Source organism: Magnetospirillum sp. (assembly GCA_027532905.1).
In the GTDB taxonomy this organism is placed as follows: domain Bacteria; phylum Pseudomonadota; class Alphaproteobacteria; order CACIAM-22H2; family CACIAM-22H2; genus Tagaea.
On sequence record JAPZUA010000002.1, the window covers coordinates 1,133,757 to 1,188,739 of the forward strand.

At 64.6% G+C, this 54,983-nt stretch carries 59 protein-coding genes (2 of these 59 cut by a window edge); 22 read left to right on the top strand and 37 right to left on the bottom strand.

Features of this window, described 5'->3' with window-relative positions; translation table 11 throughout:
* The 14 genes from O9320_13395 to O9320_13460 form a co-directional block, all read right to left on the bottom strand.
* Window positions 1-401, bottom strand: partial view of a protein phosphatase CheZ gene (locus tag O9320_13395; GenBank protein MCZ8311840.1) — the 5' portion only. Its footprint begins 241 nt before the window's first position; only the first 401 of its 642 coding nucleotides appear in the window; it begins with the start codon at window positions 399-401; the stop codon falls past the left edge of the window.
* A gap of 124 nt (window positions 402-525) precedes the next feature.
* Window positions 526-912, bottom strand: a complete 387-nt coding sequence (locus O9320_13400) for a response regulator (protein MCZ8311841.1) — start codon at window positions 910-912, stop codon at window positions 526-528.
* A gap of 192 nt (window positions 913-1,104) precedes the next feature.
* Window positions 1,105-1,830 (bottom strand): hypothetical protein, encoded by a 726-nt coding sequence (locus O9320_13405; GenBank protein MCZ8311842.1) that lies wholly within the window; start codon window positions 1,828-1,830, stop codon window positions 1,105-1,107.
* Entirely contained in the window at window positions 1,827-2,399 is a 573-nt protein-coding gene (locus O9320_13410; GenBank protein MCZ8311843.1) for a DUF6468 domain-containing protein, read from the bottom strand. The genes O9320_13405 and O9320_13410 overlap by 4 nt, the downstream gene beginning before the upstream one ends.
* A complete protein-coding gene (gene fliM / locus O9320_13415; GenBank protein MCZ8311844.1) occupies window positions 2,399-3,466 on the bottom strand; it encodes a flagellar motor switch protein FliM in 1,068 nt (355 codons plus the stop codon). The genes O9320_13410 and fliM overlap by 1 nt, the downstream gene beginning before the upstream one ends.
* Window positions 3,467-3,516: 50 nt before the next feature.
* On the bottom strand, window positions 3,517-4,056 hold the full coding sequence (locus O9320_13420; protein MCZ8311845.1) for a flagellar basal body-associated FliL family protein: 540 nt from the start codon (window positions 4,054-4,056) through the stop codon (window positions 3,517-3,519).
* Between the two features lie 178 nt (window positions 4,057-4,234).
* Complete coding sequence (locus tag O9320_13425) at window positions 4,235-4,729, bottom strand: flagellar basal body-associated FliL family protein (protein ID MCZ8311846.1); 495 nt, start codon at window positions 4,727-4,729, stop codon at window positions 4,235-4,237.
* Window positions 4,730-4,818: 89 nt separating this feature from the next.
* On the bottom strand, window positions 4,819-5,304 hold the full coding sequence (locus O9320_13430) for a MerR family transcriptional regulator (protein ID MCZ8311847.1): 486 nt from the start codon (window positions 5,302-5,304) through the stop codon (window positions 4,819-4,821).
* Window positions 5,305-5,340: 36 nt separating this feature from the next.
* Window positions 5,341-5,733 carry an integration host factor subunit alpha gene (locus O9320_13435; protein ID MCZ8311848.1) on the bottom strand — a complete coding sequence of 131 codons (393 nt, stop codon included), beginning with the start codon at window positions 5,731-5,733 and terminating at the stop codon, window positions 5,341-5,343.
* A 121-nt stretch (window positions 5,734-5,854) separates the two neighbouring features.
* Window positions 5,855-6,823 carry a ketoacyl-ACP synthase III gene (locus tag O9320_13440; protein MCZ8311849.1) on the bottom strand — a complete coding sequence of 323 codons (969 nt, stop codon included), beginning with the start codon at window positions 6,821-6,823 and terminating at the stop codon, window positions 5,855-5,857.
* Window positions 6,824-6,829: 6 nt separating this feature from the next.
* Window positions 6,830-7,870 carry a phosphate acyltransferase PlsX gene (gene plsX, locus O9320_13445; GenBank protein ID MCZ8311850.1) on the bottom strand — a complete coding sequence of 347 codons (1,041 nt, stop codon included), beginning with the start codon at window positions 7,868-7,870 and terminating at the stop codon, window positions 6,830-6,832.
* An 85-nt stretch (window positions 7,871-7,955) separates the two neighbouring features.
* The gene (gene rpmF, locus O9320_13450) at window positions 7,956-8,141 is read right to left on the bottom strand and encodes a 50S ribosomal protein L32 (GenBank protein MCZ8311851.1); all 186 of its coding nucleotides are present in this window, start codon (window positions 8,139-8,141) and stop codon (window positions 7,956-7,958) included.
* 139 nt (window positions 8,142-8,280) lie between these two features.
* Complete coding sequence (locus O9320_13455) at window positions 8,281-8,838, bottom strand: DUF177 domain-containing protein (GenBank protein MCZ8311852.1); 558 nt, start codon at window positions 8,836-8,838, stop codon at window positions 8,281-8,283.
* A complete protein-coding gene (locus tag O9320_13460; protein ID MCZ8311853.1) occupies window positions 8,835-9,389 on the bottom strand; it encodes a ubiquinol-cytochrome C chaperone in 555 nt (184 codons plus the stop codon). Before O9320_13460 ends, O9320_13455 begins: the two co-directional genes overlap by 4 nt.
* 138 nt (window positions 9,390-9,527) lie before the next feature.
* Here O9320_13460 and bamE point away from each other — a divergent pair, with 138 nt between their 5' ends.
* Window positions 9,528-10,001 (top strand): outer membrane protein assembly factor BamE, encoded by a 474-nt coding sequence (gene bamE, locus O9320_13465; GenBank protein MCZ8311854.1) that lies wholly within the window; start codon window positions 9,528-9,530, stop codon window positions 9,999-10,001.
* Window positions 10,002-10,082: 81 nt separating this feature from the next.
* Here bamE and O9320_13470 read toward each other — a convergent pair whose 3' ends face one another.
* Window positions 10,083-12,167 carry a sodium-translocating pyrophosphatase gene (locus tag O9320_13470; GenBank protein ID MCZ8311855.1) on the bottom strand — a complete coding sequence of 695 codons (2,085 nt, stop codon included), beginning with the start codon at window positions 12,165-12,167 and terminating at the stop codon, window positions 10,083-10,085.
* A 178-nt stretch (window positions 12,168-12,345) separates the two neighbouring features.
* Here O9320_13470 and O9320_13475 point away from each other — a divergent pair, with 178 nt between their 5' ends.
* Complete coding sequence (locus O9320_13475; protein ID MCZ8311856.1) at window positions 12,346-12,930, top strand: NnrU family protein; 585 nt, start codon at window positions 12,346-12,348, stop codon at window positions 12,928-12,930.
* Here O9320_13475 and O9320_13480 read toward each other — a convergent pair.
* The 12 genes from O9320_13480 to O9320_13535 all read right to left on the bottom strand — a co-directional run bounded on the left by O9320_13480 (window position 12,927) and on the right by O9320_13535 (window position 22,026).
* Complete coding sequence (locus tag O9320_13480) at window positions 12,927-14,129, bottom strand: MFS transporter (protein ID MCZ8311857.1); 1,203 nt, start codon at window positions 14,127-14,129, stop codon at window positions 12,927-12,929. The two genes, O9320_13475 and O9320_13480, sit on opposite strands and share 4 nt — an antisense overlap.
* Window positions 14,130-14,145: 16 nt before the next feature.
* A complete protein-coding gene (locus O9320_13485; protein ID MCZ8311858.1) occupies window positions 14,146-14,511 on the bottom strand; it encodes a hypothetical protein in 366 nt (121 codons plus the stop codon).
* Window positions 14,512-14,579: 68 nt separating this feature from the next.
* Window positions 14,580-15,560: a thiamine-phosphate kinase gene (gene thiL / locus O9320_13490; protein ID MCZ8311859.1), complete on the bottom strand. Its 981-nt coding sequence runs from the start codon at window positions 15,558-15,560 to the stop codon at window positions 14,580-14,582.
* Between the two features lie 2 nt (window positions 15,561-15,562).
* Window positions 15,563-16,051 carry a transcription antitermination factor NusB gene (nusB, locus tag O9320_13495; GenBank protein ID MCZ8311860.1) on the bottom strand — a complete coding sequence of 163 codons (489 nt, stop codon included), beginning with the start codon at window positions 16,049-16,051 and terminating at the stop codon, window positions 15,563-15,565.
* On the bottom strand, window positions 16,048-16,536 hold the full coding sequence (gene ribH / locus O9320_13500) for a 6,7-dimethyl-8-ribityllumazine synthase (GenBank protein MCZ8311861.1): 489 nt from the start codon (window positions 16,534-16,536) through the stop codon (window positions 16,048-16,050). The genes nusB and ribH overlap by 4 nt, the downstream gene beginning before the upstream one ends.
* Window positions 16,520-17,689, bottom strand: a complete 1,170-nt coding sequence (gene ribB / locus O9320_13505) for a 3,4-dihydroxy-2-butanone-4-phosphate synthase (protein ID MCZ8311862.1) — start codon at window positions 17,687-17,689, stop codon at window positions 16,520-16,522. The genes ribH and ribB overlap by 17 nt, the downstream gene beginning before the upstream one ends.
* Before the next feature lie 79 nt (window positions 17,690-17,768).
* Window positions 17,769-18,380 carry a riboflavin synthase gene (locus O9320_13510; GenBank protein MCZ8311863.1) on the bottom strand — a complete coding sequence of 204 codons (612 nt, stop codon included), beginning with the start codon at window positions 18,378-18,380 and terminating at the stop codon, window positions 17,769-17,771.
* 10 nt (window positions 18,381-18,390) lie between these two features.
* Window positions 18,391-19,470 carry a bifunctional diaminohydroxyphosphoribosylaminopyrimidine deaminase/5-amino-6-(5-phosphoribosylamino)uracil reductase RibD gene (ribD, locus tag O9320_13515; GenBank protein MCZ8311864.1) on the bottom strand — a complete coding sequence of 360 codons (1,080 nt, stop codon included), beginning with the start codon at window positions 19,468-19,470 and terminating at the stop codon, window positions 18,391-18,393.
* A 16-nt stretch (window positions 19,471-19,486) separates the two neighbouring features.
* Window positions 19,487-19,945, bottom strand: a complete 459-nt coding sequence (gene nrdR / locus O9320_13520; GenBank protein MCZ8311865.1) for a transcriptional regulator NrdR — start codon at window positions 19,943-19,945, stop codon at window positions 19,487-19,489.
* A gap of 30 nt (window positions 19,946-19,975) precedes the next feature.
* Window positions 19,976-21,295: a serine hydroxymethyltransferase gene (locus O9320_13525; GenBank protein MCZ8311866.1), complete on the bottom strand. Its 1,320-nt coding sequence runs from the start codon at window positions 21,293-21,295 to the stop codon at window positions 19,976-19,978.
* A gap of 29 nt (window positions 21,296-21,324) precedes the next feature.
* On the bottom strand, window positions 21,325-21,756 hold the full coding sequence (gene rpiB / locus O9320_13530; GenBank protein MCZ8311867.1) for a ribose 5-phosphate isomerase B: 432 nt from the start codon (window positions 21,754-21,756) through the stop codon (window positions 21,325-21,327).
* Between the two features lie 72 nt (window positions 21,757-21,828).
* On the bottom strand, window positions 21,829-22,026 hold the full coding sequence (locus O9320_13535) for a hypothetical protein (protein MCZ8311868.1): 198 nt from the start codon (window positions 22,024-22,026) through the stop codon (window positions 21,829-21,831).
* A gap of 71 nt (window positions 22,027-22,097) precedes the next feature.
* Between O9320_13535 and O9320_13540 the strand changes: the two genes are divergently transcribed.
* The 6 genes from O9320_13540 to O9320_13565 all read left to right on the top strand — a co-directional run bounded on the left by O9320_13540 (window position 22,098) and on the right by O9320_13565 (window position 26,608).
* Window positions 22,098-22,559 carry a thioesterase family protein gene (locus O9320_13540; protein ID MCZ8311869.1) on the top strand — a complete coding sequence of 154 codons (462 nt, stop codon included), beginning with the start codon at window positions 22,098-22,100 and terminating at the stop codon, window positions 22,557-22,559.
* Window positions 22,556-22,966, top strand: a complete 411-nt coding sequence (locus O9320_13545; GenBank protein MCZ8311870.1) for a RidA family protein — start codon at window positions 22,556-22,558, stop codon at window positions 22,964-22,966. Before O9320_13540 ends, O9320_13545 begins: the two co-directional genes overlap by 4 nt.
* 63 nt (window positions 22,967-23,029) lie before the next feature.
* Window positions 23,030-24,232, top strand: coding sequence for an acyl-CoA dehydrogenase (locus tag O9320_13550; GenBank protein MCZ8311871.1), 1,203 nt, complete (start codon window positions 23,030-23,032; stop codon window positions 24,230-24,232).
* Window positions 24,233-24,277: 45 nt separating this feature from the next.
* On the top strand, window positions 24,278-25,516 hold the full coding sequence (locus O9320_13555) for a HAMP domain-containing sensor histidine kinase (GenBank protein MCZ8311872.1): 1,239 nt from the start codon (window positions 24,278-24,280) through the stop codon (window positions 25,514-25,516).
* A gap of 22 nt (window positions 25,517-25,538) precedes the next feature.
* Window positions 25,539-25,892: a CidA/LrgA family protein gene (locus O9320_13560; protein MCZ8311873.1), complete on the top strand. Its 354-nt coding sequence runs from the start codon at window positions 25,539-25,541 to the stop codon at window positions 25,890-25,892.
* Entirely contained in the window at window positions 25,889-26,608 is a 720-nt protein-coding gene (locus tag O9320_13565) for an LrgB family protein (protein MCZ8311874.1), read from the top strand. Before O9320_13560 ends, O9320_13565 begins: the two co-directional genes overlap by 4 nt.
* A 5-nt stretch (window positions 26,609-26,613) precedes the next feature.
* Here O9320_13565 and O9320_13570 read toward each other — a convergent pair whose 3' ends face one another.
* The 5 genes from O9320_13570 to O9320_13590 form a co-directional block, all read right to left on the bottom strand.
* Window positions 26,614-27,096, bottom strand: a complete 483-nt coding sequence (locus tag O9320_13570) for a winged helix DNA-binding protein (GenBank protein MCZ8311875.1) — start codon at window positions 27,094-27,096, stop codon at window positions 26,614-26,616.
* A 66-nt stretch (window positions 27,097-27,162) separates the two neighbouring features.
* Window positions 27,163-28,035, bottom strand: coding sequence for a 3-hydroxyisobutyrate dehydrogenase (gene mmsB / locus O9320_13575; GenBank protein ID MCZ8311876.1), 873 nt, complete (start codon window positions 28,033-28,035; stop codon window positions 27,163-27,165).
* 19 nt (window positions 28,036-28,054) lie between these two features.
* The gene (locus O9320_13580) at window positions 28,055-29,113 is read right to left on the bottom strand and encodes an enoyl-CoA hydratase/isomerase family protein (GenBank protein MCZ8311877.1); all 1,059 of its coding nucleotides are present in this window, start codon (window positions 29,111-29,113) and stop codon (window positions 28,055-28,057) included.
* Window positions 29,114-29,129: 16 nt separating this feature from the next.
* Entirely contained in the window at window positions 29,130-30,776 is a 1,647-nt protein-coding gene (locus O9320_13585; GenBank protein MCZ8311878.1) for an ATP-binding protein, read from the bottom strand.
* A gap of 64 nt (window positions 30,777-30,840) precedes the next feature.
* A complete protein-coding gene (locus tag O9320_13590) occupies window positions 30,841-31,980 on the bottom strand; it encodes an acyl-CoA dehydrogenase family protein (protein ID MCZ8311879.1) in 1,140 nt (379 codons plus the stop codon).
* Window positions 31,981-32,092: 112 nt separating this feature from the next.
* Between O9320_13590 and hemB the strand changes: the two genes are divergently transcribed.
* Window positions 32,093-33,088, top strand: coding sequence for a porphobilinogen synthase (gene hemB / locus O9320_13595; GenBank protein MCZ8311880.1), 996 nt, complete (start codon window positions 32,093-32,095; stop codon window positions 33,086-33,088).
* A 9-nt stretch (window positions 33,089-33,097) separates the two neighbouring features.
* Window positions 33,098-33,700 (top strand): LysE family transporter, encoded by a 603-nt coding sequence (locus tag O9320_13600; GenBank protein ID MCZ8311881.1) that lies wholly within the window; start codon window positions 33,098-33,100, stop codon window positions 33,698-33,700.
* Between the two features lie 14 nt (window positions 33,701-33,714).
* Here the strand turns inward: O9320_13600 and O9320_13605 are convergent, their stop codons facing one another.
* Window positions 33,715-34,563 (bottom strand): alpha/beta hydrolase, encoded by an 849-nt coding sequence (locus tag O9320_13605; protein MCZ8311882.1) that lies wholly within the window; start codon window positions 34,561-34,563, stop codon window positions 33,715-33,717.
* A 99-nt stretch (window positions 34,564-34,662) separates the two neighbouring features.
* Here O9320_13605 and O9320_13610 point away from each other — a divergent pair, with 99 nt between their 5' ends.
* From O9320_13610 to O9320_13645, 8 genes are all read left to right on the top strand, one after another.
* Window positions 34,663-35,529, top strand: a complete 867-nt coding sequence (locus tag O9320_13610; GenBank protein MCZ8311883.1) for a DMT family transporter — start codon at window positions 34,663-34,665, stop codon at window positions 35,527-35,529.
* The gene (locus O9320_13615; protein MCZ8311884.1) at window positions 35,526-36,389 is read left to right on the top strand and encodes a DMT family transporter; all 864 of its coding nucleotides are present in this window, start codon (window positions 35,526-35,528) and stop codon (window positions 36,387-36,389) included. The genes O9320_13610 and O9320_13615 overlap by 4 nt, the downstream gene beginning before the upstream one ends.
* Before the next feature lie 75 nt (window positions 36,390-36,464).
* Entirely contained in the window at window positions 36,465-37,637 is a 1,173-nt protein-coding gene (locus O9320_13620; GenBank protein ID MCZ8311885.1) for a CaiB/BaiF CoA-transferase family protein, read from the top strand.
* Window positions 37,634-39,118, top strand: coding sequence for an aldehyde dehydrogenase family protein (locus tag O9320_13625; GenBank protein ID MCZ8311886.1), 1,485 nt, complete (start codon window positions 37,634-37,636; stop codon window positions 39,116-39,118). Before O9320_13620 ends, O9320_13625 begins: the two co-directional genes overlap by 4 nt.
* 5 nt (window positions 39,119-39,123) lie before the next feature.
* Window positions 39,124-41,475, top strand: coding sequence for a penicillin acylase family protein (locus tag O9320_13630; protein MCZ8311887.1), 2,352 nt, complete (start codon window positions 39,124-39,126; stop codon window positions 41,473-41,475).
* Between the two features lie 150 nt (window positions 41,476-41,625).
* Window positions 41,626-42,702, top strand: coding sequence for an OmpA family protein (locus O9320_13635; protein ID MCZ8311888.1), 1,077 nt, complete (start codon window positions 41,626-41,628; stop codon window positions 42,700-42,702).
* Window positions 42,703-42,798: 96 nt separating this feature from the next.
* The gene (locus O9320_13640) at window positions 42,799-43,293 is read left to right on the top strand and encodes an RDD family protein (protein ID MCZ8311889.1); all 495 of its coding nucleotides are present in this window, start codon (window positions 42,799-42,801) and stop codon (window positions 43,291-43,293) included.
* Window positions 43,290-44,024, top strand: coding sequence for an arginyltransferase (locus tag O9320_13645; protein ID MCZ8311890.1), 735 nt, complete (start codon window positions 43,290-43,292; stop codon window positions 44,022-44,024). Before O9320_13640 ends, O9320_13645 begins: the two co-directional genes overlap by 4 nt.
* A gap of 302 nt (window positions 44,025-44,326) precedes the next feature.
* On the opposite strand, the gene O9320_13650 is transcribed toward O9320_13645, so the two are convergent.
* Window positions 44,327-44,992 carry an aspartate/glutamate racemase family protein gene (locus tag O9320_13650; GenBank protein MCZ8311891.1) on the bottom strand — a complete coding sequence of 222 codons (666 nt, stop codon included), beginning with the start codon at window positions 44,990-44,992 and terminating at the stop codon, window positions 44,327-44,329.
* 142 nt (window positions 44,993-45,134) lie between these two features.
* Window positions 45,135-46,217, bottom strand: a complete 1,083-nt coding sequence (locus O9320_13655) for an ABC transporter substrate-binding protein (protein ID MCZ8311892.1) — start codon at window positions 46,215-46,217, stop codon at window positions 45,135-45,137.
* Between the two features lie 108 nt (window positions 46,218-46,325).
* Between O9320_13655 and O9320_13660 the strand changes: the two genes are divergently transcribed.
* Window positions 46,326-48,449, top strand: a complete 2,124-nt coding sequence (locus O9320_13660) for a tetratricopeptide repeat protein (GenBank protein MCZ8311893.1) — start codon at window positions 46,326-46,328, stop codon at window positions 48,447-48,449.
* Window positions 48,446-50,830, top strand: coding sequence for a tetratricopeptide repeat protein (locus O9320_13665; protein MCZ8311894.1), 2,385 nt, complete (start codon window positions 48,446-48,448; stop codon window positions 50,828-50,830). The genes O9320_13660 and O9320_13665 overlap by 4 nt, the downstream gene beginning before the upstream one ends.
* On the opposite strand, the gene O9320_13670 is transcribed toward O9320_13665, so the two are convergent.
* Window positions 50,827-51,147 (bottom strand): putative quinol monooxygenase, encoded by a 321-nt coding sequence (locus O9320_13670; protein ID MCZ8311895.1) that lies wholly within the window; start codon window positions 51,145-51,147, stop codon window positions 50,827-50,829. The genes O9320_13665 and O9320_13670 overlap by 4 nt on opposite strands.
* Window positions 51,148-51,346: 199 nt before the next feature.
* On the opposite strand from O9320_13670, the gene O9320_13675 reads away from it, so the two are divergent.
* Window positions 51,347-51,817, top strand: a complete 471-nt coding sequence (locus O9320_13675; GenBank protein MCZ8311896.1) for a hypothetical protein — start codon at window positions 51,347-51,349, stop codon at window positions 51,815-51,817.
* 10 nt (window positions 51,818-51,827) lie between these two features.
* Here O9320_13675 and O9320_13680 read toward each other — a convergent pair whose 3' ends face one another.
* Window positions 51,828-54,011 (bottom strand): tetratricopeptide repeat protein, encoded by a 2,184-nt coding sequence (locus tag O9320_13680; GenBank protein MCZ8311897.1) that lies wholly within the window; start codon window positions 54,009-54,011, stop codon window positions 51,828-51,830.
* Window positions 54,012-54,149: 138 nt separating this feature from the next.
* Between O9320_13680 and O9320_13685 the strand changes: the two genes are divergently transcribed.
* A protein-coding gene (locus tag O9320_13685; protein MCZ8311898.1) for a tetratricopeptide repeat protein crosses the window boundary here: on the top strand, window positions 54,150-54,983 show its beginning. 945 nt of this gene lie beyond the right edge of the window; 834 of the gene's 1,779 nt are visible here — the first part of the coding sequence; it begins with the start codon at window positions 54,150-54,152; the stop codon falls past the right edge of the window.

The window sequence follows — 54,983 nt, forward strand, 5'->3', positions numbered from 1 at the left end:
CAGGCTTCGTAGATCGCCGTCACGTCCTGCGTGATGGCAGCCGTCGCATCGCCCGGCATGGCGCGCGCCGTCTTCTCGATGCGCTCGACCGCGTCCAGGATGGCGTTGGTCGCAGACTCGGTGGCCCCGACGATGGCGCTGAGTTCGTCGCCGGCCGTCGGCAGATGCGTGCGCCCGATCTCTTGGGCTTGCAGGGCTGCCAAATCACGTTTGGCGTGCGCGATAATGAGGCCGAGGCGCGCAATGCCACTATTGACTGCCGAGCCAGCGGCGGCCTTCGGCTTCTTTGCCGCGGGCTTCTTCGCCGCGGACTTCTTCGAGAGCGGCTTTTTGCGGGCAGGCATTTTGGAAGGTGCCAGCTTGCGCGCCGGTGCTTTTGCAGCCTTTTTTGCGCGCTGCATCCGCCCCGGTTTTTTCGTCACAACGGCCTTTTTGGTCGCTGCGGCTTTCTTCTTTTTATTGGTTTTTGCCACCGCTTCGCCCCTTCCCGCGCTCGGGTCCGTGGTCGATCCGTGCCAGTTGGGCTTAGAAGTCGCCCAACACGGTCGCGATCTTGCCTTTCAGCGTTCCGGCATTGAAGGGCTTGACGATGTAGTTGTTGACGCCCGCCTGCTTGGCCGCGACCACGTTCTCGGTCTTGCTTTCGGCCGTGACCATGATGAACGGGATGTGCTTGAGCTTGGGGTCTGCGCGCACTTCCTGCAGCAGCTGCAGCCCGGTCATCGGCTGCATGTTCCAGTCCGATATGATCAGGCCGTATTCTTTCTGGCGGATCTTCGCGAGCGCAGACGAACCATCTTCCGCTTCGTCCACGCTCGTGAAACCGATCTGGTTGAGAAGGTTTTTCACGATACGCAGCATCGTCTTGTAATCGTCGACGATGAGAACGTTCATACGAAGATCGACGGCCATCTAGTTTCTCCTACCCCTGACGCGATAGCGGATGCTGCCGAATTCAGCCGGGCCAACCCGACCGGGCAGACCGCCGCAGTGCCCATCCTTAGACGATGAATGTTAAAAGCTTACTAATAGAGCCTTCGGTCGAGGTAAAGCCCCTCTTTGCACGACCGGAATGTTTGCGGCCGTTGCCCTGCCCGGCAAGTTTCACCCCGCCCGTGCGGGGATCTGCGAAGCGGGCTGGTTGCCGGGCTGGCGGCGGCGGGCAAGCTCGGCCGTGATCTGCTGGGCCCGGATCGGGTTCATCTGCGCCAGGATCGGGGCCGCACGGCGCTCGTTCATAGCCTCGACCAGTTCGAGCAGGATCGGCAGTTCCATCTGTTCGAAAATGCGCGCCGCTTCCGTCGGCTTCATGTTCTGGAACATGCGCACGAGGCTTTGGCGACGGGCTTGTTCCTGGTCGTCGTATTTGGCGATGGCACTTTGGACGGCCGTTTGCAGGCCTTTGAGTTCGTCGACCTGCTGTTGGATGCGCCGTTCGGCGGCCTGCAGGATCGCTTCGCGCTGCTCAAGCTCGGCCTCGCGACGGTCAATCTCCTCGCGGCGCTTGGCGAGATCCTCGAGCGCGTCGAGTTCGCCGGGGCTAAACGTGCGCTCGCCGTCGGGTTGCACGCTGCCTGCGCGCGTGCGCGCGGGCGGCTCGGCGGCCGGCGCTCCTTGCGTAGATTGGGCTTGGGCGAACTGCACGGGCGGCATCGTCGCCTGCGGGGCGGCGCGCGGACCCGGTGCGGGTGCGGCGGGTATGGACGCACGCTGCGGGCTCGGCGATTGCTGGGCCACCGCACTGCCGAGATTGCCGAGCCGCAAGCCCAGCATCAGCACGCCGACGAGAATGAGAACCGGCAGCAGCCGGATACGTTCGAAAATCTTCATGCGCCGCGCGCTCCAGCTTGTGCCGCCGGGGTCGCGCCCTTGCGACGGTCGGCAATCGCGCGCAGCAATTCCTGCTCGGCCATCGAGCGCACCGGCGAACGTTCTTGCGCGCGCTCGATCGCCGCGGGCGCAACGGAGGTCGCAGCCGCGCGCAGCGGCACGCGTGCGGCAGCCGCCCCAAGCGACGTCGGTTGGGGCGCCATTTGCGCGCGCGGCTCGGGCATGGCAACCGCGACCGGTGCGGTCGCGGGCCGGGCCTGCAGGCGGTCGAGCAATTCGTCGGCGGCGGGGGCTGCGCGGGCGACGAGCATTTCAAGATCGTCTTTGAGTGCGAGCGCCGTGCGCGTCTGGTCTTCGAGCAGCCGCCCGGAGGCTTCGCTCGCCATTTTGAGTTCGGCCACCGCCGCTTCCGCGCGCTCGGCGGCCTTGGCGAATTGGGTTGCGGCACGATCGAGTTCGGCCTTGCCGTCGCGCCAAGCGCCCAAGCGCTTGTGCAGGCGCATCGCATAGACGATGACGGCGACCAACAAAACCGCCAGGACCAGATTGAGCGCCAGTTCCAAGCTCATCAGCCTTCCTCGTATTTGTTGATTTTTCGCTCGATCATCACGGCGACGTTCTGGCCTCGGCGGCCCATGCGGCCGCGGAACAACCGCTCGGGCCCGCACAGCACCATGATTTCGCTTTCAGGTGTCGCGTTCAGCATGAAGCGCGTACCGACGCGAAAATCGAGCACGTCCTGCAGCGTCATCACCTGCTCGTCCACGACCGCATGGATATCGACGTCGGTCGCCCACAATTCGGTGGCCAAGTGGCCTTCCCAAATCGAGTCGCGGCCGAATTTTTCGCCCATGAACTGCTGCAGCAGCATTTCGCGCACGGGCTCGAGTGTGGCGTAGGGCAGCAGCAACTCGAGGCGCCCGCCGCGGTCTTCCATGTCGATGCGCAGCTTGGCGATGATGGCGGCGTTCGCCGGGCGCGCGATCGTGGCAAATCGCGGGTTGGTTTCAAGACGTTCGAAGCGGAAATTGACCTTGCTGATCGGATCGAAGGAGGCCGAAAGGTCGCCGAGCACGACCGCAACAAGGCGTTCGACGAGGTTTCGCTCGATCGTGGTGTAGGGGCGGCCTTCGATGCGCATTGCGGCCGTACCACGCCGGCCGCCGAGCAGCACGTCGACGATCGAATAGATGAGGGCGGAGTCGACCGTCAGCAGGCCGAAATTGTCCCATTGCTCGGCCTTGAACACGGCCAGCATGGCGGGCAGCGGAATGGAGTTCACATAGTCGCCGAAACGCGTCGAGGTGATAACGTCGAGCGACACTTCGACGTTGTCGGACGTGAAATTGCGCAGGCTCGTGGTCAGCATTCGCACCAGACGGTCGAACACGATTTCGAGCATCGGCAGGCGCTCGTAGGAAACGAGCGCGCTGTTGATGATCGCCTGCATGCCCGAAGTGCCGTCGCCCCCGCCCGAAGCGCCGTCGAACCCGAGCAACGAGTCGATTTCGTCCTGGTTCAGCACGCGCGCCGTTGCGTCGCCCGCACCTGCCCCGCCTGCGTCGCCGCCGGATTCCATGGACGCCCATTCGGCGGCCATTTTCTCTTCGTCGGACATGTTCTTCGGATCGGCCATCGTTCCCTCAAGGGTCTTGCGGATGCGGCGGGCAGGCTACTGGCGGGCGATTACTGGACGAGCATTTCGCGAAACAGCAGGTCGTTGACGCGCGCAGGTGCGGCGGCGAGCTGGACGCGCGTTAGCAGTTCCTCGCGCAGCCGCAGGAAGCCTGACGAGCCGCGCAGATCTTCCGGCCGCAATTCGCGCAGATAGATTTGGAAGTTGTCGACGATGCGCGGCAGGTTGGCTTCGAACACGCCCGCATCGTCGATGCTGCGCAGTTCGACCGCCATCGTAAGTTTCAGGAACGATGTGCGTCGACCGGCGCCTGCATTCAAGTTCACGAGCAGATCGGGCATGTTGTAGTAGACGATTTTCTGCGGGCCGGTGGGTTCGGCCGGGGCCGCATCTGGGCCCGCTTCGGCATGCTGCTCCTCGGGCTTAGGGCCGGAGAACAGGAAGAAGAACGCACCCGCACCGCCGCCCAGCAGCAACAAGACGGTGGCGCCGATAATGATCAGCATCTTGCCGGACAGAAACTTCTTCTTGGGCGCTTCGCCTTCCGGCGCTGCCCCGTCCTCGCCAGCCATCTTTGCGTCGTCGGCCATGGTCCGCCTTTTTCGATCCGGAAAAATCGATCCAGTCGATTCAATCTTACCCGGATTTAGCTAAACTGCCGCACAATATTGCCGCAAGAAGGTTAACAAGTCGTTATCGACATCGAGAAATCACATTAAGTATAATCTACAGAGTATTGATTACAAAAAACAAATACACGAAAACTTTCTATTGAACCAAGATTTCGCGAAACAGTACATCGTTGACGCGCGCAGGTGCTGCGCTGATTTTGATACGCGCGAGCAGCTCCTCGCGCAAGCGCATTAGGCCCGCCGAGCCGCGCAGATCCTCGGGCCGCAACTCGCGCAGATATGTGATCAGCGTATCGATCACGCGCGGCAAGGCCTCCTCGAAAGGCGTCAGGTCTTCTTCGACGATCTCGACGGTCGAGGTGAGCTTTACGAAGGCGCCGCGCGCCGTGGGTGCGGTATTCAGATTCACCAATATGTCGGGCATCGCATAGATCATGGTCGGCGGCGGTGGCGGTGGCGGCGGTTCACCCGCTTCTTCCGCCACCTCTTCTTTGCCGCCGATAAAGCCCAGGAAATACGCCGCCCCGCCGCCGGCAAACAGCAGCAAAACCGGGATCAGAATTATGATCAGCTTTTTGCCCGAGAGCTTTTTCTTGGGTGCGTCGGCGCCGTCGGCGGCTGGCTCGGTCATTTGGGCGGTCCTGGGCGGGCGTCCGGGGTGGACGAATCGCTGCGGCAATCCCGCAGCGCCGCTACTCTAGCCGCATTGGCCGAATACCGCTATTTGCGGCGGGCGCGCAGCAATCTCTTGAGCGCTTCGAGCTCTTCGATCGTTGCCAGGATGGCCGGGCGATCCGGCATACGTGCGAACAGCGGCAGATCGTTGATCGGGGCGGCCGCACGGGTCAGCGCTGCCGGGGCGGGTGTGGGCGCTGCAACGACGGGGACAGGTGCCGGTGCGGGCGCAAGCGGCGCGGCAACGACCGGGGCAGGCGTCGGCACTTCGATGAGGCCATTGTCTTTGAGCAGCCGCTGCACGCCCTTGATCGTGTAGCCGTGCTTGTAGAGCAACTCGCGAATGCGGCGCAGGAGCTCGATGTCTTCGGGGCGGTAGTAGCGTCGTCCCCCCGCCCGCTTCAGCGGCTTGATTTGCGCAAAGCGCGTTTCCCAGAACCGCAGAACATGCTGCGGCACTTCAAGATCGCCCGCTACCTCGCTGATAGTACGGAAAGCATCGGCCGATTTTGCCGACCGCCGCGCGACCATGGAGAGTGTCCCGGCAGAGGGCTCGGCCATCGCCGATTAGCCCTTGGCCAATGGGGCCTTGGGGGGAAGTGTCGGCGCCGCAGATACGGATGCGGCAGCACCAGCCGGAGCGCCGAGGGCCGCTTGCGCCTTGGTCATCGAGCGATTGATGCGGTTTTTCAGCACGTGCGAGGCGCGGAACACGAGCACGCGGCGCGGCAAAATCGGCACTTCTTCGCCAGTCTTGGGATTGCGCCCGACGCGCTGGCCCTTCTGACGCACCGAGAAACTGCCGAAGGACGAGATTTTGACGGTCTGGCCTTGCGTCAACGCATCGACGATCTCGCCGAGCACGGTTTCGACCAAGGTGGCCGAATCGTTTCGCGACAGACCGACCTCCTGGTAAACCGCCTCCGCCAGATCCGCGCGCGTAACCGTGGTTTCCGACATGCCGCTCTCCGGGCCGAGATTGAAAATCGCAAAATCGCCAAAATGCTAGCCCAGCGACCTAAAGCGGTCAATTACAAAGGTTTGGCGCCCGGACTTGAATCAAGCCCCGCAGTTTCGCCAATTACCATCTGATGACGCTGGCGCCCCAGGCCAAACCGCCGCCGATCGCCTCGAGCAGCACGATTTGGCCCTGCTTGATGCGCCCGTCGGCAGCCGCTTCGGCAAGCGCCAATGGGATCGAGGCGGCCGACGTATTGGCATGGCGTGCCACTGTCGAGACCACGCGTTCGGGGCCGAGCCCGAGCTTTTTGGCCATGCCGTCGATGATGCGTTGGTTGGCCTGGTGCGGCACAAGCCAGTCAATATCCGCACCTACCAAACCATTGGCCTTCAACGCTTCTTCGACCACATCGGCCAGCTTGACGACGGCATGTTTGAACACTTCCTGGCCGTTCATACGCACAACGCCGGACTCGCGCGTGGCGCTGGGTCCGCCGGTCGTATACAGCGCTTTGTTGAAGCGCCCGTCCGAATGCAGATGGCTCGAAAGAATGCCGCGTGCACCCGGCCCGTCGTCGGCCTGCAAGACCACTGCCCCTGCCCCGTCGCCGAACAGCACGCAGGTCGTGCGGTCCTCCCAGTCGAGAATGCGGGTGAAGGTTTCCGCCCCGATCACGAGTGCGGTTTTGACCTGGCCTGCGCGGATGAAATTGTCGGCGACATTGAGCGCGTAGACGAAACCCGCGCACACCGCCTGCACGTCGAAGGCAAAGCCGCGCCCGTCCATGCCCAGTTTGGCCTGCACGGTCGTGGCCGTGGCCGGGAACGTGGCGTCCGGCGTGGTCGTGGCGACGACGACCATGTCGACCGCATCGACCGCAATGCCGGCATTGGCAAGCGCCTGGCGGGCGGCATGCGTCGCAAGATCGGACGTGAGCTCGCCGTCGGCGGCAATATGGCGCTGCTTGATGCCGGTGCGCGCGACGATCCAGTCGTCGGATGTTTCGACGCGCTTGGCGAGTTCGAGATTGGAGACGGCGTTTGCAGGCAAATAGGCGCCTGTACCGCGCACGACGGAACGAATGGACATAACGACCTACCCGATTGCCGCTTCGGGCGGCGGCGGCGCCAGATGGGCCAGTTCTTTGCGGATTTTGTCGTTGAGCCCGTGCGTGACCATGTCGACCGCGACGCCGATCGCATTAGCAAAGCCGAGCGCATCGGTACCGCCGTGGCTTTTGACGACGATACCATTGAGCCCCACGAACATGGCTCCGTTGTAGCGGCGCGGATCGGTGCGCAAGCGCACTTTCTTGAGGGCGGACTTCGCGAACAAATAGCCGAGCTTGGCCAAGAACGACGATTGGAAAGCGCCTTTGAGGAAACTCGAATAGAGCTTCGAGGTGCCCTCGGCGATCTTCAAAGCCACATTGCCGGTAAACCCGTCGGTCACGACCACATCGACCGTTCCGCCCGGAACGTCGTCGCCTTCGACGAAACCGTGGAACAGGATCGGCAGGTTGGTGTCGCGCAGCCACGCTGCGGCAAGGCGCAGCTCTTCGTGGCCCTTCATTTCTTCCGAACCGACATTGAGCAGGCCCACGCTGGGCTGCTCGAGTCCCAACACTGCGCGCGCAAAAACCTCGCCCATAATCGCGAACTGCACGAGATTGTCGGCGTTGCACTGCACGTTGGCGCCGAGATCGAGCATGACGCTCTCGCCGCGCATCGTCGGGAAAAGCGACGCGATCGCCGGACGGTCGATGCCGGGCAGCGTTTTCAAAACGAACTTGGCCATCGCCATCAGCGCACCGGTATTGCCGGCCGACACGACGCCCGAACTTGCTCCGTCGCGCACCGCATCGATGGCCAGGCGCATGCTCGATTTGCGGCCCGAGCGCAAGGCGATCGCAGGCTTGGCATCGCCCGCGACGAACTCGTCGGTATGCACGATTTTGTGGCGCGCGCGATCAAGGCGCGTCGCCGCGACCAGCGGCTCGAGCTTCGCTTCGTCGCCGAACAATAAAAAGTCGACGAACGGAAACCGCTCTTGCGCCAGCTCGCAGCCCTGGATCGCCATATCGGGAGCGTTGTCGCCGCCCATCGCGTCGATGGAAAGCACGAGCCGTTGGCTCAAGATGTCCAGCCCTCCGGTCGGCAGCTTCGCGGAACGCGGCGGCAGATGTCGCCGCCCCGCCGCGATGCCGGTTCGGCGTGCGCGCTCAGGCCTGCGCCGTCTTGGCCACGACTTCGCGGCCGTCGTAATAGCCGCAAGCGCCGCAGATATGGTGCGGACGCTTCAGTTCGCCGCAGTTCGGGCATTCCGAATAGGACGCAGCCGCGATCGCATCGTGCGAACGGCGCATGTTGCGACGCGAAGGGGAAACTTTTTTCTTGGGAACCGCCATAACACAACCTCGTCCGTGAGCCGCCCCATCACAGCAATGCGGGGGCAAACCCGGTCAAACCAAAACGTCGTTCGGAATTCAGGCGCCTAGATAGACAATTCCGCCGTCCGGCTCAAGTCTTCTTTCTGTCACGTTCCGGCTATTTTTCCTTGGCCAGTTTAGCCTTGAGGTCCGCAAAGGGCTTTATCTTGCCTTCGGCAGCATCGACGGGGCCCACCTCGCCCCATTGCGGCTGGAACTGGGCGCCGTCGGCGCGCGGATACGGATCGATCGTGACTGCAAATTCCTGGGCAACCAGCTCGCCAAGATCGAGCGGGCCGTTGGGCAGCGCTTCTTCGAGCTCGTCTTCGGCCGCGATCGCCGCCACGTCGATCTCGCCGTCGGCATCGACCGGGATCGGTTTCAGGTCTTCGGGCGGGACGAACAGCACCGAAAATTTCTCGGCGACCTTCTGCGCCACCGGCTGCAGCGACACCACGCAAGCCTGCTGCAACGAAGCCGCAATGCGCCCCTCGACGCGCACCGCGCGTCCAGCGCGCACGCGCTGCAATGTCAGTTTCGCCTCGAGCCTGTCGATGGCGAGCACCTCGAAGCGCTTGGCCAGGGCGGCGCATTCTTCCGCCGTGGCCGTCACCGTGTGGCGCACGGGGCGCTCGCGCAACGCATCGAGCGCAAAGGGGCGTGAAAACTCGCTCACGCGGCAGCACCCGCCGGCGGCGGGAACACGATCTGCCCGAGCACCAGCGCGTCCACCGACTGCCCGGCAAGCGCTGCTGCCGCTGCACGCACATAGAGCGCGACAAGGGCGATTTCGCCGGCCGGCACATTCTCGCGCGTGCCGTATAGATTGCGCGCAAGCGCATTCGGCAGCAGGGCTTTGTCGTCGCTTGCCAGTGCTTGTTCGTAGACTGCAGCGCGGCCATAGAGCGCTTGCGCCATCTGCTTGACGCGGCGCGACACGCCCATGTCGCCCACGCCGAGTTCGCGCACCGAGCGGTCCATGTCGGCCACGAATAGATCGACGAGATTCTGAGCCAAAGCAGCCGCACGCGGATCCGGGTCGCGCTTCAGGCGATTGAGCACGAGAAACGCGTGCAATGCGACCGCATCGAATCGGCCGTCGAGCGAATCCGGCACGCCGGCAACCGCGTAGAAATACGGGTCGCGCGCCTGCGTCGCCAGGGCCAGATACAGAAGCTGGGCCCCCGCTTTGGTCGCGTCGCGCTTGAAAATCCTCGCAAAAACCATGCCCGTCTGCATCCTTCCGGAGCGTCGCCCGGCCTGTGGCCCAGCCTGTTCTCCAGCCTGTTCCATTGACACCGCGCGCGCGACAGCCCACTTATCGTGGCTATGATGTGGCGCAAACAGACGAGGGAATCAACGGAGATGCTTGGCCTCCCCCGCTCGACCCCCCGATCGACGATCGCTTGGCTTGCCTTGGCGGCTTCGCTGGGGCTTGGCGGCTGCTCGCTCGGCTTTACCGAAACGCGCGGCTTTGTGCCCAACGACGACGATCTGGCCCGCCTCGAGCCGGGGCGCCAGACCCGCGACGACGTGCAGCAATTGCTCGGCACGCCCGCTTCGCAAGGCGTGTTCGACGCCGACCAGAGCTGGTACTACGTCGTGCGCAAGACCCACAGATTCGCGTTTTTCGAGCCCGAAGTGCTCGAGCAGCGCGTGGTCGTCGTGCAGTTCGACGGGGCCGGACAATTGGCCGAAGTACGGCGCTATTCCTACGAGGACGGCATCGTAATCGATCCCGTCACGCGCACCACGCCGTCGCCGGGCAAGGAACTCACCTTCATCGAACAGCTGATCGGCAGCGTAGGCAAATTCAACAAAGCCGCACCCAGACGCTGAGAACCCGAACAAGCCGAAAAAGAACGGCCCCGGATTTGTCGTCCGGGGCCGTTTTCGTTTCCGCAGCGACAAAGCCAGACGTTAGCTGGCGCCGCCCGCCAGGATCGCCAGCAGCAGGATCGCGACGATGTTGATGATCTTGATCATCGGATTGACCGCAGGCCCCGCCGTGTCCTTGTAGGGGTCGCCGACCGTATCGCCGGTGACGGCCGCCTTGTGGGCTTCCGAACCTTTGCCGCCGTAATGGCCCTCTTCGATGTACTTCTTGGCATTGTCCCATGCGCCGCCGCCCGAGGTCATCGAGATGGCGACGAACAGACCCGTGACGATCGTGCCGAGCAGCATCGCCCCCATGGCGGCAAAGGCTTGCGCCTGGCCCGCCACGAGATTGATCACCACGTAGAGCACGACCGGTGCGAGGACCGGCAGCAGCGAGGGTACGATCATCTCTTTGATCGCCGCCGCCGTCAGCATGTCGACCGCGCGGCCATAGTCGGGCTTTGCAGTCCCTTCCATGATGCCTTTGATCTCGCGGAACTGGCGGCGCACTTCTTCGACGACCGATGCCGCTGCCTTGCCGACCGCCGTCATGCCCATTGCCCCGAACAGGAAGGGCAGCGAGCCGCCGATGAACAGACCCACGACCACATACGGGTTCGTGAGGCTGAAATTCACCGTGTCGGCGATGTCGGGGAAGTAGTGCTTGAGGTCGTAGATGTAGGCCGCAAACAGCACGACTGCCGCAAGGCCGGCCGAACCGATGGCGTAGCCCTTGGTCACGGCCTTCGTCGTGTTGCCGACCGCGTCGAGCGCGTCGGTGAACTTGCGCACTTCCTTGGGCAGACCCGACATTTCGGCAATGCCGCCGGCATTGTCCGTCACGGGGCCGTAGGCATCGAGGGCGACGACGATCCCGGCCAAAGCCAGCATCGTGGTTGCCGCAATGCCGATCCCGTAGAGACCGCCCGTGATGTGCGCGACGAGGATGCCCACGCAGATCACGACGACGGGCAGGAAGGTCGATTCGAGCGACACGGCCAGACCCTGGATCACGTTGGTGCCGTGGCCAGTCTGCGAGGCGTGGGCGACCGAGCGCACCGGGCGATACTCCGTGCCCGTGTAGTACTCGGTGATCCACACCAGCAGGGCCGTAACGCCCATGCCGACCAGCGCGCACACGAACATGCCGAAGCCGGTGGAGTCGCCGATCTTCGTGTCGAGGCCCACATACTGCTGGGTCACGACGAAGATGAGACCGGTCGAAATCACGCCCGTCACGATCAGCGCCTTGTAGAGCGCCATCATGATGTTGTTGTCAGGCCCGAGCTTGACGAAGTAGGTGCCCACGACCGAAGCCGCGATGCACACGCCCGCGATCAGCAGCGGATACATCATCATGGTCAGCGTCTGCTCGCCCGTGAAGAAGATCGCGGCCAGCAGCATCGTGGCGACGATCGTCACCGCGTAGGTCTCGAACAAGTCGGCCGCCATGCCGGCACAGTCGCCGACATTGTCGCCCACGTTGTCGGCGATCACGGCCGGGTTGCGCGGATCGTCTTCGGGAATGCCCGCCTCGACCTTGCCCACGAGGTCGGCACCCACGTCCGCACCCTTCGTGAAGATGCCGCCGCCCAGGCGCGCGAAGATCGAAATCAGCGAAGCACCGAACGACAAGGCGACGAGCGCTTCAATGGTGGCGCGCGACGTCGCACCCTTCCAGTTGCTGAGCACGCCGAAATAGCCGGCAACACCGAGCAGGCCCAAGCCGACGACCAACAGGCCGGTGATCGCACCCGCCTTGAACGCGATGTCGAGAGCCGGCTGCAAGCCGCCGCGCGCGGCTTCCGCCGTACGCACGTTGGCACGCACCGACACGTTCATGCCGACATAACCCGCTGCCCCAGAGAGCACGGCTCCGACGACAAAGCCGAGGGCCACATGGATGCCCAAGGTGAAAACCAAGATCAGCGTAACGACAGCCCCTACGATCGCGATCGTACGGTACTGGCGGTTGAGATAGGCGGCCGCCCCTTCCGCGATCGCCGCTGCAATGTTGCGCATCGTTTCGTTGCCTTGAGGTGCGGCAACGACCTGGCGATACGCGACGATCCCGTAAAGGATCGCCAGGATACCGCAGGCAATAATCAGCCAAAACGCACCGGACATGATGGTAAGCCCCCTATTTCTTATTGTGGTTCAATTGATTGCACGAAGACTCGCGGATACCGCAAAACTTCGGGTTCGCGAACATGCCAGATGGTATGTGCGCACGCAAGAACTTGCGAAATAGCGACGTTTCGCGCCTAATCCCGCTCCCCCAACCCGCAAATGCGAGTATCCGTCGATGTTGTTGCTGATCTTTGGCCTGCTGCTGTTCTTGGGAACCCACTTGGTCACGACGCAGCGCGAAGTCCGCGCCAGCTTGCGCGAGCGTTTTGGCGAAAACGGCTACAAGATCGGCTACACGGTGCTGTCGCTCGCGGGGTTTGCGCTGCTCGTCAAAGGCTACGGCGACTATCGCGCAGCCGGCTACGTCGATGTGTGGACGCCGCCGCGCGCACTTGCGCATATGTCGCTGCTGCTGATGCTGCCGGTGTTCGTGCTGCTGGCGGCCGCATATGCGCCGGGACTCATCAAACGCGCGGTTCGCCACCCGATGCTGGCAGCCGTCAAATTCTGGGCGCTCGCGCATTTGCTCGCCAACGGCGATTTAGGCTCGATGCTGCTGTTCGGCGGCTTTCTTGCGTGGGCCGTGTTTGCGCGGATCTCGCTCAAACGGCGCGAGGCTGTCGAGGGTGCGCCCGATTTTTCGGCGATGAAATTCGGACGCGGCGATCTCGTCGCCATCGTCGGCGGGCTTGCCGCCTACGGGGTCTTTGCCTTCGTCCTCCACCCGCTCCTGATCGGCATTCCCGTCGTCGGCGGTTAAATCGCAGCCGAGCGCCGGTTGCGCAAGGCGAGCCATAGCAACGCCGCCAGCGCTAACCCAATCAGCGGTACGGCGCCGATATTGATGGCGTCCCACCCGACCGTGTTGTGCATCCAGCCCGAAAGGCCGGCGGCCAAAGCGACCGAGCCGAAAACGAGCGTATCGTTGGCGGCCTGCATTTTCGCTTTTTCGGCCGGCTTGTAGGTTTCGGTCAGCAGCGACGTCGCACCGATATAGAGAAAGTTCCAGCCGAGCCCGAGCAGGATCAGGCCCGCATAGAAATTCCAGAATTCGATGCCCGCCAGCACGATCGCGGCCGAGCCGAGCAGCAGCACCGCCCCGGCCGCCATCACGCGCACGACGCCGAAGCGCCCGATGATCGAGCCCGTGAAAAACGACGGCACGAACATCGCCAGCACATGCGCCTGGATCGTGCGCGCGGCATCGCCGAAGACCATGCCGCAGGCGATCATCGCCAGCGGTGTCGCGTTCATCACCAACGACATGACCGCATAGCCGACCGCACCCGCAAAAACTGCAACGGCGGCTTTGGGCTGGGCCAGCAGTTCGAGCAACGGGCGCGCCGTGCCTGAGCGCTCCTCGCCGGTGGGGACAGGAATGTCGATCAGCTGCACGACCAGCAACGCCACGCACGCCAGCAGCGCAAGGGCCGCAAACGAACCGCCGAACGCGACCGGCTCGAACATGTCGTGCGTGAGGCGCGCGATTTCAGGCCCGATCACAGCTGCAGCCACTCCGCCCGCCAGCACGTAGCTGATCGCTTTGGGCCGCAAGGCGGGCCCGACCCCGTCGGCGGCGGCAAAGCGGTAGAACTGCCCGGCCGAATTGTAGACGCCGTTGATCGCCGATCCGATGCAGAACAGCAGGAACGAGCCGCTGAAAATCGCATAAACGCAGAGCGCTTGACCCGCGATGCCGCAGGCAGCACCCAACGTGAAGCCTGCCCGCCTGCCGTAGCGCTTCATCAGAAACGACATCGGAAACGTGGCCAGCATCACGACGAGCTGCATGAGTGCCACGGGCACGGTCGCAAGCGACTTGTTTTCGGCGAGCATGTGGCCGACGAGGGCCGCCTCGGCGATCATCGTCGAGGTGCCGATCATCAGCAGCGCTTGCGAGACGGAAAGGATGAGGGTGCGACGCCGGGACGTGGCGTCGAATTCGATAGCTTGGGTCATTGGCGAGAGGCGTCTTTCAGTTTCCGATCCGCCGTTCGAGCACGCGCTCGAAGACGATCTCTTCGAGGATGTCATCGCTGCCGAGAATGCGCACGGCCGAAGCCGTCAGACGCCGCTTGGCGCGCTCGCGGTCGAAATTGTCGCCTTGCGCGGCAATGTCGTTGAGGTCGTAGACAAAGGCGTTCTGCAGCCGGTCCATCGAGGCGCGCACCTTGTCAACGTCGGCGCGTTTGAAAAGCCGCAGCTTGATCAGCAGCGCGTAGTGGCGCTTGACCTGGTTGTTCTGGATCGCGGGCACCAGCATGCGCGGCAGAAAAATCTCCGCCCCTGGATCGTCGCCAGCACCGGGTGCTGGGGTCTGAGCAAGCGCCGGCCGCGCCAAAAAAGCTGCAGCGGCTAAAAAAAGGAAGGAGCGTCTTTTTTTCACGATTTTTGGACTATGGCGCAGGACTAGAAATGGGTAAAGCCCGCGCGCGCGAAGCGCTGCCTCCGGGCGGCCGCATCGACGAAGCGAACTTGCGGTGCGCCCTTGGCGAAATGGCCGATGCGCGTCGCTGGGGTCTTGGCGGCAATGGCCGCGCGTGCGATCGCCGCACGTGCCGACGGCGGTGCTGCGAACAGCAATTCGTAGTCGTCCCCGCCCGCCACGACCGCCTCGAGCAGGCTTGGATCGGCGGCGAGCGCCTTGGCAGCGCTACGCGACAGCGGCAGCTGCGCAAGCGCCACAGTCGCCCCGAGGCCGGAGCGCGCGCACATATGCCCAAGATCCGCACCAAGCCCGTCCGACACGTCCATCGCGGCATGCGCAAGGCCGACGAGCTTTCGTCCCAGCGCCAGGCGCGGCTGTGGCAATCGATAGCGTGCGAGCAGCGCCTTGCCGGGTGCCAGAGCGCCCTTGGCAACCAGAAGCCCCAATGCGCCGTCGCCAAGCGTGCCCGAAAGCCAAAGATCGTCGCCGGAACGTGCGCCATCGCGGCGCAGCATCCTGCCCTGCCCGATCTCGCCCAAAGCCGTAATCGCAATCGTGAGCGGCCCCGGCGTGGAGGTGGTGTCGCCGCCCAGCAGCGGGATGTCGAAATATTCGCCGTCGCGCGCAAGACCGCTCGCAAAGGCGGCAAGGGCGCGATCGTCAATATCCTTCGGCCGCGCGAGTGCCAAGAAATAGCCGATGGGCTTGGCGCCCTTGGCGGCCAGGTCGGAGAGATTGACGCGCAGCGCCTTGCGCGCGATGTCGACAAGCGGATCGTCCGCAAAAAAATGAACGCCCGCCACGAGCGCATCGGCCGTCACGACCAGATCGTGGCCGGGCCTCGGGCGGATGCAGGCCGCATCGTCGCCGAGCGCAAGGGCGGCTTTGTCGCCGCGTGCTAGCGGCCGGAACAGTTTGGCGATAGTCGCAAACTCGCCGGATTTGGCGGTGCGGCGCGCCATGGTTAGCGGCGCTCCGCCATCTCCGGTGCCCGGCACCCTTTGGCGATGCGGTCGAGCACGCTGTTGATGAAGCCAACTTCTCGCCCGGCGTCGAATTCGAGCGACAGATCGACATAGGCGTCGATCGCGGCACGCGCAGGCACGTCGCCGCGCGCAAGCAGCTCGTAAGTCCCGGCGCGCAGGATCGCGCGCAAGACGGGATCGATGCGCGCGAGCGTCCATCCTTGCGCCAGGGCCGGCGAGATCAGCCCGTCGATCTCGGGCTTGCGCGACCACGTGCCCTCGACGAGATCGACGAAAAATTGCGGCTCAGCATCGGGCCAATCGGGGCCGCCGAAACCGGGCTTCAGGCGATAGCGGCGGAACTGCTCGACCACGCCGTGCGGATCTTCGCCCGCGAATTCGATCTGATAGAGCGCTTGCACGGCCGCCAGACGCGACGTGGTGCGGCCGTTCTTGCTGCGTGCATGCTCGCGACCGGCGGCGCTCATGGCGTCGACGCCAGACGGCGCTTGAAGGCAATCATGGCAAGGGCGGCAACGGCCGCCCCATGGCCCTTGTCGCCTTCGGTGCGTCGTGCGCGTGCCCAAGCTTGTTCCATGTTTTCGACCGTGAGAATGCCGTAGCCGATCGCAAGGCCGCGCCGCACGGCGAGGTCCTGCAGCCCACGCGCACTCTCGCCGCACACATAGTCGTAATGCGTGGTCTCGCCGCGGATCACGGCCCCCAACGCCACATAGCCGTCGTAACCCGCACCGGCCATGTCGGCCATCGCGATCGCTCCCGGCAGTTCGAAAGCGCCGGGTACCGCGACGCGTTCGGCAATGCCGCCCACGGACGCGATCGCGGCTTCGGCTCCCTTGGCAAGCTCGTCGGCCAGATCGGCGTAGAAACGCGCTTCGACGATCAGCACGCGCGGGCGCTGCCCCGCAAAATCGGCCGCCGTCGGCGAGGTGAAATCAGCGGACGCGAACATCGATGCTCTTGTGCCCCACAATGTTGAGACCGTAGCCCTCGAGACCGACCACGGCGCGGCGCGCGTTGGACAGCAGGACCATGTCTTTGACGCCGAGATCGAGCAGGATCTGCGCACCCACGCCGTAGTCGCGCAGCTCAGGCCCACCTTCCGGCGACTTGGCGTCGCCCGATTTGCTCTCGCTGGCCTTCTCCGCACCAAAGCGCGCGCGCACGCGATCGGAGAGGCTCGTGGCGCGCGGCTCGCGCAGCAGCACAAGCGCACCGCGGCCGGCGGCCGCAATCGTGCGCATCGAGGCCTGCAGCGTGCCCGCACGCTGCAGCGTCTGGTCGCCGAGCACGTCGTCGAGCACGCTCAGCGCATGCATGCGCACAAGGACGGGATCGGACGTCGAAATGTCGCCCTTCACGAGGGCAATGTGTTCGGCATAGGCCGCGCGGTTCACGTAGACGAGCATGCGCCACGTGCCGCCATGCTCGCTTTCGAACGTGCTTTCGTGCACGCGGTCGACGATGCGGTCGTTCTTGCGGCGGAACGCGATGAGGTCGGCGATCGTGGCGACCTTGAGCCCGTGATACTGCGCGAATTTCACGAGATCGGGCAGCCGCGCCATCGTGCCGTCGTCGTTCATGATCTCGCAGATCACGCCCGCCGGGATGAGGCCCGCCATGCGCGCGATGTCGACGGCGGCTTCCGTGTGGCCCGCGCGCACGAGCGTGCCGCCGTCGCGCGCCACGAGCGGAAAGATGTGGCCGGGGCTCACGATGTCGCGCTGGTCCTTGGCGGGGTCGATCGCGACCTGCACCGTGCGTGCGCGGTCGTGCGCCGAAATGCCGGTCGAAATGCCGTCGCGCGCTTCGATCGAAACGGTGAACGCGGTCTGGTGGCGCGAGGCGTTGTCCGCACTCATGAGCCGCAAACCCAGCGTTTCGCAGCGCGCGCGCGTCATCGAGAGACAAATGAGGCCGCGCCCGTGCTTGGCCATGAAATTGATGGCCTCAGGCGTGGCGAACTGGGCCGGGATCACGAGATCGCCCTCGTTCTCGCGGTTCTCGTCGTCGACGAGGATGAACATGCGGCCATTGCGCGCATCCTCGACGATTTCCTCGATCGACGACAGGAACGCGACTTCCGTCTGTCCGGTCGACAGAATCTCGGCTTGGCGCTGGGATGGCTTGAAGGGCACGGGGGCTTGTCCGCTTTCGTTGTCTAAGGCCGCGTCTGGCGCCGGGTCAGGCTTTGGCGAGAATACGCGCAACATAGCGCGCCAGCGCATCGACTTCCATGTTCACCCGCATGCCGGGCTGGAGCGTGCCCAGGGTCGTCGCATGCCAGGTATGCGGGATGATGTTGACGCCGAATTCGGCAGCACCGTCGGCCAAATCGCGCACTTCGTTGACCGTGAGCGAAACGCCATCGATCGCAACGGAGCCTTTGGGCGCCATATAGCGCGCAAAGGCGGCTGGGACCGCAAAAACCAGCCGCCACGAGCCCTGCTCGGGTGCAACCGAGCTGAGCACGGCCGTGCAGTCGACATGGCCCGACACGATGTGCCCGCCGAGTTCGTCGCCGACGCGCAAGCTGCCCTCGAGATTGATTTCCGTGCCTACTCGCCAGCCGCCGAGCGTGGTTTTGGACAAGGTCTCGCCTGAGGCTTCGACCGCAAACCAGCCGGGTCCTTTGGCGATTGCGGTGAGGCAGCAGCCCGAACACGCGATCGAGGCCCCGATCGCGAAGCGCTCGGTATCGAGTGCCGTCGCGATTTCAAGCCGCGTGTCGCTGGACGCTTTTGCAGGTTCAAGGGCGCGCACGCGCCCGCGATCGACGATGATGCCGGTAAACATGGCGGGGAACTTAAGGCGCCCGGCCCCAAGTTTCCAGCACATCCTCGTCGCAGGGCTCGAGCGCCGTACGCACGAAACGCGGCGCCTCGCCGAGTTTTTCGAGCCCAAAAGCCGCTACGGCCGCAATTCCGTCGCCGCCGATCACGCTGCCGGCCCCGAACCGCACCACGCGATCGACGAGATTCGCGCGCAAAAACGCTGCCGCAAGCCGCCCGCCCCCCTCGAGCAGCACACGCGTGATGCCGCGGGCGGCCAAACCTTTCAGCACGTCGGCGGGAACCAGATGCCCGTCGGCCGCCGCCGCGAGGCGAAAGACTTCCACGCCGGCGGCATCGAGGGCGGCTGCACGCGCGCGGTCGGCATCGGATCGCGCGAAAACCCAGGTCGGGCGCGCGCGCGCCGTCGCCACCAGCTTGGCCGTCAGCGGCAAGCGCAAATGCCCATCCACGACCGCGCGCACGCGAATGGCGTTTTGCGTGCCCGGCAGGCGCACGTCGAGCATCGGATCGTCGGCCGCGACCGTGCCCGAGCCCACCAGGATCACATCGTGCGACAGGCGAAGTGCATGTGCACGCGCACGCGCGGCCGGCCCCGTAATCCAACGGCTTTCGCCGGTGCGCGTGGCGATACGCCCGTCGAGTGAGGTCGCAAGCTTCAGCGTGACCAACGGCCGGCCCGCCGCGATGCGCAGCAGAAAACCCGCCGCGACCGCCTCGGCCTCGCCACGCCGCACATTTTCGACGACGGCAATGCCGGCTTGGCGCAGACGCTCGAACCCGCGCCCCGATACGCGCGGATCGGGATCGCCCATTGCCGCCACGACGCGCACAATGCCTGCTCCGATCAGCGCATCGGCGCAAGGCGGCGTCTGGCCGTGATGGCTGCACGGCTCGAGGGTCACGTAGGCGGTTGCACCCTCAGCAGCAGCACCGGCGCGCGCCAGCGCTTGCGTTTCGGCATGCGGGCGGCCGCCCGCTTGCGTCCAGCCGCGCCCGACGACATGGCCGCCTTTGACGATTACGCAGCCGACGGCGGGATTGGGCCAAGTCTGCCCCAGGCCGCGGCGCGCCAAAGACAGCGCCGCGTCCATGAAGCCCAAATCGGCTTCACTCGTCGTTGTCGCCGAGCTTGCCGACAAAATCTTCGAAATCCTTCGCTTCGCGGAAGTTTTTGTAGACCGACGCAAAGCGGATATAGGCGACATGGTCGAGCGTGCGCAGCGCGTCCATCACCATCTCGCCGACTACGGTCGACGGAATTTCGCTTTCGCCCAAACTCTCGAGACGGCGCTGGATGCCCGAGACGATGCGCTCGACGCGATCGGGCTCGACCGGGCGCTTGCGCACCGCATGCGTCAGCGAGCGCAGGATCTTCTCGCGCTCGAAGGTTTCCTTCGCGCCGTTTTTCTTGACGATGGTGAGCTCGCGCAGCTGCACGCGCTCGAACGTGGTGAAACGCGAACCGCAAGACGGGCAGAAGCGCCGCCGCCGGATCGCCGAACCGTCTTCGGTCGGACGCGAATCTTTGACCTGGGTGTCTTCGTGGCCGCAAAACGGACAGCGCATGGGCGGGATTTTCCCTTCTTCTTGTCAGGCCTAGAAGCCGCGATAGATCGGGAAGCGCGCGGTGAGCGCCTTCACCTTGGCATGCACGGCCGCTTCGACGGCCGCATTCTCGCCCGTGTTGGAGTGGGCAAGGCCGTTCAGCGTTTCAGCGATTAGGTCGGCGATCGTGCGGAACTCGGCCGGGCCGAAGCCGCGCGTAGTCCCTGCGGGCGTGCCGAGCCGGATGCCCGACGTGACCATCGGCTTTTGCGGATCGAACGGTATGCCGTTTTTGTTGCAGGTGAGGCCCGCGCGTTCGAGGCTCTTTTCGGCGACAGTGCCGGTCAGGTTCTTGGGCCGCAGATCGACGAGCATCAGATGGCTGTCCGTCCCGCCCGAGACGATCGCTAACCCGTGCTCGACGAGGCGTGCCGCAAGGGCGCGCGCATTTTCGACCACGCGGGCGGCATAGGCCTTGAACTCGGGCCGCAGCGCTTCGCCGAACGCAACCGCCTTGGCCGCGATCACATGCATGAGCGGCCCACCCTGCAGGCCCGGAAAGACGGCCGAGTTGAAGCGTTTGCCGAGATCTTCGTCCATCGACAGGATCATGCCGCCGCGCGGCCCGCGCAGTGTCTTGTGCGTGGTCGTCGTCACCACGTGCGCATGCGGCAGCGGATTCGGATACGCCCCGCCCGCCACAAGGCCCGCATAATGCGCCATGTCGACCATCAGCACGGCGCCGATCTTGTCGGCAACGGCGCGGAAGCGCGCGAAATCGATCTGGCGCGAATAGGCCGATCCGCCCGCGATGATGAGCTTCGGCTTCTCGGCAAGCGCTTTGGCTTCCATCGCGTCGTAGTCGATGAGCTGGTTGTCCGCGCGCACGCCGTAGGAAATCGGCTTGAACCATTTGCCGGACTGGTTGGCCGGGGCGCCGTGCGTCAAATGCCCGCCTTCGGCGAGCGACATGCCCATGTAGGTGTCGCCCGGCTGCAGCAACGCGAAGAAAACGGCCTGGTTCGCCTGCGCGCCCGAATGCGGCTGCACATTGGCGTAGTTGCAGCCGAACAGCTGTTTGGCACGCGAAATGGCGAGTGTTTCGGCCTCGTCGACGAACGCGCAGCCGCCGTAATAGCGCCGCCCCGGATAACCCTCGGCGTATTTGTTCGTGAGCACCGAGCCTTGCGCTTCGAGCACGGCGCGGCTCACGATGTTTTCGGACGCGATCAGTTCAATCTCGTTCTGCTGGCGCCCGAGTTCGCGGTCGATCGACGCGCGAATGTCGGGATCGGAATCGGCCAAGCTCGTGCCGAAAAAGCGCTGGGCAAAATCGGCGTCGAACGGGCGGGCGGGTTCGGCAGGCGACATCGGCAGAGTTTCCTTCGTTGAATAAGCAATCAGCTGAGTTTGACGACGCGCGCCACGTGGCGCCCACCGTCGAATGGCGTGGTCAGAAAAACATCGAGGCACGCGCGCGCGGTTTCCGGCCCGATGAGGCGGGCACCCAGCACCAGCACGTTGGCATCGTTGTGCTGGCGGCACAGGCGTGCCGACGTCTCGTCGTGGCAGAGCGCTGCGCGCAGATGGCGATGGCGGTTGGCGGCGATTGAAATGCCGATGCCCGAGCCGCAGATGAGCACGCCGCGCGCGGCTTCGCCGGCCGCAACGCACGCCGCCAGACGGTCGGCATAGTCGGGATAGTCGACGCTGTCGGCCGTGTGCGTGCCCAAATCGACGACGCGATAGCCAAGCTCGGCCAAGCGTTTGGCCAGCATTGTCTTGAGCTCGACGCCGCCGTGATCGGCGGCAAGGGCGATGGGTTCGGACATGACGGGCCGGACCCTACCATATCTCGTTGCGGCTCGACAATTGGCCCCAAGCGATTGCGATTTCTGCGCTTTTCAGCGATTTGCCGCGACGTCGATGCCGTGCCGCTTCAAGGCGGCGGCAAGCTTGCGCAAGGCATTGTTGCGCAGCACCAATTCGCTCGAATTGGAGGGGCCAACGATCGACACTTCGAGGCCGGTTTCGGCATCGATCGCCGTTGCCTTGGTAAAGGCGCCGATCTGGTGAAATTCGAACAGCGTTTCGCGCGGCATGGCCCATTCGTTCGGTTGGTTGCGGCGTGCGGTTGGTTGCGAGGAAGATATTTTAGGTCTAAACTAATTTCATGTCAGCCGACGTTTTCAGCATCGCGCAGCAGATCCGCTTCAGCCATACCGATCCGGCGGGCATCGTCTATTTCCCGAACTATTTCGACTTCGCCAACGGCGTCGTCGAAGATTTCTACACCAAACGCCTCGGCGTGGACTACGCAAAGCTGATCTTCGCCGAGCGCCGGGCCACCCCTATCGTGCACGCGGCGTGCGATTTCTTCGCGCCGTCGCGCATGGGCGAAACGCTGGCGATGACGCTGCTGCTGGACCGCGTCGGGCAAAGCTCGATCGCGTTTTCGATCTTCGGGCACGACGCCGAGCGCTTGCGGCTGCAGTTGCGCATCGTGACGGTGTATATGGACCTCGACAGCGGCAAGTCGACGCCGATTCCCGACGATCTGCGCCGTCGCTTTGCCGCCTACCAGCTCGCCGCCGCAGGCTGGACGCCGCCGCCCAAACCCGGAGCCGCCCCATGACCCAAGCCCCGCACCACGCGATCCTACCGCCCGGCTGGGACAAGCCCAAAGGCTATGCCAACGCGATCGTCGCGAGCGGGCGCCAGATTTTCATCGCAGGCCAAATCGGCTGGAACCCCGCCAACTCGACCTTCGAAAGCGACGCCTTCGTCGACCAGGCGCGCCAGGCACTCGCCAACATCGCGGCCCTTTTGACCGCCGCCGGGGCATCGCCCGCCCATCTTGTGCGCCTCACCTGGTACGTCGTCGACAAACACGAATATCTCGCAAATCTTGCCGCCGTCGGCGGTGCCTATCGCGACGTTCTGGGTCGCAATTTTCCGGCGATGACGCTGGTCGAAGTCAAATCGCTGCTCGAGCCGCGCGCGCGCGTCGAGATCGAAGCGACCGCCGTTCTGCCGGATTAGGTGGCCAGCCGCCGCGCGCGCTCTATAATCCCTTCCGAAGAAGCTGCCCTCGAGGATTTCGCCATGCCCGACACCGCCCCCGCTCCGACGAAAAAAGCCGCCTTCCAGTGGGAAGATCCGTTCCTGATGGACGCCGATCTCACCGAAGAAGAGCGCATGATCCGCGACGCCGCGCGCGATTATTGCCAGGAGAAGCTTGCGCCGCGCGTGCAGCACGCGTTTCGCGAAGAAACGACCGACCGGTCGATCTTCAACGAAATGGGCGCCCTCGGCTTTCTGGGTTCCACAATCGAGGGCTATGGCTGTGCGGGCACCTCGTACGTGGCCTACGGCATCATCGCGCGCGAAGTCGAGCGCGTTGACAGCGGCTATCGTTCGATGATGAGCGTGCAGTCCTCGCTCGTGATGTATCCGATCCACGCTTACGGCACCGAGGCCCAGCGCCAGAAATACCTGCCCAAGCTTGCGACCGGCGAATGGGTCGGCTGCTTCGGCTTGACCGAGCCCGACCACGGCTCGGATCCCGGCGGCATGCTCACGCGCGCGCGCAAAGTGGCCGACGGCTACGTGCTGTCGGGCAGCAAAATGTGGATCTCGAATTCGCCGATCGCCGACGTGTTCGTCGTGTGGGCCAAGGACGATGCCGGTGAGATCCGCGGCTTCGTGCTCGAAAAAGGCATGAAGGGCCTGTCCGCCCCGAAGATCGAAGGCAAGTTCAGCTTGCGCGCCTCGATCACGGGCGAAATCGTTATGGACGACGTGCATGTGCCCGAAGACGCGCTGCTGCCGAATGTCAAAGGTCTCAAAGGCCCGTTCGGCTGCCTCAACCGCGCGCGCTACGGCATTGCATGGGGCGCTCTCGGTGCGGCCGAATTCTGCTGGCATGCCGCGTTGCGCTATACGCTCGAGCGCAAGATGTTCGGCCGCCCCATCGCGGCCAACCAGCTCATCCAAAAGAAACTCGCCGACATGCAGACCGAAATTTCGATCGGCCTGCTCGCCTGCCTGCGCGCCGGGCGCCTGATGGACGAAGGGCGCTTGGCGCCCGAGACCATCAGCATCATCAAGCGCAACAGCTGCGGCAAAGCGCTCGACATTGCGCGTATGGCGCGCGACATGCACGGCGGCAACGGCATCATGGACGAGTACGGCGTGATCCGGCACATGCTCAATCTCGAAACCGTGAACACGTATGAAGGTACGCACGACATCCATGCGCTGATCTTGGGTCGCGCGCAGACGGGAATTCAGGCGTTCGGACCCTAACGCTGTCATCCAAACTTCACGATGAGGGGCTACGATGCATCCTATATGAATGCGTTGTCTCCCCCATCGTTCGCGCAGCACGAAGCGGCAGCTGAAAGGCTGGAGCCTGTCGGCATCGACCGCCACGTCTTGGCGATTGAACCGGTGGCGCCAAGCACGCCGTGCGCTGCCGTCTACGATCGGTTCGTGTCCGATCCCGATCTGCTCGCAGTCCCAATCTGCGCGGACGGGCGCCCACTGGGCCTCATCGACCGCTACCATTTCTTGCGCCAACTTGCGCACAGCTACGGGCGGGCCCTATTCGCGAACAAGCCCGCGACGGTTATCATGGATCGCGATCCGCTGGTCGTGGATCGCAACATCGACATCGTGGCGCTGCAGCATCTGATCGCCGACGACCGGCCGTCCGCCCTCACGCGCGGTTTCATCGTCGTGGCGGACGGGCGCTATGTCGGCATGGGAGCTGCGTTGGGCTTGCTGCGCGCGAGCCTGTCGGAGGCGGCCGCAGTCAATCGGCGCTTGGCGGAGGCGCTCGAAGCCTCCGAATCCGCTTCGCGGCTCAAATCGCGTTTCTTCGCCAATCTCAGCCACGAGCTGCGCACGCCGCTCAACGCCATCATCGGCTTTGCCGAGATCATGTCGGGCGCCATCATGGGGCCGATCGACCGGCGCTACCGCGACTATGCCGACGACATCCATGGGAGCGGCAAGCATCTTCTGTCGCTGATCAACGACCTGCTCGACATGGCCAAGCTCGAAGCGGGCGAGATGCGCGCCGAGCGCCAGGCGACCGATCTTGCTGGCGCCGTGGAGTCGGCCCTGCGCATGGTCCGCGAAGCGGCAAGGCGCGCGCAGCTCACGCTTGTCGTCGAGATCGACGAGCCCGCCGCAACGGTCGAGGTCGATCCGCGCCATCTGCGCCAGATCGTGCTCAATCTCCTGTCGAATGCAGTCAAGTTCACACGCACGGGCGGAAGCGTCGCGGTGCGTCTGCGCAGCGATGCGCAATGCGGCCCGGTCATCGAAGTCGCGGATACCGGGATCGGCATGACGCAAGACGAAATCGAACTGGCGCTGAAGCCGTTCGGCCAGGTCGCAAGCTCGCTCGCGCGCGACCACGACGGCACAGGGCTCGGCCTGCCGCTCGTGACCGCCCTGTGCGACCTCAACAATGTCGGCTTCCGCATCGCAAGCGAGCCCGGCGAAGGTACCCGCGTGGCGCTCGACTTTTCGAAGGTCGAATTGCCGTCGATACCGGCAGCGGCAAGGCTGGCGGCGAACTGAGCGATCCGCCATAGTGGACGCGATGTTGCGCGTTCTGACGCTTCTGCTGCTCTGCCAGTTGGCCGGCGAAATCGCGGCACGCGCCGCGAGTTTGCCATTGCCGGGGCCTGTGATCGGTATGGTCTTGATGCTCGGCTGGCTCGCCTACAAAGGCGGCGTGGATGCCGACACGGGCAAAGTCGCGGGCGGCCTGCTCGAACATCTGTCGTTGCTGTTCGTGCCTGCCGGTGTCGGCGTCGTGCTGCATCTCGACATCATTGCGGCCGAGTGGCCCGCCATTCTGGCGGCCCTGTTCGTCTCGACGTTGGCCGCAATCCTCGCTGCCGCCGCAACGATGCGTTGGCTTGCGCCAACCGATGGCGGCTCGTCGAAATGAGCGATCAGCTGTTCCAAGCCTGGGTTTATCTTGCGGCGACCCCGCTCGTGGGGCTGACGGCCACCCTGCTCGCCTACCAGATCGGATATGCCGTATTCTTGCGCGCCAACCGCAATCCGCTTGCCAATCCGGTGCTGATTGCGATCGCGCTGCTGGCCGTCCTTCTCTGGATTTCAGACACGTCGTACCAGCGCTATTTCGAGGGCGCCCAGTTCGTGCATTTCCTGCTTGGGCCCGCGACGGTCGCACTTGCCGTGCCGCTTTACCGAAACTTCCAGACGATCCGCCGCACGGCCTTTGCGATCGGTGCGGCGATCGTCGTGGGCTCGCTTGTCGCGATCGTGACGGGGATCGGCACAGCGTGGCTGCTGGGTGCTTCGCGCCAGACGCTGTTGAGCCTTGCGCCGAAATCGGCGACGACGCCGGTTGCGATGGGCATTTCCGAGCAGATCGGCGGCCTGCCCTCTCTCACGGCGGCCCTCGTGATCTTGACCGGTATCATCGGCGCGACCTTCGCAACCTTACTGCTCAACGCCGCCGGCATCAAAGATTGGCGCGCGCGGGGACTTAGCGTGGGCATCGCTGCACACGGCATTGGGACGGCGCGCGCGTTTCAGGTCAATGAAGTCGCGGGTGCGTTTGCGGGCGTGGGCATGGGCTTGAGTGCCCTCGCCACGTCCCTGCTGGTGCCGGCGATCGTGAAACTGCTGCTCTAGCGGCTTTACTCGGCCGCAGACGTGACCTGCGGGGCGAACCCGCCCTGCCCGATCGCCGCAATCCAGAACTGTTCCATGCGGCGCAGCGTGTTCTCGAGCTGCGTCAGATCCTGGGGATTGAGCGTCGAGCGCGTGAGCTCGTCGGCATGGCGCTCGAACACCTTGTCGAGCAGCCCGTGCAGCTTGATGCCGGTCTCGGTCAGCTTCACGCGCACCGAGCGGCGGTCGTGCGGGCTGCGCGCCTGCGAGATGTACTCGTTGTCGATGAGTTTCTTGAGATTGTAAGAAACGTTCGAACCCAGATAGTAGCCGCGCTGCGTGAGTTCGCCCACGGTGAGCTCGTCGGGGCCGATATTGTAGAGGATCAGCGCCTGGACGTTGTTGATGTCGCGAATGCCCATGCGGTCAAGCTCGAGTTTCACGACCTCGAGAAACTGGCGATGCAAACGCTCAACCAGCGAAACCGAATCCAGATAGTCCTTTTTCAGCGACATGCTCATGACCCCAAAAACTCACATGTATTTTAACCAAAATACGGGGAAGCGCCCGATAAGTCATGACTTACCTTGCAACATATTGATAATGCCCGAAAAATCTTTTGCGCCAAGGCCCGCCGAAGCCATCAAAGCATACAAAGACTGGGCTGCAGCCCCCATCGGCGTCGCTTGGCCGACAGTTTGCGCTGCATTTTGCGCAAGCTTCAGATCCTTCAACATCATGTCGGCCGTGAAGCCGGGCTTGTAGTCGCGATTGGCAGGCGAGGTCGGCACCGGGCCCGGCACCGGGCAATAGGTCGTCATCGACCAGCATTGGCCCGAGGATTTCGAACTGATGTCGAACAGCTTCTGCGCATCGAGCCCGAGCTTGGCGGCAAGGCTGAAACCTTCGGCGACCGCGATCATCGAAATGCCGAGAATCATATTGTTGCAGATTTTGGCGGCTTGGCCGTTGCCAGGCCCGCCGGCATGCACGATCGTTTTGCCCATCTGGGCAAGATAGGGCTGGGCACGCGCGAAACCGCCTTCGCTGCCGCCGACCATGAAGGTCAATGTCCCCGCCTCCGCCCCGGTCGTTCCGCCGGAGACGGGCGCGTCGAGCATCTCGAGCCCGCGCGCGGCCGCATCGGCCGCCACGCGGCGCGCCGTATCGACGTCGATGGTCGAACAATCGATCAAAAGCGTGCCGGCTTTGGCGGCAGGCAGCACCTCGCCATAGACCTTCTGCACATGCGGGCCTGCGGGCAGCATCGTCACGACAATGTCCGCACCCGCGGCTGCATCGGCGGCCGACGCGCACGCAATGGCACCGGCCGCCGCGATGTTCGCCGCCGCCACGTCGAAGCCACGCACAACGTGCCCTGCTTTGACGAGGTTGCGCGCCATCGGCCCGCCCATATTGCCCAAACCGATAAATGCGACTGTCGCCATCTTGTGAGGCTCCTTTTTGTCAGTCGATGAAGGTGAGTTCGTCGCCGAGTGCGAGCGGTGCGAAATAGCGCGCGACGGCGGCCGCATCGACCGCGTCGAGCGAGGCAGGCGTCCATCGGGGCGCCTGGTCCTTGTCGACCAGAACGGCGCGAATGCCTTCGTAGAAATCGTCGGCCGCCATGCAGCGCTGGACCATGCGGAATTCCATGCGCAGCGCATCTTCGATCGACAGCGCCGTGCCGAGATCGAGCTGCCGCAGCGAGATTTTGAGACTGGTCGGGCTCATCTTGCGCAAGCGCAAGGCGAGCTTCGCGGTCCATTCCTGCCCCTCGGCATCCAGGGCCGCCAAAATCCCTTCGATGCTGTCGGGTGCGAAGCAGCGCGCGATCGCGGCTTCGCGCGCGGGCAATTCAGCCGGCCCCGGATCGGCATGAAACGCGGCCAACACGCGCTCGGCCGCATCGTCGCCCAAGGCCGCTTCGAGCTCGGCCAAGCGTGCACTCGGCACATAATGTGTGGCGAGCCCGAGGTGGAGAAGATCGGCCGCCTTCAGCCGCTCGCCGGTCAGCCCCAGGAAACGGCCCATGCGACCGGGCAAGCGCGGCAGAAAATACGAGCCGCCGACATCCGGGAACAGACCGATGGCGGTTTCGGGCATCGCAAACAGCGTACGCTCGGTTGCCACGCGATAACGCCCATGCACCGACAAGCCCACGCCGCCGCCCATGCAAATACCGTCGATCAGCGACACGATGGGCTTCGGGAACCGCGCGAGCTGTCGGTTCAGGCGGTATTCTTCGAAAAAGAAATCACGCGTAAGCGCGCTTTGTTTGCCGCCGCGCTTGGCGGCAAGCCCCGCCTCGTAGGCCGCGCGCACATCGCCGCCCGCACAAAAGGCGCGCTCGCCCGCGGCTTTGAGCACGATCTGGCGCACGGACGCGGCCGCCGCCCATTCGCGCAGCTTCGGCGCGAGTGCTTCGATCATGCCAAGCGTGAGCGCATTGAGCGCTTTGGGGCGATTCAAGATTGCCGTCGCCGTCTGGCCGTTCGTGCCGAACAGGATTTCCGCTTCGTCCACTTTGTGTCGCTCCGCTCTAGCTGGCCGCAACCCGCGTCGGCGGCAAGATCAGCACCGCTGTCGTGCCGGCACCCAACACGCTCTCGAGATGCAGCGTGCCGCCATGCAGCTCGGCAAGCCCGCGCGAAATCGCAAGCCCAAGCCCCGTGCCCGGCACGTCGGAAGCTGCGATGCCGCGCAGCCGCTCGAAAGGTACGAACACGGTTTCGAGGGCTTCGCCCGGGATGCCGGGCCCGTTGTCGCGCACGCGCAGCTCGACGCTGCCGTCCCGCAAGTGATTGACCGCAAGATCGACGCGCCCGTCCGCCGGCGTGAATTTGACCGCGTTCGACAGAAGATTCAGCAGAATCTGCATCAAGGCACGCCGATCGCCGTGCAGGACGATCGCGCTAAGTGCGGGCGCCTGGACGTCGATATTCTTCACGCGCGCAAGGCCGAATGTCGCGTCGATCGCAGCGCCGATCAGCGCTGCAAGATCGACCTTCTCGTTGCGCAAATCGAAACGGCCCGCTTCGATCTTCGTGAGATCGAGCAGCTCGTTGATGAGCTGCAGCAGATGCTGCCCGCTCTGCTCGATGGCACGCGCGAATTCGCGGATCTTTTCGGGCGCGATGCGCTCGCTCTCGGCCAGCATCGAGGAATAGCCGATGATGCCGTTGAGCGGCGTGCGCAGTTCGTGGCTGGCGGTCGCAAGAAACATCGATTTGATCTGGCTCGCGGCCTCGGCCTTGCGCCGCTCGGCGGCAAGGGCAGAGATCGTCAAAGCCGTCATCGCCAAAGACACGACGAGCACGCAGGCGAGCTGCAAGCCATTGCCTGCCCCGGTCTGGAAGGGCCCGAGCCCCGCGACCGTGCTGGCGCACGCGACGATCGCCACAAGCGAAATCAAAGTCTGTGCGGCGCGCAGCGACATGCGCAGCGTGATCCATGCCGCCGGCACGACGAGCAGAAACGGATAGGCCCACGACACGACCGAATTGGGCGTGAGCTGTATCTGGAAGATTGCCACCGCCGACAGAGCAACCGCCGCCCACACGACGCGATCCGAATTCTTGGCCGTCTCGCTTCGGCTCGTATCCGGTTCGCGCTCGAGCCGCAGCCACAGGATGACGGTCACCGCCAGAAAGAGCGTGCCGCCGCTGTCAGTCAGCAGCCAGCCGAGCCAAATCGAGCCGACGGTCGCAAGATCGAAGCCGCTGCCTGCCGACACCGTCAAAGCGCCGCCCAAGCCGCTGATCGCCGGGCTCAGCAAAGTCGCATAGAGCAGAAAGGCCGATACGCCCTTGATGCTCGCGAACATCCCGCCCGATGGCCGGTGCCGGCGCAGCAATATCGCCGCGACGAGAGGACCCGCTGTATTGGTTGTTGCGATCGCCAAGGCCGGCAGAATCGGCGTGTCGAACAAAACAAAATTCGCAAGAAACGCGCCGACGAAGATCCCGCCCGCAAGACCAAAGCCGCCGGCGATCGCGGCCACCATCGCAACGCTGGTCGGCAGCCAGATCGGGGCCGGAAACAGCCCGTATTCGGCAAAGAAACGGGACACGATCGTCGCCAGCACGAAATACGCCGTCGCAACGGCACCGTTCGCGGCGAGCCACGGCACGGCGCGTCGCGTCTGCAGAAAGTCGGGAAGCCACGGATTGGCGGCAGCGATCATCATGGGGCGAGCCTAGCGTCAAACCGCCGCCGATTGCCACAGGCAAGCGGCGGATGCGGGCGCGGGCCTAGTCGCCCAACAATTTGCGCGCCATCAGCACGCGCATGATTTCGTTGGTCCCTTCGAGGATGCGATGAACGCGTGCATCGCGCAAGTGCCGCTCGACCGGATAATCCTTGAGATAGCCGTAGCCGCCGAACAGCTGCAGCGCTTCGTCGCACACCGCAAAACCCGCATCTGTCGCAAATCGCTTGGCCATCGCGCACTGGTAGCTCGCATCGGCCGATTTTGCGTCGAGGGCTGCGGCCGCCCGGTGCACAAGCAGACGGGCCGCGTCGAGCAACGTCGCCATATCGGCCAGGCGAAACTGCAGTGCTTGGAACTCCGCCAGCTTCTTGCCGAATTGCTGGCGCGCTTTCATATGGTCGCGCGCGGCTTCCATCGAGGCGCGCGCGGCCCCAATCGAGCAGGCAGCGATATTCACGCGACCGCCATCGAGCCCCTGCATCGCGATCTTGAAGCCCTCGCCCTCCGCACCCAGACGATTGGCGACGGGCACTTCGCAATCCTCGAAGATCACCATCGCGGTCGGCTGCGAGTTCCAGCCGAGTTTGTTCTCCTGCTTGCCGAACGAGAGGCCCTTGCTGCCCTTCTCGACCGCGATCGCCGAAATGCCCTTGGGCCCGGCCCCACCCGTACGCGCCATCACGACATAGACGTCCGATGCGCCTGCACCTGAGATGAACGCCTTGGTACCGTTCAGCACATAGATGTCGCCGCGCCGTTCGGCGCGCGTGCGCAAGCTCGCCGCATCCGAGCCCGAGCCGGGTTCGGTCAGGCAATAGCTCGCGAATTTCGCCATCGCCGTCATGTCGGGCAGCAATTTCGCGCGCAAGGCCGTATCGCCGAAGCGGTCGACCATCCAGCACGCCATGTTGTGGATCGACAGATACGCCGCCGTCGATGCGCACGCGGTCGACAATTCCTCGAACACCAACGCCGCTTCGATGCGCCCGAGACCCGAGCCGCCGAATTCCTCGCCCGTATAGATGCCGGCAAGCCCCAACGCCGCCGCCGCGCGCAGTGTTTCGACCGGAAACATCTTTTCGGCATCCCAAGCGGCCGCGTGCGGCGCCATCTGCTCGGCGGCAAAGTCGCGCGCAAGGCTTTGAATGGCGCGCTGCTCGTCGCTGGGCTCGAAATCCATCGCGGCACGTCTCCCCGTTCGGTCTTTGCCGCAATTTCGACCAGAACGGTTGGAAAGACAATGTCGTTTCGCTAAGTTCGGTCGATCGAGGGGACAACGGGGGGATTCGTCGATGGCTTTTCTGGGACGCTATCCGCGCACGCGGCTGCGGCGCAATCGGCGCGACGTGTGGTCGCGCGCATTGTCGGCCGAAACGAAACTCACCTGCGACGATCTGATTTGGCCCGTCTTCGTGGCCGAGGGCAAAGCCGCACGCCATGCCGTGGCCTCGATGCCCGGCGTTGCGCGCGTCAGCATCGACGAGCTTGTGAAAGATGCGCGCAAAGCCGCCAAGCTCGGCATTCGCGCCATCGCCCTGTTCCCGAATACGCCGCCCGCGCGCAAGAGCGAAGACGGCGAGGAATCCGGCAATCCAGACAATCTCGTGTGCCGCGCCGTGCGCGCCCTCAAGAAGGCCGTTCCCGAAATGGGCGTGGTGTGCGACGTGGCCCTCGATCCCTACACGACGCACGGCCAAGACGGTCTCGTGCGCGACGGCTACGTCGTCAACGATCCGACCCTGCCCGTTCTGTGCCGCCAGGCCCTGGTGCAGGCGCAGGCGGGCTGCGACGTGATCGCCCCCTCCGAAATGATGGACGGCCGCATCGGCGTCTTGCGCGACGCGCTCGACCAGGCAGGCTTCGAGCATGTGCGCATCATGAGCTATGCCGCCAAATACGCGTCCGCCTATTACGGCCCGTTCCGAGATGCGGTGGGCTCAGGCTCCGCCCTCGGCAAGGGCGACAAACGCACCTACCAGATGGATCCGGCCAACAGCGACGAAGCGCTGCGCGAAGTTGCGTTCGATCTCGACGAAGGCGCCGACATGGTCATGGTCAAACCCGGCCTGCCCTATCTCGACATCGTGCGGCGCATCAAGGACACGTTCAAAGTGCCGACCTTCGCCTACCAAGTGTCCGGCGAGTACGCGATGCTGATGGGGGCGATCGAGCGCGGCTGGCTCGACCGCAAAGTCGTGTTCGAAACCCTGCTGGCTTTCAAACGCGCCGGGGCGGACGGCATTCTGACCTATTCGGCAATCGACGTTGCGCAAGCGCTGAAAAGCTAGCCCCCGTTGATGGAAGAATCAGCGCTGTTTTTTGTCGAAGGCTTGCTGCTGGGCGCCCTGCTCGCCGCACCGTTCAACGACCGCGGGATTGCCCTTGTTGGCCGCAGCCGCCGCGACGGCTTTGCGTCCGGCATTGCGGCGGGCTGCGGCAGCGCCTTCGCGGATCTCGTCTATGCTGGCCTTGCCGGCTATCTGGTTGCGGGCCTGCTCGCCGGCTGGATCGCCGACAACGACTGGGTACGGCAGTTCGGCGCGATGATGCTGCTGTGGCTGGGGTGGCAGGCCTACAACGCGCCGTTGATCGCCCCTGCCCCACCCGAAGGCGGCAGATCGCTGCTGCAGGCGGCAACTTCTTCGTTTTCGCCCGCGATCGGCAATCCGACTTGCCTGGTGGTATTCGTCACCGTGTTCATTGCCCTAGGCGCCGATCGCGGCGGGGCGGATGCGGCGGCGAATCTTGCGCTCGGCGTGTTCCTGGGGGCTGTCGGCTGGGGAATCGCGCTTGCGGCATCGCAAGCGGCGATCGACGCGGCAAGCCAGCGAACGATCAACCGCACGTCGGCCGTGCTGCTTGCAATCGCTGCTTTTGCGGTCGCCGGCGGCTTCGTGTGAAACGAGGGCTGCGGCTACTGCAGCAGAAATTCCGAAACGATGCGGATCTGGTCGGGCGCCATCAAGGCGGGCGCATGGCCGCAGCCCGCGATCTCGACGGCCGCACAGTTTTTGCGCTTGGCCATGCGCACCAGCGTTTCGCGCAGCAGCAGGTCGGACTCGGCCCCGCGAATGGCGAGTACGGGAATGCGGATCTGGTCCCAAAACGCCCACAAAGCGAGATCGTCGGCGGGCTTGTCCTGGAACGGCTTGCCGATCGCAGGGTCGTAGCGCAGGCGCAGATCGCCGTCGTCGGACTCTTCGGCGCTGTGGAATGCCAGATGCATCCATTCGGCATCGCTGAGCTGGCCGAACGGGGCGTGCACCTTGCGCAAATAGGTTTCGACCGCACCGAAATCCTGGAAACGCGGATCGCGCCCGACATAGGCCCCCAAACGCTGCAAGGCCGCAGACGGGATGAACGGGCCCACATCGTTGAGCACCAAGCGGCCGATAAAATGCCCGCGATGGGCCGCGAGCAGCATGCCGATGAGCCCGCCCATCGACGTGCCGATCCAGTCCACCTTCTCGACGTCGAGCCGCGCGAACAGCACGGCGATCGTCTGCATGTAGGTGGGGTACGCGTAGTCGTCGGCCTTGGGCAGCCAGTCGGACTCGCCGCGGCCCGGCATGTCCGGGCACACAACACGGCAATCCTGTTCGGCAAGGGCGCGCGCCAGCACGTCGAAATCGCGGCCATTGCGCGTGAGGCCATGCACGCACAGCACGGTGCGTTTGGCGCGCAAAGGCCCCCACTCGGTCCAGGCGAGCTTGAAAAATCCGGAAGGCCCGAGCACGGGCATGCTGCATTCGCGCGGCGTCATAGCCATGTTTCTACCTTGATCGAGCCGCACTGGACAACCGCGTCGGCAAGTCCCTAAAAGAACAGCGCTGCCGCCCCCGTTTTGGAATCGATCTCGCCGATGAAACTCACGTCCCGCGCCGAGGGCTATCTTTTCGCCCTTGCCGCCCCTTTGTGCTGGAGTTTCGGCGGCGTGATCATCCGGACGGTCGAGGCGGGCCCGTGGGACATCGTGTTCTGGCGCGCGGCCGCGCATGTGGCGTTCTTCCCGTTCGTGCTGATCTTCATGTTGCGCGTGCCGATCCTGGGATCGCTGCGCGACGGCGGACGCATCACGCTCGTCTCGGCGCTGATGATTGCCGGCACATTTTCGCTGCACGTGCTGGCGATGACGTCGACGAGCGTCGCCAACGTGCTGCTGCTGCAATCCACCTCGCCCATTCTGGTCGCTTTGCTCGGCTGGTCCGTGCTCGGCGAACGCGTGGCGCTCGCGAGCTGGATCGCGATCGGCGTGGCATTTTCGGGACTCGCACTGGTGATGGGTGGCGCCATCGGCGAGGGTGCATGGATCGGCAATGCGATGGCCTTGGGCGTCGCATTGTGCTCGACCGTCAACGTTCTGCTCGTACGCCGCTTGCCGCGCCTCGATCTGCGCCCTGCGACATTGGTCGGGGCCGCCCTCGCTTTGGCGATGGGCTATGCGTTCGGCGACGTTTGGGCTGTCGATTGGGGCAGCGTTTTGGCTTTGCTGTTTTTGGGCGTGCTGCAGCTGTCGGTCGGGCTCGCCTTTTTCTTTTCGGCCCTCAAGCGCCTGCCGCCGGTCGAGGTGACATTGATCGCGATGCTCGAGCCGGTGCTGGGGCCGATTTGGACCTGGCTTGCCGTCGGCGAAGTGCCGGCCTCCAGCACGATATATGGCGGCGCCATTTTGCTCGCGGCCCTCGTCTTCAACACGCTTGCCGCCGCGCGCGCCAAGACCGTGCCATGAGTGCGAACGCCAAAGGTGTGGCGCTGATGGTGGCGGCCGCACTGTTTTGGAGTACCAGCGGCCTTTTCGTGCGCGCACTCGAGACCGACCATGCGTGGCAGATGGTGTTTTGGCGCTCGGTCGGCATGGTGCCGATGCTCGCGGCCTATCTTGTGTGGCGTTACGGACGTGCCGCCCCCGCCGCCGTTTTCGCCCTTGGGCGTGCGGGATGGATCGCGGGCGCGCTCCTCGCCTCGACCTTCTTTTTCTTTCTCTACGCCGTCAGTGCGACGACCGTTGCGACAGCGCTGTTCCTCATGAGCACCTCGCCCTTATGGGCGGCATTGCTCGGCCGCTTCGTTCTGGGCGAAGCGCTTGCGTTGCGCACGCTGATCGCGATCGCGGCCTGCGCCGCCGGCGTTGCGATCATGGTCGGCGACGCGCTTTCCTTCGGCTCGATCCTCGGTCCGCTTTCCGCCTTGTGCGTTTCGCTCGCTTTTGCAGCCCAAATCACCGTCGTGCGCAAGGCGGGTGCTAACATCGACATGGTGCCGAGCGTGCTGGTGGCGGGCGTGCTTTCGGCTTTGCTCGCCTTCCCGTTTGCGGATATCTGGGCGATCTCGACACACGACATCGTCGTGCTGATGGCCATGGGCGTGATCCAGCTCGGCCTCGGCTGCATGCTGATGACCATGGCCACCCGCCATTTGCGCGCGGCCCAAGTGGGGCTGATCGCACTCCTCGAAACCACGCTCGGGCCGTTTTGGGTGTGGCTCGTCTATGCCGAGGAACCCAGTTCCGCCACCCTGCTGGGTGGGGGCATCATTCTCGCCGCCCTGCTCGCCAACGAACTTTGGGCCGCCAAACGCGCGCGTGTTTAAGCCGCTTGGCCCTGCGCTTGCGGATCGGCTAAGACTGTGCACCGATCCGTCTTGATGCCAGGAACAAAACCGCCGATGACTGCCGCCAAAACCGGCCCGCTTGCGGGCATCACAATCATCGATATGTCCCGCATTCTGGCAGGGCCCTACTGCACCTTGCTGATGGCCGAACTCGGCGCGCGCGTGATCAAGATCGAAGATCCGCGCGGCGGCGACGACAGCCGCCAATACGGGCCCTTCATCGACGGCGAGTCCGTGTATTTCGCGGCCGTGAATCGTGGCAAGGAAAGCATCGGGCTCGACCTCAAGAATTCCGAGCACCGCACGATCTTCGAAAACCTGCTGGCGAAGGCCGACGTGCTCGTCGAGAATTTCCGCCCCGGCACCATGGATCGGCTCGGCTATGGCTGGTCGGCATTGCACGAGCGCTTTCCGCAGCTCATCTATTGCGCGGCTTCGGGCTTCGGCCATTCGGGTCCGCACAAGGACAAACCCGCCTACGACATGGTCGTGCAAGGCTTGGGCGGCATCATCAGCGTGACGGGCCACGAGGGGGCACCGCCTGCGCGCATCGGCGTTTCGATCGGCGATCTTGGTGCGGGGCTCTATGCTGCCATCGGCGTGCAAGCGGCGCTCTTCCATCGCTTGCGCACGGGCGAAGCCACGTTCGTCGATATCGGCATGCTCGATTGCCAGTTGGCGCTGATGGAAAACCCGGCGGCTCGCTATCTCAACACGGGCAAAGTGCCGGGGCCGATGGGCGGGCGCCATGCCTCGATCACGCCGTTCGGCATTTTCCAGACCGCCGACCAGCCGATCATCATCGCCGCCGGCAACGACGGCCTGTTCCGCAAGATGGCGGCCGTGCTCGAAGCACCCAAAATGGCCGAAGATGCGCGCTACGCCACGAACGGTCTGCGCACCGAAAACGTGGCCGCACTCGAGGCCGAGATTTCCGCCATTCTCGCCAAACAACCTTCGGCCCATTGGCTCGAGCGGCTCGACCAGGCGGGTATCCCGGCTGGCCCCATCAACGACATCAAAAAAGCGATCGACCATCCGCAGACGGCGGCGCGCAATATGGTCGTAGAGACCGCGACCCCGCGCGGACACAAAGTCAGCGTGATCGGCAATCCGATCAAGATCTCGGGCTTTGCCGATCCCAAGACGCGTGCCCCTGCCCCTGCCCTCGACCAAAACCGTGCGGCCATTCTGGCCGATCTTGCCGCGCTCAAGGAAAAACCATGACCGACATCGTTCTCGATCCCGCCGCCCTCGCCGCACATCTTGCCGGCAAACATTTCATCGACGGCAAGCTCGTACCGGCCGCTGCCGGTGCGACGTTCGATGTGCGCAGCCCCGCAACGGGTGCGCTCGTGGCCAAAGCCGCTGCAGGCGACGCGGCCGACGTCGACCGCGCGGTCGTGTCGGCGGCGGCGGCACAAATCGCGTGGGCCAAGGTGCCCGCACGCCAGCGCGGCAAGCTTGTCGGCGATTGCGCGCGCCTGCTCGATGCGCACAAGGAAGAGCTTTCGCGCCTGATCGCACTCGAGACCGGCAAAGCGCTGCGCACCGAAAGCCGCGTCGAAGCGGGCGTGCTCGCCGATGCGCTGCATTTCTACGCGGGCCTCGGCAGCGAATTGAAGGGCGAGACCGTGCCCTTCAATCCGGACATGCTGACCATGACGATCCGCGAGCCGATCGGCGTGGTCGGCGCCATCATCCCGTGGAACGTGCCGATGATGCTGATGGCGCTCAAGATCGCGCCCGCCCTGGTTGCGGGCAACACGGTCGTGGTCAAAAGTGCCGAAGAAGCGCCGTTTGCCGTGCTGCGCATCTGCGAACTCATGGGCACCGTCCTGCCGCCGGGTGCTTTCAACATGCTCTCGGGCATGGGCCCCGAATGCGGCGCCCCCCTCGTATCGCATCCCAAAGTCGGCAAAATCACCTTCACGGGCTCGGTCGAGACCGGCAAGATCGTGTCCAAACTCGCCGCCGACAAGCTCATCCCGGTGACGCTCGAACTCGGCGGCAAAAGCCCGATGATCGTGATGGACGATTGCGATCTCGACCGCACGGTGGCGGGTGCCATCGCGGGCATGCGCTTCACGCGCATGGGCCAGAGCTGCACTGCATCGAGCCGCATGTATGTGCAGGCCGGCGTGCACGACCGCTTTGTGGCCGCCCTCAAGGCCAAGGTCGATGCGATGAAGATGGGCGACCCGCTCGACGAGATGACCGACATCGGCACGATCGTGAGCCAAGGCCAGTTCGAGAAGGTCAAAAACTACATCGCCATCGGCATCGCCGACGGCGGGACCGCGAACGAATGTTCGGCCATGCCCACCGATGCGAAGCTGAAGCCGGGCTACTATGTGCGTCCCGTGATCTTCACCGGCCTGCCTGCGAGTTCGCGCGTGATCCGCGAGGAGATCTTCGGCCCCGTGACGGCCGTGATCCGCTTCCAAACGTTCGACGAAGCGATCGCGGCTGCCAACGACAGCGAATACGGCCTTGCCGCGACGATCTGGACCAAAGATCTCAAGACGGCCCTCGATGGGGCGCGGCGCCTGCAGGCAGGCTTCGTGCAGGTGAACCAGAACCTCGTTGTGCAGCCGGGCTTGAGCTATGGCGGCGTCAAATCCTCGGGCCTCGGAAAGGAAGCAACGCTCGAAGCGATGCTTGAGCATTTCACGACGAAGAAGACCGTCATCGTGAATCTCGCCTGAACGCCATGGGCATCGTGCGCTGGATCCTGCGGTTGGCAACGGCGCTGCTGCTGCTCGGCAGTGCGGCGGCCGGGATCGGCGTGCTTTATCTGCGCACCGGCCTGCCGCCCAAATCGGGCACGCTCGCCGTTCAAGGGCTCGAAGCACGCCTCGAGATCCTGCGCGACGAGTACGGCGTCCCGTATGTCTACGCGCAAAACGAGCGCGATCTGTGGTTCGCCCTTGGGCTTCTGCATGCGCAAGACCGGCTCGTCCAGCTTGAGACCACGCGCCTGATCGGCCAGGGGCGGCTTGCCGAATTCGCAGGTGCGCGCGCGCTGCCGCTCGACCGGCTCAACCGCGTACTCGGCTTGGCGCAGGAAGCGCGCCGCATCTATGCGGCGATGGACCCGGATGCGCGCCGCCAGACCGATGCCTACACCGCCGGCATCAATGCGGCCCTGGCGACGCGCGACGGGGCTTGGCCGGTCGAGTTTCTCTATACCGGCTACCGGCCCGAGCGCTGGGAAGGCTGGCATGCGCTGCTGTGGGGCCAGCTCATGGGGCTTTCGCTGAATGCGAGCTGGCGCGACACGCTGCTGCGCGCCCGTCTCGGCGACCGGCTCACGCCCGATGTGATCGCTGCATTGTGGCCGCAAGCCGATCCCGCGCGGGCGGCCGCACCCGCCGATGCGAGCCTTGCCGCCCTTGCCGAAGCGACGGCCGCCGATTTGCCCGTAGCCGAAGGTACCGGCGCGGCTTCCAACGAATGGGTCGTGGCCGGATCGCGCACCGCGAGCGGCAAGCCGATCCTCGCCAACGATCCGCATCTGAGCTTGGGTGCGCCCGGCATTTGGTACCTTGTGCGGCTCGAAGCCCCCGGCGTGCGCTATGTCGGTGCAACCGCACCGGGTGCACCCGCTCTCATCTTGGGCCACAACGGCAATGTTGCCTGGGGCTTCACGACGACGAACGCGGATGCCGCCGACCTGTTCGTCGAACGGCTCGATCCGAGCGATCCCACGCGCTATCTCACGCCCGAGGGCCCGCGCAGCTTCGAAACGCGCGAGGAACTGCTGCAGGTCAAAGACGGCAAGCCCGAAACCCTGATCGTGCGCCGCACGCGCAACGGCGCCGTGATCTCAGACATCGATGCCGCTGCCCAGGCGACGGCGGGTGCGGGCCAAGTGCTGTCGCTGGCCCTACCCTTCCTGTTCGAACTTGACCGCACGGCCGAAGCGCTGATGCGCCTCAACCGCGCGCGCAATGCGGCCGAAGCGGTCGAAGCCACGCGCCTGTGGCAATCGCCGGTGCAGAACATGGTCTATGCCGACACGGCCGGGGCCATCGGCCTGCGCACGGTGGGGGCCATCCCCATGCGCGCGAGCCCGCCCTCGCTGCTGCCCTATGCGGGTTCAAGCCCCAATGTCGGCTGGACCGGCTTCGTGCCGTTCGCCCAGATGCCCGCCATCGTCGACCCGCCCTCGGGCTTCGCGTCCAACGCCAACGACCGCGTGGTGGGCCCCGATTATCCCCACCATGTAAGCTTCGCTTTCGACCCGGCCTACCGGCAGCGCCGCATCGTGGAGTTGCTCGAGTCGCGCCAGCAACAGGACGTTGCCTATCACGAAGCGGTGCTGGCCGACGCGCACTCGATCTTCGCGCGCGAGGCTGTGGCGGCGGCCCGGAACCTCACGCCGGTCGACGCCCAATCGCGCGCCGCCCTCGAGATGCTGCGCGGTTGGGACGGCCGCATGGACCGCTTGCGGCCCGAGCCGCTGATCTTCACGGCATGGATGCGCGAGCTCACGCGCCGCGGCCTCGATGCAGCCTTAGGGCCGATGGCCGATGCCGCTTTGCGCGAACGCCCCGCGCTGGCCCTCGCCCTGCTCGGCGGCGCTTCGCCCTTCTGCGCGCCCAACTGCGCCGCGATGGCCGAAGCAGCTCTTGGTGTGGCGCTGGACGAGCTCGGCCAGAAATACGGCCGCGATCTCAAACGCTGGCAATGGGGTGCTGCCCATCGCGCCCCGTTCGAGAACCCGATCTTCGCGCGCCTGCCGATCGTAGGGCCCTTGCTCGCGGTGGATCTGCCCACGCATGGCGACTATTACACGATCAACCGCGGCGGCATGCGGCTCTCGAATGCGGCTGCCCCGTACGCGCATGTGCACGGGGCGGGCTTGCGCGCCATTTACGATCTTGCCGATCTCGATTCGGCACTGTTCGTGATCGCCCCCGGCCAGTCGGGCCATCCGCTCTCGCCGCATTGGCGCGATCTGGCGCCTGTCTGGGCCGCCGGCCAGCATGTGCGCCTTGCCCGCAATCGCGCCGAGTTGCCGCCCGGAACGCCGTCGCTTGCCCTAATACCGAGGCCGTAAAACATTGTTTCGACTTCGTTATTTCATAAATTAACGAGCCATAAACAAATTTCCTTTAATTTTAGGCGAATAGCGTGAAACTTAGGGGCCGCCTTGTCGGGCGGCCCGCATCGGCGCATATTCGTGTGCGCTGCCGCAAACGGGACAAGAATGGCCGACGAGAGCAATCATCCAGTCATCATCATCAAGCGCGTCAAGAAGGGCCACGACGCGGCCCATGGCGGCGGCTGGAAAGTTGCGTATGCCGACTTCGTGACGGCGATGATGGCCTTCTTCCTGCTGCTGTGGCTGCTCAACGCCACCGACCAGGAAAAGCGCCAGGGCATTGCGCAGTATTTCACGGCCTTCGACGCGGTTTCGCGCTCGACTTCGGGCGCCGGCGGCGTGCTCGGCGGCGTGACGCTCGGCCCCGGCGATTTGCCGAACATGACGGGCGGCATTGTCGTGGGCGTGCCGTTGGCGCCCACCGGCGAAGAGGCCGAAACCGAAGGCCCGGACTTCGCCGACCCCAAAGGTGCGGCCAACGAAGATACCGAAAACCCGCAGCCCAATGCGCGCGGCGCCTCGGGCGTTGCGGCAGGTCCCTCGGGGCGCGAGACGCTCGGCGAACGCCGCCCCGGCGACCGTGCGGCGGGCAACCAGTTCAGCGGCAACCGGCCCGACGGCGACCAGAACGGCTCGGGTGCGGGCCAGAACCAAAACAGCTTCCAGCAGCAGATGCAGGCCGAAATGGGTCGGCGCGAGGAACAGAGCTTCGCGCGCGCCGAAGCCGATCTGCGCCAGGCTTTGCAGGATATCCCCGAGCTCAAACCGCTCGCCCAGAACCTGCTCGTTGACCGCACGCCCGAAGGCCTGCGCATCCAGCTCGTCGACCAGGAGCGCTACGCGATGTTCGCCTCGGGCTCGGCCGCCCCGGCCGAACAGACGCGCCGCCTTCTCGCGACCGTTTCGCGCATCGTGCAAGCGCTGCCCAATGCGATCGCGATCACGGGCCATACGGATGCCTCGCCCTTCCCGCGCGGGGCCCAGTACACGAACTGGGAATTGTCGAGCGACCGGGCGAACGCCGCACGCCGCACCATGATCGAATCGGGCCTGCCGGCCGCGCGCATTGCCCGCGTGATCGGCCGCGCCGACACCGAGCCGCTGATCGCCGACAACCCGGCCGATGCGCGCAATCGGCGGATTTCGATCGTGCTGCTCCGCGACATACCGCAATCGAGCTGACCCGCCTCAAAGCGAAACTTGCCAGCGAGCCTGCCGCAGTCCTAGGCTAAGCCACTCGCGTTAAGGGGCTTCGCGTTTGGGGGGATCGCTTTGGCCATGGATGCGCACACAGCACCGCCCGTGATCGACGCCGTCGTGAACGGCGCTTCCGCCACGCTGCCCGATTTTTCGGGCCTGCGGCGCCGGCGCATGTTCGCCTGGGCCATCGACGCCGCGATCTGCTGCGTGCTTGCTGCCGTCGCCGCGATCCCGGCTTTTTTCCTCGGCGTTTTCAGCTTCGGCATTCTGTGGGCGCCCGCCTGGTTCGCGGTTGCCTTGGTGCCGATGCTCTACCACGCGATCCTGCTCGCGGGTCCGCGCGGGGCGACATGGGGCATGCGCTTTGCCGGCGTGGAATTCACCGCCCTTGTCGGCGGGGGGCGGCCGAGCTTCCTGCAAGCACTCGTGCATTGGGTGCTGTTCTACATGGGCGTGGGCTTCAGCGGCGGCCTCATCCTGCTGTGGTCGCTGTTCGACCCGAACAAGGCGCTGCTGCACGACCGCATCTGCGGCGTGGCGGCACATCGCGCCGCTGCGGGAGGCAAGGCATGACCGCGCAAGGCAACAGCACCGCGCGCTTCTACTACTCGATGCCCTCGCCCTGCCCCTACCTCGACGGGCGCATGGAACGGCGCATCTTCGTAGATCTGACCGGCCCGCAGGCGGTGCTGTCCTACGATCTGCTGTCGGAAGCAGGCTTCCGCCGCTCGCTCGGCTTTGCGTATCGGCCCGCCTGCCCCGGCTGCAATGCGTGCGTGGCCGTGCGCATTCCGGTGAAGCACTTCGAATACACGCGCCAATGGCGGCGCGTGCTCGCCAAAAACCGCGATTTGCATGCCGAAATCTGCGCGCCCATCGCCACAGCCGAACAATACGCACTGTTCGCGCGCTACCAGGTCGGCCGCCACCGCGACGGCGAAATGGCGCGCATGGATTTCGAGGATTACCGCACCATGATCGAGGTCGGGGCCAACGCCTCGAACGTGGTCGAGGTGCGCGACCGCCACGGCACGCTGATGGGGGCAAGCCTTGTCGACCGCATGCAGAGTGGGCTGTCGGCCGTCTACTCGTTTTACGAGCCCGAGATGCCCGAACGCTCGCTCGGCAGCCATCTCATCTTGACCCTCGTCGAAGCCGCCCAGCGTGCGCAACTCGCGCACGTGTATCTCGGCTACTGGATCGGCGAGAGCGCCAAGATGGCCTACAAGGTCCGCTTCCAACCGCTCGAAGCCTTGACCCGCGACGGCTGGCTGCCGATCGACCAATCAGGTGCCGTGCTTTAGGCGACACGCGATCGAACGCCGCAGTCACTAAATTTTCCTAACGACAGTCACACTCGAGACTTAGGCCCCGCTCTTGCGGCGGCGAAATAGGCGACATTGCGTTGCCACCGGTTGCCGTAACCTATTTATCCATTTGATTCTAAAAGATCGTAACCACAATCTCGAAATTCAGGTTACGTCTTGAGAGTCGGCTTTCTGGGGGCCGAAAGCGACCGTCTTTTTTCACTTTTCAAACAGCGCAGGCCCGTTCGAGCGATGCCGTTATAGAAGCATATTCCTGCAAATTCTTCAAGGATTTTGCTTTAGGACGCGCCAACGACCGCGGCGGCGGCGGCGATAAGGCCCGCAACGGGGCTGTTCAACGGCCGCTCTCCGGCCGCGACCAAGTCGCTCGCACCTGCCATCGACGCTTGCGCCAGTGCCACCCGTGCGGCACCCCCGCGCTTGGCCTCGATTGCAGCGCGCGCGACCATGGCGAGATAGCGATCTTGCTGTCCGGCCTTGAAGGCGGCCCAAGCGCCCGGAACCAACTGCACGCGCACCTCGGCCCCTGTTGCCTGCGCGGCTGCCTCGAACAAGCGCTTCGTCGGCTCGACAGTGGTCTCGACGGCGCAGAGAACGACGATCTTGCCCCCGCCCTTTACGGCTTCGGCTGCGAGTGCCGCATCGACCCGCAGGATGGGGATGGCGGCATTCGCTGCAGCCGCCTCGGCTACGGGTCCCAAGGTCGAGCAAGTCAAGAGCACGGCATCGGCACCCGCACAAAGGTCCGTTAGAGCTGCGACGGCTTGCGCCGCAATCTCCGTCGTGAGCCGTCCTTCTTGCTCTGCTGCGGCAAGAAGGTCCGCACGCAGCGCATGGCGCAGATTCACGCCCGACAATCCTGCCGTTCGCAAGGCAGCATCGAACACCGCCACGTTGCTCTCGGCCGTATGGAGGCACGCGATTTGGACCATCTCGCGGGACATGGCTTGCTCCTGCAGATCACAAGTCGTTCTACAACGGGCAAAGCCAGCGTCAATGCCGGATTTTCAACCAGCCCAGAACCCGAAAGTTTCAAACAATTCGGCAGGCCAATCCCGGCGGCAAGCTGCACCTGGACCGCCACTGCTAGCTCCCGTTGCGAGCATGCATCTCGGGCATCCACATGTCGCGCCACGACGCAGGGGCTTGTTTGACGAGGCCCGTTTGCCGCATGAACTGGGCGGCGAACAGCACGCGGTTCGGCGCCGTGTCGAACGTCGTGTTCGGGTCGCGCAGATTTTCGGCGAGCACGCCCGCATCCAATTGCAGGCGCTGGGCGCGCACGAATATCCCGACCGAATTGCGCAGATCCCGGCGGATCGTCTGCATCGCTTCATCGAGCGCGTCGAGCACGGCCGCCGTCGCGTCCGGATGGCGCTCGCGAAACGCCAAGCGTGCGGCGACCACGCTCTGCGTGGCCGGTCCGTCGGTTATTGCCGTGCTTTCGGCCACGCGCGTGAGGTGCGGGTCGCGCATTTGCGTCCATTGCTGCGGCGGCCCGGACATGTGCGCCGTGATCGCGCGCGGCTCGGCCCCCGCCAGGGCCGCACCCGACAAGGCTGCAAAAGCCTCGGCCTGCGGCATCTCGACCATGATGTTTTCGTAGCGGTTCCAAGCTTGCTGCCCGAAAGCCTGCGCAGCCGCCATCTGCACGAGGAGGGCGTGCAAGCCCGCGCGCAAGACCGGAACCGCAATACGGTCGTCCGGCGCGAAGTCGCGGATCGTGTTCGTGCGCGACCCGCGCGCGAACAGCATGTGCGGGATCGAAGGGAGCGATGCAAGCGCGCGCACTTCGCGTGGGCTCCCCTTGGTCTTCTCCCACAACAGCACAAGGGCAGGCAGCGCGATCGCAGCGAAGTCGACCGCTTCGGCAAGCAGGGCGTTTTCCGTTCCGGCACCGGTCTGCGTCCATGCGACGGCAACATCGCGCAAGCCCTGGGCCGCAAGATGTTTTTCAACGAGCCGTGCTTCTTGCGCGATCGCCAGCGGCAACGCGGCAAGGCCCGGCAGTACGGCAATGCGCAGCCGCGTAAGCGCGTGTGCACGCAGGATCGAAGGGGCGAATAGGCCAAAAGCGGCCGCAGCGGCGAGGAAAGCGCGGCGATGCCGACACGGTGCCGTGCCGCCGAATTTCGGCGTGGCCAGCGGCACGGATGCGGGAAAGATCAAGTGCGCAGCTTACCGCGTTTGCGCCCCCTCGTCGCTGGTCTTGTATCGCCGCACGCGCGCGCGCATTCTTGGCCGCAACCTCGCGATTCTAGCCTGCCATCGGAAACCATGCCGCCCAAACCGCCTGCCCGCCTCTCGCCGACCATGGCCAAACTGCAGCAGGCCGTTGCCTTGCACCAGTCGGGCAAATTGGCCGAGGCGTCCAACCTCTATCGCGAGGTGCTGCGCGTCGAGCCGCAGAATTTCGATGCCCTGCATCTGTCGGGCGTCGCCGCCCGCGCGCAAGGCAATGCCGCCGTCGCGGTCGATCTGATCGGGCGTGCGCTCGCGCGCGTCAAAGGCCGCAGTGCGGCCGCCAACTACAATCTCGGCAATGCGCTCGGCGATTTGGGGCGGCACGCCGAAACACTGGCCGCCGTCGAGAAAGCACTCGCCCTCGAGCCCAACTATGCCGAGGCGCATCATCTGCGCGCGGTTGCGTTGCGCCATCTCGGGCGCAGCGACGATGCGATCGCGGCATGCGCCAAGGCGATCGCGTTGGCGCCGAAGGCCGCCTACGCGCACAACGAAATGGGCGTGATCCTCGCCGGCCTCGAGCGGCACGAAGAAGCGCTCGGCCATTACGAGCGCGCTTTGGCCTGCGATCCGCGGCACCTGCACGCCACGCACAATCGCGGTGTGGCCTTGCGCATGCTGGGCCGCGCCGACGAAGCGCTGGCGGCCTATAAGCAAGCACTCGCCCTCAAGCCCGATTTTGCGGAAGCCGTCGCAAGCCTTGCGATCCTGCAGCAATTGCTGAAGCGCCCGGTCGACGCGGCGGCGAGCTACGAACGTTTGCTCGCCCTCGCCCCCGACTACGATTTTGCCTTGGGCAGCATGCTTTCCGAACGGCTGCTTGCCTGCGACTGGCGCGACTACGACGAACTGTGCGCGCGTATTGCGGACGCCACGCGGGCCGGAAAACGCGCCGACAAACCCTTCACGCTGATGGCATTCAGCGACGATCCGGCCTTGCATCTGCAAAGTGCGCGCATCTTCGCGGCATCGCGCTATACGCGGGCAGCCGCCGCCGCATCGCCCTTGGCCGCACGCGCGCCCTCGCCGGGCAAACGCCTCAAGATCGCGTATATCTCGGCCGATTTTCGCGACCATGCGGTGGCATATCTGATCGCCAATCTGTTCGAAGCGCACGATCGCAGCCGCTTCGAAATACACGGCATCTCGGTCGGCCCCGACAGCGACGGTGCGATGCGCAAGCGCCTCGTCACCACGTTCGACGATTTTGCCGATATGCGTACAAAGAACGACATCGAAATCGCCGCCTTCATGCGCGGCCGCGACTACGACATCGTCGTCGATTTGATGGGCTATACGGCCGATGCGCGCACGGGCGTACTCGCCAGGCGTGTCGCACCCTTGCAGGTCAATTATTTGGGATATCCCGGCACGATGGGAGCCGATTTCATCGACTATATCCTCGTCGATCCGACCGTGGCCCCGCCAGGCAGCGACGCACATTTCGCCGAAAAAATCGTGCGGCTGCCGCATTGCTACCAGGCCAACGACACGAAACGCATCGTGGCCCCGCAAGCGCCGACGCGCGCGCAAGCGGGCTTGCCAGAGAGCGCTTTCGTGTTCTGCTGCTTCAACAATGCCTGGAAGATTTCGCCCGGCATCTTTGCGCTGTGGATGCGGCTTTTGCGTCGCATCGAAGGCAGCGTGTTGTGGCTGCTCGCAACCAACGATGCGGCCGTCGCAAACCTGCGCGCCGCCGCGTCCGGCCACGGCATCGATCCCGCCCGCCTCGTCTTTGCACCGCACGCCAAACATGCCGAACATCTCGCCCGCCACGTGTTGGCCGACCTTTTCATCGACACCTTCCCCTACAACGCGCACACCACGGCAAGCGACGCGTTGTGGATGGGCATCCCCCTGCTGACATATGCCGGGCGCAGCTTTCCCGCGCGCGTGGCCGCAAGTTTGCTGCGCAGCGTGGGCATGGCGGAGATGGTGATGCCCTCGCTCGACGCCTACGAGGCCGAAGCCGTGAGCCTGGCGGCAACCCCGGCGCGCTTGGCGGCCTTGCGCGCGAAGCTCGCGCAGAATCGCGACAGGGCACCGTTGTTCGACATCGACCTCTTCCGTCGCGGCATTGAAAGTGCTTACGAGACGATGCAGGCGCGTGCGGCATCGGGCCAAGCTCCTGCCGCGTTCGACGTGGTGCTGCCATGAGCGAGACAGCTTCCGAAGTGCCCGAGCTGCTGCTGGCCGCGATCGCCGCGCATAAAAACGGCGATCTTGGCGCCGCCGAGAAGGGCTATCGCAACATTCTCGAGCGCGAACCGGTGCACCCGGACGCAAACCACAATCTCGGCGCGCTTTTGATGGTGCAGCGCAATTTCGCCGAAGGGTTGAAGCGCCTCAAAGCGGCACTCGAAACCAAGCCGGTCGAAGGCCAGTTCTGGTTCTCCTACGCCGACGCGTTGCTGCGCATCGGTCAGGCCAAAGAAGCGATGTCGGTGCTGCGCCAGGGTGCCCAGCGCGGCCTCGGCGGGCCGCAGTTCGAAACGCTCGTCAAGCAATCGCAGATCGCCTTGATGTCGATACCGGCGCCCTCCCCAACGCCGCAAGCCCCGCGCAAGAAGAGTGCCGCCGACATTCCGGCCCTCATCGAAAAGGCGATGAAACTGCATGGCAGCGGCCAGCTCGCCAAAGCCGCAGCCCAGTATCACGAGATCCTCGGCATCGATCCGCGCAATGCAGGTGCCTTGCATCTAGCGGGCGTGGTGGCGCACCAGTCTCAAAAGCCCACGCTGGCTCTTGAACTCATCAACGCCGCGATCGCGATCAATCCGGCAGCGCCCGAATTCCACGGCAATCTCGGCGTGGTATTGCGCGAGATGCACCGGATCGAAGCGGCGGCCGACGCCTATCGCAAGGCGATCGAACTCAATCCCGGCTATGCCGAGGCGCACAACAATCTCGGCAACGCGCTGCGCGATCTCGAGCGTTTCGAGGAAGCGGCCAAGAGCTACGGACGTGCCATCGAGCTGCAGCCGCGCAATGCCGATTACCATTGCAACGCCGCCGACGTGCACCAGGAGATGGGCCGCTTCGAGCAGGCGTTCGAGCACTACAACGAAGCGCTGCGCCTCAACCCGTCGCACCCTAAAGCGCGCATGAATCTGGCGACCGCGTATTTTTCCTACGAAGACATTCCGAACGCGATCGCGCTCTACCGCCAGGCGATCGAGCTCGGCCCCAACGTCGCTTTGCTGCACAACAATCTCGGCATGGCGCTGCAAGCGCAGGCCAACCACGACGGTGCGCTCGCGTGCTTCGCGCGCGCGGTCGAGCTGCGGCCGACCTACTACGAGGCGCACAACAATCTCCTGTTGGCACAGCACTACGCGCCGCAGATTTCGAAGCAGGAGATGGTCGACGCGGCCAAGCGCTTCGCGCAGAGCCTGCCGGCACGCCCGCCGCTCGCCCCTTTCGCGAACACGCGCGAGCCTGAACGCAAACTGCGCATCGGCTTCGTGTCGCCCGATCTACGCACGCATCCAGTCGGGTTTTTTCTCGACGGCTTCATGGCCGCCTACGACCGCGCGAATTTCGAGATCTTCTGCTATTCGAACGGCGGGCGCGAGGATGCGCTGACCAAGCGCCTGCGCGACCATTCGGCCGGCTGGCGCAACATCGTGGGCCTGTCGGACCGCGACGCCGCCGCCGCCATCCGCAGCGACCGCATCGACATCCTCATCGACCTCGCGGGCCACACGGCCAAAAACCGACTGCCGCTGTTCGCGTTGCAGCCAGCCCCTGTGCAGGCAAGCTGGCTCGGCTATTTCGGCACGACGGGCCTCGTCGAAATCGACGCCGTCCTCCTCGACGACGCAACCGTGCTGCCCGACGAAGAAGACATGTTTGTCGAACAGGTCGTGCGACTACCGGGCGGGCGCTTCTGCTATACGCCGCCGGATTACGCGCCACCCGTACGCCCGTCGCCGTATCTGGCCAAGGGCTACGTGACGTTCGGCAGCTTCAACAATCTTTCCAAAGTCACGACCGAAGTGCTCGGCGTGTGGGCGCAGATATTGTCAAACGCGCCCACCGCACGCCTCGTACTCAAATGGAAGACACTCAAATTCGAGGGCGAACGCGCGCGCGTTGCCGCCGCCTTCACGGCGGCAGGGGGCGACGCAAGCCGCCTCGAATTGCGCGGCCCCAGCAGCCACGCCAAGATGCTCGACGAATACGGCGACATCGACGTGGCCCTCGACCCGTTTCCGTTCAGCGGCGGCCTCACCTCGTGCGAGGCGCTGTGGATGGGCGTGCCCGTGCTGACCATGCCGGGCACGCGCCCGATCTCGCGCCAGACGCTGGGCTTCTTGGGTGCGGTCGATCTCGAAGGCGATTTCGCCGTCGTCTCGAGCGAGGCTTACGTGGCGCGCGCGGTCGAACTGGCGGCGAACCCAAGCGAACTCGATAGCTTCCGCAAAATCCTGCGTCCGCGTTTGCAGGCCTCAAGCCTGTGCGACGCCGCCGCCTTCGCGCGCAACATCGAAACCGCCTGGCGCGATCTGTGGCGGGCTTGGTGTGACAAACCCTAGAACGGCACGTACGGAATTCGCTCGCGCTTGGCGGTGAGCGGCACGATCGTCGCGGCGAAATTCGCGAAATGCGGCGTTTGCTGGTGTGCTGCCCACGCCGCTTCGTTTTCGTAGAGCTCGTAGATGAAAAACGCGTGCGCGTTCGCGGGTGAGCGATAGGGTATAAACAGCTTCACGCCCGGTTCGGCCATCGTGGGCGCCACCATTCGGCGCAGACCCTCGGCCACTTCATCCGCATGGCCCTCTTTGGCCTCGATCGCAATGGCGACGACGAAACCCCGATTGAGATCGGCGGCCGTGAATGTCGGCTGGGTCATAGGCGGCGGCTCCCTGCTGGCGATGCGATGGAAATGCAATAGCAGGTCGCTGCGCCGGGCACTGTCGAAATGTTGTTTCGACACAAGTGCAGCGCCCGCATCCGCACTGCGCAACCGCGCCCGTAGAACTCAATGGTTGCACCCCATATCCGGACATGTAAGCATTTGAAGCATTCCGTCGCGGCTTGAGGAGTTGCAGATGAGGCGCTGGTTTCTGTCGCTTTTTCTCCTGTCGGCAATCGCCAGCCCGCTGTCGGCGCAACAGATTCCCGAGCAGATCCTGAACTCGGACTACCAGAGTTGCCTGCGCTCGGTCGCGCGAACGTCGCACAGCCAAGCCGACAAAGAACGCTATTGCGCGTGCGTCAAAGACGAAATCGGCGCCACGATGACGCTCGAAGAATACAGCATGCTTGCCGCTCAAATCGTCACGAACGTGCCGTCGAAAGACGTCGCCGAGAAAATCGGAAAGATCACGACGAAATGCGTTGCCGCGACATTCGCGAACCAACCGCAGCCAAGCGCGCCGCAAACGCCGAACGCCACGAACCAGAACGACCCGCGCGAGACGGAAACGCGTTTGCGCAATTTGATGCGCCTCAGAGACCAAAACTTGATTACGCCGGCGGAATACGAGGCGCAACACCGCAGAATTCTCGACCAAATGTAGTCGTCTGCCCTTAGCCCTTGCGCGCAACCCAATCCCGCCACATGTCGCGCAGCGCCTTTTCGACGTTGCTTGCGTAGCGCTGCTCGTCCATCAAAGCGCTGGCTTCGACGATGGCGCGCTGGCCCAGGCGGCGGCGGTTGAGGGCGGAGACGCTGCCGGCGAGGCCGACGGCCAATTCGACGTAATGCGCCTCGTCCTTGGCGATAAGGTCGGTCAAGCCCGCGGCGGTCGAGAGCGAGAAGCCCATACGCGCGAAAAACGCGTCGCCGGGCATCGTGACCATCGGCACGCCCATCCACAGAACGTCGCAGGTTGTCGTCCCCCCGTTGGCCGGGAACGGGTCGAGGGCGACGTCGATTTCGTGATAGCGCAGATATTGTTTGGAATAGTCGCGGCCCACGAGATCGAGACGCTGCACCGGAATGCCCGCATCCGCAGCTCGTTTGAGGAACGCCTTGCGCAGCTGCGGATGCTCGACGTCTTTGGCTTCGATGAGCAGGCGTGCGGTGGGTACCCGCGCCAAAATGCGGCCCCACACGCGCAAAGCCGTCGTCGAAAGTTTCGCCAGATTGTTGCACGTGCCGTAGGTCACGTAGCCGTTGCGGATCGCGGGCGTGGGCAGCGTCGCGTAAGCTTCGCTGTTGCGCCGGTCGGGATGGCGGATCATCGGCCGGTAGACGCAAAAAATGTCCGGCAGGCGGTAGAGTTTTTCGGAATAGAGCTTCTCGGAGCCCGGCGGATCTGTCAAAGGATCGCTCAAGCGCCAGCCCATCGATTTGAGGCCCGTCGTGTTCGGATTGCCGAGCCACGTGACCTGAACGGGTGCCGCCTCGCGCGCGAATGCCATCAGCCGGTTGCCGGCCGTGTGGCCCGCAATGTCGAAAAGAATGTCGATGCGGTCGTTGCGGATCATCTCGGCCGTTTCGGCGTCCGGCATGGTCGAGACGTCGCGCCATTGCGCGGTGTGGGAGCGCAACCTTGTGCCCACCGCATCGTCGGCGCCGAATTTGGTCGAATAGGCATAGAGCGGGAAATTCGCCTTGTTGAGATGCGCCCACAGCGGCTCGACAAAATAGCTGCAGGCATGGTCGCGAAAATCGCCGGACACGAAGCCGACGCGCAAAGGCCGTTCGGGGTCGCGATCGTTGGCGAACACGGGCTTGGCCGGGCGCACGGGTGCCTCGAAGCGCTCGGCGAAACGGAAATGCTCGGCCGCAACGTCGGCGGGGCTGTAGGCGTCCGAATACTGGATCGTCACCAGGATGTTCTGGTAGGCAAGCTGGTCGGCGGGCTTGAGCTTGATCACTTCGCGATAGCACGCGACCGCCTCGTCGAGCCGGCCCTGCTGCTTCAGCGCATTGCCGAGATTGAGATGCGCCGACGCGTTCGCGGGCAAGAGCTTGATGGCGGCACGAGCGGCCGCTTCCGCGCGGCCCGGCGTTTCGCCGAGTGCGCCCGCCAGATTGACCCACGCCTCGGGCCGCTTGTTGTCGACCGCAAGGGCAAGCTCGGCGAAGCGCTGCGCATCCGGCCCGCGCTGCAGGGCGATCATCATGCTGCTCAAATTCGACATCGCGACCGGGCTCACGGGGGCGAGCCAAATCGCGCGCAGATTGGCCTCGACCGCCTGCGGATAGCGGCGCAAGGCTTTCAGCGTGACGGCCGCGACCGCGAGCGCATCGGGATAGACCGGCAAGGCGGCAAGGGCCGCGCCGCACGCCGCGTCGGCGCGCGCATATTCGCCCTTCGTGTAGAGGGCAAGGGCCGCATGCACGGTGGCTTCCACGCTCATCGTGCCCTCGGGCGAGGTCACGCTCAGCTTCTTGGCCTTGGCTTCGCATTCGGGATCGGCGACCAGGGCCGTCGCACTCGCGAATTTGGTGCGCAACTGAGCGATCGAATCGTTGAGCACGGCGCGCAGCTCGGGCGTGCGAAGGCCCCGCGCGAACGCGATCGCGCACAGCACATAGGCGGCCCAATCGTCGCTGCGCGCCTGCATGTTGCGTGCAAGCGGCAGCAAAGACGGCGTGTGGCGGCGCTGGATGACCAGTGCCCACATCGCGTCGCTGGCTTCCGTCGTGCCCGAAACGGTCAAAGCGGGGGCAATTTGGGCCGAAATCGCGTCGAGTTCGGCGGGCGAAAACGCCGCGTCGGACTCCAGGCGGTGCAGGATCGATTCGAAGTCGGTGCTCATGGCCCGTTCGCCCGCGCGAACGGGGGCCGTGCTTTTGCCGCGCGCGCGCGTTTCTGATAGGATTCGCGTTCTCTCAACATTTGCGGAACTGCCGGATCAGTGCAAGACATATCGCCGCCACTTTCCCCGCCTGTTTCAGTGTCGGGAACGCTTGAAGCGGCACTCGAGCGGCATCGCGCGGGCGATCTGGCAGCGGCTGCCCCGCTTTACGACCGCGTGCTGGCCATCGAACCGCTGAATTTCGACGCCCTCCATTTAAAGGGCGCTTTGCTGCGCAAAAGCGGCGACGCGAAGGCCGCCGTCGCGGCCATCGAAAAAGCCATCGCCGCCCACCCGACGCGCAGCGATTCCGCCGCCCTCAATCTCGCCAACGCGCTGTTCGACTGTGCGCGCTACGCCGACGCCGCCAAGCAGTATGCGCGGGCCCTCGCCGTTGCCCCCAACGATGCGGTGGCGCAGGCGCGTTATGCCGACGCGCTGCAAATGGCGGGCGACACGGCAGGCGGTATTGCGGCCTATCGCCGGGCTCTGGCGTTGGCGCCGACTGATTCCAACAGCTGGCACAATCTCGCCCACGCGCTCCAAAAGGCCGAGCGACCGCAAGAAGCGCTGGAAGCCGCACAACGCGCCCTCGCCCTGCGGCCCGACTATCCCGAAGCGCTCAATGCCTGCGGCAATGCGCTCGTCAGCCTCGAGCGGCCGAAAGAAGCGCTCGCCTATTATCGGCGCGCCATCGCAGGCAAACCCGATTTCGCCGAACTCTACGGCAATCTCGGCAACGCGCTGCGTGGGCTCGGCTTGCGCAGCGAGGCGCGCGAAAACTACGACTGCGCGGTCGCCCTCAACGAAAAGCTGCCGAGGCAAGCCAAAGAACGTTCGGTTGCATTTTACAACCGCGCCAATCTCGCCCTCGACACGCTCGACCACGAATCCGCACTCGCCGACTTCGAAAAAGCCATCCAGCACGACCCT

What these genes read in the sequence shown, in the direction of transcription:
- O9320_13600 (MCZ8311881.1), top strand. Translation starts at nt 33,098, where the DNA reads ATGGAAGAATCAGCGCTGTTTTTTGTCGAAGGCTTGCTGCTGGGCGCC.
- O9320_13550 (MCZ8311871.1), top strand. Translation starts at nt 23,030, where the DNA reads ATGCCCGACACCGCCCCCGCTCCGACGAAAAAAGCCGCCTTCCAGTGG.
- O9320_13640 (MCZ8311889.1), top strand. Translation starts at nt 42,799, where the DNA reads ATGGATGCGCACACAGCACCGCCCGTGATCGACGCCGTCGTGAACGGC.
- bamE (MCZ8311854.1), top strand. Translation starts at nt 9,528, where the DNA reads ATGCTTGGCCTCCCCCGCTCGACCCCCCGATCGACGATCGCTTGGCTT.
- O9320_13585 (MCZ8311878.1), bottom strand. Translation starts at nt 30,776, where the DNA reads ATGATGATCGCTGCCGCCAATCCGTGGCTTCCCGACTTTCTGCAGACG.
- O9320_13410 (MCZ8311843.1), bottom strand. Translation starts at nt 2,399, where the DNA reads ATGAGCTTGGAACTGGCGCTCAATCTGGTCCTGGCGGTTTTGTTGGTC.
- fliM (MCZ8311844.1), bottom strand. Translation starts at nt 3,466, where the DNA reads ATGGCCGATCCGAAGAACATGTCCGACGAAGAGAAAATGGCCGCCGAA.
- thiL (MCZ8311859.1), bottom strand. Translation starts at nt 15,560, where the DNA reads ATGGCGCGCCGCACCGCCAAATCCGGCGAGTTTGCGACTATCGCCAAA.
- O9320_13510 (MCZ8311863.1), bottom strand. Translation starts at nt 18,380, where the DNA reads ATGTTTACCGGCATCATCGTCGATCGCGGGCGCGTGCGCGCCCTTGAA.
- rpmF (MCZ8311851.1), bottom strand. Translation starts at nt 8,141, where the DNA reads ATGGCGGTTCCCAAGAAAAAAGTTTCCCCTTCGCGTCGCAACATGCGC.
- O9320_13400 (MCZ8311841.1), bottom strand. Translation starts at nt 912, where the DNA reads ATGGCCGTCGATCTTCGTATGAACGTTCTCATCGTCGACGATTACAAG.
- O9320_13645 (MCZ8311890.1), top strand. Translation starts at nt 43,290, where the DNA reads ATGACCGCGCAAGGCAACAGCACCGCGCGCTTCTACTACTCGATGCCC.
- nusB (MCZ8311860.1), bottom strand. Translation starts at nt 16,051, where the DNA reads ATGAGCGCCGCCGGTCGCGAGCATGCACGCAGCAAGAACGGCCGCACC.
- O9320_13660 (MCZ8311893.1), top strand. Translation starts at nt 46,326, where the DNA reads ATGCCGCCCAAACCGCCTGCCCGCCTCTCGCCGACCATGGCCAAACTG.
- rpiB (MCZ8311867.1), bottom strand. Translation starts at nt 21,756, where the DNA reads ATGTCCGAACCCATCGCCCTTGCCGCCGATCACGGCGGCGTCGAGCTC.
- nrdR (MCZ8311865.1), bottom strand. Translation starts at nt 19,945, where the DNA reads ATGCGCTGTCCGTTTTGCGGCCACGAAGACACCCAGGTCAAAGATTCG.
- O9320_13560 (MCZ8311873.1), top strand. Translation starts at nt 25,539, where the DNA reads ATGTTGCGCGTTCTGACGCTTCTGCTGCTCTGCCAGTTGGCCGGCGAA.
- O9320_13480 (MCZ8311857.1), bottom strand. Translation starts at nt 14,129, where the DNA reads ATGACCCAAGCTATCGAATTCGACGCCACGTCCCGGCGTCGCACCCTC.
- O9320_13430 (MCZ8311847.1), bottom strand. Translation starts at nt 5,304, where the DNA reads ATGGTCGCGCGGCGGTCGGCAAAATCGGCCGATGCTTTCCGTACTATC.
- O9320_13555 (MCZ8311872.1), top strand. Translation starts at nt 24,278, where the DNA reads ATGAATGCGTTGTCTCCCCCATCGTTCGCGCAGCACGAAGCGGCAGCT.
- mmsB (MCZ8311876.1), bottom strand. Translation starts at nt 28,035, where the DNA reads ATGGCGACAGTCGCATTTATCGGTTTGGGCAATATGGGCGGGCCGATG.
- O9320_13615 (MCZ8311884.1), top strand. Translation starts at nt 35,526, where the DNA reads ATGAGTGCGAACGCCAAAGGTGTGGCGCTGATGGTGGCGGCCGCACTG.
- O9320_13460 (MCZ8311853.1), bottom strand. Translation starts at nt 9,389, where the DNA reads ATGGTTTTTGCGAGGATTTTCAAGCGCGACGCGACCAAAGCGGGGGCC.
- O9320_13630 (MCZ8311887.1), top strand. Translation starts at nt 39,124, where the DNA reads ATGGGCATCGTGCGCTGGATCCTGCGGTTGGCAACGGCGCTGCTGCTG.
- O9320_13545 (MCZ8311870.1), top strand. Translation starts at nt 22,556, where the DNA reads ATGACCCAAGCCCCGCACCACGCGATCCTACCGCCCGGCTGGGACAAG.
- O9320_13675 (MCZ8311896.1), top strand. Translation starts at nt 51,347, where the DNA reads ATGAGGCGCTGGTTTCTGTCGCTTTTTCTCCTGTCGGCAATCGCCAGC.
- O9320_13470 (MCZ8311855.1), bottom strand. Translation starts at nt 12,167, where the DNA reads ATGTCCGGTGCGTTTTGGCTGATTATTGCCTGCGGTATCCTGGCGATC.
- O9320_13425 (MCZ8311846.1), bottom strand. Translation starts at nt 4,729, where the DNA reads ATGACCGAGCCAGCCGCCGACGGCGCCGACGCACCCAAGAAAAAGCTC.
- O9320_13665 (MCZ8311894.1), top strand. Translation starts at nt 48,446, where the DNA reads ATGAGCGAGACAGCTTCCGAAGTGCCCGAGCTGCTGCTGGCCGCGATC.
- O9320_13475 (MCZ8311856.1), top strand. Translation starts at nt 12,346, where the DNA reads ATGTTGTTGCTGATCTTTGGCCTGCTGCTGTTCTTGGGAACCCACTTG.
- hemB (MCZ8311880.1), top strand. Translation starts at nt 32,093, where the DNA reads ATGGCTTTTCTGGGACGCTATCCGCGCACGCGGCTGCGGCGCAATCGG.
- O9320_13635 (MCZ8311888.1), top strand. Translation starts at nt 41,626, where the DNA reads ATGGCCGACGAGAGCAATCATCCAGTCATCATCATCAAGCGCGTCAAG.
- ribH (MCZ8311861.1), bottom strand. Translation starts at nt 16,536, where the DNA reads ATGTTCGCGTCCGCTGATTTCACCTCGCCGACGGCGGCCGATTTTGCG.
- ribD (MCZ8311864.1), bottom strand. Translation starts at nt 19,470, where the DNA reads ATGGACGCGGCGCTGTCTTTGGCGCGCCGCGGCCTGGGGCAGACTTGG.
- O9320_13420 (MCZ8311845.1), bottom strand. Translation starts at nt 4,056, where the DNA reads ATGGCCGACGACGCAAAGATGGCTGGCGAGGACGGGGCAGCGCCGGAA.
- O9320_13610 (MCZ8311883.1), top strand. Translation starts at nt 34,663, where the DNA reads ATGAAACTCACGTCCCGCGCCGAGGGCTATCTTTTCGCCCTTGCCGCC.
- O9320_13405 (MCZ8311842.1), bottom strand. Translation starts at nt 1,830, where the DNA reads ATGAAGATTTTCGAACGTATCCGGCTGCTGCCGGTTCTCATTCTCGTC.
- O9320_13680 (MCZ8311897.1), bottom strand. Translation starts at nt 54,011, where the DNA reads ATGAGCACCGACTTCGAATCGATCCTGCACCGCCTGGAGTCCGACGCG.
- O9320_13535 (MCZ8311868.1), bottom strand. Translation starts at nt 22,026, where the DNA reads ATGCCGCGCGAAACGCTGTTCGAATTTCACCAGATCGGCGCCTTTACC.
- O9320_13670 (MCZ8311895.1), bottom strand. Translation starts at nt 51,147, where the DNA reads ATGACCCAGCCGACATTCACGGCCGCCGATCTCAATCGGGGTTTCGTC.
- O9320_13525 (MCZ8311866.1), bottom strand. Translation starts at nt 21,295, where the DNA reads ATGTCGCCTGCCGAACCCGCCCGCCCGTTCGACGCCGATTTTGCCCAG.
- O9320_13590 (MCZ8311879.1), bottom strand. Translation starts at nt 31,980, where the DNA reads ATGGATTTCGAGCCCAGCGACGAGCAGCGCGCCATTCAAAGCCTTGCG.
- O9320_13435 (MCZ8311848.1), bottom strand. Translation starts at nt 5,733, where the DNA reads ATGTCGGAAACCACGGTTACGCGCGCGGATCTGGCGGAGGCGGTTTAC.
- O9320_13440 (MCZ8311849.1), bottom strand. Translation starts at nt 6,823, where the DNA reads ATGTCCATTCGTTCCGTCGTGCGCGGTACAGGCGCCTATTTGCCTGCA.
- O9320_13540 (MCZ8311869.1), top strand. Translation starts at nt 22,098, where the DNA reads ATGTCAGCCGACGTTTTCAGCATCGCGCAGCAGATCCGCTTCAGCCAT.
- O9320_13650 (MCZ8311891.1), bottom strand. Translation starts at nt 44,992, where the DNA reads ATGTCCCGCGAGATGGTCCAAATCGCGTGCCTCCATACGGCCGAGAGC.
- O9320_13605 (MCZ8311882.1), bottom strand. Translation starts at nt 34,563, where the DNA reads ATGACGCCGCGCGAATGCAGCATGCCCGTGCTCGGGCCTTCCGGATTT.
- O9320_13620 (MCZ8311885.1), top strand. Translation starts at nt 36,465, where the DNA reads ATGACTGCCGCCAAAACCGGCCCGCTTGCGGGCATCACAATCATCGAT.
- O9320_13625 (MCZ8311886.1), top strand. Translation starts at nt 37,634, where the DNA reads ATGACCGACATCGTTCTCGATCCCGCCGCCCTCGCCGCACATCTTGCC.
- O9320_13565 (MCZ8311874.1), top strand. Translation starts at nt 25,889, where the DNA reads ATGAGCGATCAGCTGTTCCAAGCCTGGGTTTATCTTGCGGCGACCCCG.